This is a genomic window from Arcanobacterium phocae, assembly GCF_900105865.1.
Taxonomy (GTDB): domain Bacteria; phylum Actinomycetota; class Actinomycetes; order Actinomycetales; family Actinomycetaceae; genus Arcanobacterium; species Arcanobacterium phocae.
Genome location: NZ_LT629804.1, coordinates 1,903,160 through 1,960,830 on the forward strand (window position 1 = coordinate 1,903,160; position 57,671 = coordinate 1,960,830).

Annotated in this window: 50 protein-coding genes, 4 tRNA genes and 2 pseudogenes (2 of these 56 running past the window's edge); 26 read left to right on the top strand and 30 right to left on the bottom strand. The window is 50.5% G+C overall.

The features are described 5' to 3' along the window. The 7 genes and pseudogenes from BLT51_RS09535 to BLT51_RS08605 all read right to left on the bottom strand — a co-directional run. Positions 1-73: the 5' end (the start) of an IS3 family transposase gene (locus tag BLT51_RS09535; protein WP_157672981.1), read on the bottom strand. Its footprint begins 281 nt before the window's first position; the window shows 73 of its 354 coding nt (coding positions 1-73); the start codon lies at positions 71-73; its stop codon lies off the left edge, out of view. A gap of 99 nt (positions 74-172) precedes the next feature. Further along, positions 173-517, bottom strand: a complete 345-nt coding sequence (locus tag BLT51_RS08585) for a hypothetical protein (RefSeq protein WP_091282263.1) — start codon at positions 515-517, stop codon at positions 173-175. A 39-nt stretch (positions 518-556) separates the two neighbouring features. Beyond that, positions 557-712, bottom strand: coding sequence for a helix-turn-helix domain-containing protein (locus BLT51_RS09165; protein WP_157672982.1), 156 nt, complete (start codon positions 710-712; stop codon positions 557-559). 98 nt (positions 713-810) lie between these two features. Next, positions 811-1,188: an HNH endonuclease gene (locus tag BLT51_RS08590; protein ID WP_091282264.1), complete on the bottom strand. Its 378-nt coding sequence runs from the start codon at positions 1,186-1,188 to the stop codon at positions 811-813. Between the two features lie 87 nt (positions 1,189-1,275). Further along, positions 1,276-1,602, bottom strand: a complete 327-nt coding sequence (locus tag BLT51_RS08595; RefSeq protein ID WP_231943944.1) for a hypothetical protein — start codon at positions 1,600-1,602, stop codon at positions 1,276-1,278. 75 nt (positions 1,603-1,677) lie between these two features. Continuing rightward, positions 1,678-2,382: pseudogene (locus BLT51_RS08600) on the bottom strand (ATP-dependent helicase); the annotation flags it as partial. Positions 2,383-2,410: 28 nt separating this feature from the next. Next, positions 2,411-2,659: pseudogene (locus BLT51_RS08605) on the bottom strand (terminase TerL endonuclease subunit); the annotation flags it as partial. A gap of 1,219 nt (positions 2,660-3,878) precedes the next feature. Between BLT51_RS08605 and BLT51_RS08615 the strand changes: the two are divergent. The 3 genes from BLT51_RS08615 (at position 3,879) to BLT51_RS08625 (ending at position 6,643) form a co-directional block, all read left to right on the top strand. Beyond that, on the top strand, positions 3,879-4,259 hold the full coding sequence (locus tag BLT51_RS08615) for a DoxX family protein (RefSeq protein WP_197672575.1): 381 nt from the start codon (positions 3,879-3,881) through the stop codon (positions 4,257-4,259). A 21-nt stretch (positions 4,260-4,280) separates the two neighbouring features. Further along, entirely contained in the window at positions 4,281-5,735 is a 1,455-nt protein-coding gene (locus BLT51_RS08620) for a dihydrolipoyl dehydrogenase family protein (protein ID WP_091282269.1), read from the top strand. 260 nt (positions 5,736-5,995) lie between these two features. Continuing rightward, positions 5,996-6,643, top strand: a complete 648-nt coding sequence (locus BLT51_RS08625; protein ID WP_091282272.1) for an endonuclease III domain-containing protein — start codon at positions 5,996-5,998, stop codon at positions 6,641-6,643. 326 nt (positions 6,644-6,969) lie between these two features. On the opposite strand, the gene argH is transcribed toward BLT51_RS08625, so the two are convergent. After that, complete coding sequence (gene argH, locus BLT51_RS08630; RefSeq protein WP_091282274.1) at positions 6,970-8,343, bottom strand: argininosuccinate lyase; 1,374 nt, start codon at positions 8,341-8,343, stop codon at positions 6,970-6,972. Then, complete coding sequence (locus BLT51_RS08635) at positions 8,343-9,563, bottom strand: argininosuccinate synthase (RefSeq protein WP_091282277.1); 1,221 nt, start codon at positions 9,561-9,563, stop codon at positions 8,343-8,345. Before BLT51_RS08635 ends, argH begins: the two co-directional genes overlap by 1 nt. Before the next feature lie 165 nt (positions 9,564-9,728). Here BLT51_RS08635 and BLT51_RS08640 point away from each other — a divergent pair, with 165 nt between their 5' ends. Both BLT51_RS08640 and BLT51_RS08645 read left to right on the top strand, forming a co-directional pair. Next, entirely contained in the window at positions 9,729-11,780 is a 2,052-nt protein-coding gene (locus BLT51_RS08640; RefSeq protein ID WP_091282279.1) for a SpaA isopeptide-forming pilin-related protein, read from the top strand. Between the two features lie 105 nt (positions 11,781-11,885). Next, a complete protein-coding gene (locus BLT51_RS08645; protein ID WP_091282281.1) occupies positions 11,886-13,952 on the top strand; it encodes a cation:proton antiporter in 2,067 nt (688 codons plus the stop codon). 70 nt (positions 13,953-14,022) lie between these two features. Here BLT51_RS08645 and BLT51_RS08650 read toward each other — a convergent pair whose 3' ends face one another. Beyond that, entirely contained in the window at positions 14,023-17,280 is a 3,258-nt protein-coding gene (locus BLT51_RS08650; RefSeq protein WP_091282284.1) for a Cna B-type domain-containing protein, read from the bottom strand. A 204-nt stretch (positions 17,281-17,484) separates the two neighbouring features. Here BLT51_RS08650 and BLT51_RS08655 point away from each other — a divergent pair, with 204 nt between their 5' ends. Next, positions 17,485-18,153, top strand: a complete 669-nt coding sequence (locus BLT51_RS08655) for a deoxynucleoside kinase (RefSeq protein WP_091282287.1) — start codon at positions 17,485-17,487, stop codon at positions 18,151-18,153. Positions 18,154-18,165: 12 nt separating this feature from the next. Here the strand turns inward: BLT51_RS08655 and betT are convergent, their stop codons facing one another. Next, positions 18,166-20,205 carry a choline BCCT transporter BetT gene (gene betT, locus BLT51_RS08660; protein ID WP_231943947.1) on the bottom strand — a complete coding sequence of 680 codons (2,040 nt, stop codon included), beginning with the start codon at positions 20,203-20,205 and terminating at the stop codon, positions 18,166-18,168. 171 nt (positions 20,206-20,376) lie between these two features. On the opposite strand from betT, the gene BLT51_RS08665 reads away from it, so the two are divergent. Together BLT51_RS08665 and BLT51_RS08670 are read left to right on the top strand one after the other, a co-directional pair. Beyond that, positions 20,377-20,736 (top strand): ArsR/SmtB family transcription factor, encoded by a 360-nt coding sequence (locus BLT51_RS08665; protein WP_091282288.1) that lies wholly within the window; start codon positions 20,377-20,379, stop codon positions 20,734-20,736. Then, a complete protein-coding gene (locus tag BLT51_RS08670; RefSeq protein WP_091282290.1) occupies positions 20,726-21,022 on the top strand; it encodes a hypothetical protein in 297 nt (98 codons plus the stop codon). Before BLT51_RS08665 ends, BLT51_RS08670 begins: the two co-directional genes overlap by 11 nt. 96 nt (positions 21,023-21,118) lie before the next feature. On the opposite strand, the gene BLT51_RS08675 is transcribed toward BLT51_RS08670, so the two are convergent. From BLT51_RS08675 to BLT51_RS08685, 3 genes are all read right to left on the bottom strand, one after another. Then, positions 21,119-21,322: a YbdD/YjiX family protein gene (locus BLT51_RS08675; RefSeq protein WP_091282292.1), complete on the bottom strand. Its 204-nt coding sequence runs from the start codon at positions 21,320-21,322 to the stop codon at positions 21,119-21,121. A gap of 69 nt (positions 21,323-21,391) precedes the next feature. Next, positions 21,392-23,749, bottom strand: a complete 2,358-nt coding sequence (locus BLT51_RS08680; protein WP_091282294.1) for a carbon starvation CstA family protein — start codon at positions 23,747-23,749, stop codon at positions 21,392-21,394. 224 nt (positions 23,750-23,973) lie between these two features. Then, positions 23,974-24,483, bottom strand: coding sequence for a hypothetical protein (locus tag BLT51_RS08685; RefSeq protein ID WP_091282296.1), 510 nt, complete (start codon positions 24,481-24,483; stop codon positions 23,974-23,976). A 204-nt stretch (positions 24,484-24,687) separates the two neighbouring features. On the opposite strand from BLT51_RS08685, the gene BLT51_RS08690 reads away from it, so the two are divergent. Genes BLT51_RS08690 through BLT51_RS08705 form a run of 4 tightly spaced genes read left to right on the top strand, consistent with a single transcriptional unit; the run spans position 24,688 to position 28,788 of the window. After that, positions 24,688-26,247 carry an anchored repeat ABC transporter, substrate-binding protein gene (locus BLT51_RS08690; RefSeq protein ID WP_231943948.1) on the top strand — a complete coding sequence of 520 codons (1,560 nt, stop codon included), beginning with the start codon at positions 24,688-24,690 and terminating at the stop codon, positions 26,245-26,247. Continuing rightward, a complete protein-coding gene (locus tag BLT51_RS08695) occupies positions 26,244-27,212 on the top strand; it encodes a choice-of-anchor M domain-containing protein (protein WP_091282298.1) in 969 nt (322 codons plus the stop codon). Before BLT51_RS08690 ends, BLT51_RS08695 begins: the two co-directional genes overlap by 4 nt. After that, positions 27,209-27,931: a metal ABC transporter ATP-binding protein gene (locus BLT51_RS08700; RefSeq protein ID WP_091282300.1), complete on the top strand. Its 723-nt coding sequence runs from the start codon at positions 27,209-27,211 to the stop codon at positions 27,929-27,931. The genes BLT51_RS08695 and BLT51_RS08700 overlap by 4 nt, the downstream gene beginning before the upstream one ends. After that, positions 27,928-28,788, top strand: a complete 861-nt coding sequence (locus tag BLT51_RS08705) for an anchored repeat-type ABC transporter permease subunit (RefSeq protein ID WP_091282303.1) — start codon at positions 27,928-27,930, stop codon at positions 28,786-28,788. The genes BLT51_RS08700 and BLT51_RS08705 overlap by 4 nt, the downstream gene beginning before the upstream one ends. On the opposite strand, the gene BLT51_RS08710 is transcribed toward BLT51_RS08705, so the two are convergent. From BLT51_RS08710 to rpmF, 3 genes are all read right to left on the bottom strand, one after another. Then, entirely contained in the window at positions 28,768-29,766 is a 999-nt protein-coding gene (locus BLT51_RS08710) for a sialidase family protein (RefSeq protein ID WP_091282305.1), read from the bottom strand. The two genes, BLT51_RS08705 and BLT51_RS08710, sit on opposite strands and share 21 nt — an antisense overlap. An 11-nt stretch (positions 29,767-29,777) precedes the next feature. Then, complete coding sequence (locus BLT51_RS08715) at positions 29,778-30,617, bottom strand: LptM family lipoprotein (protein ID WP_091282307.1); 840 nt, start codon at positions 30,615-30,617, stop codon at positions 29,778-29,780. A 103-nt stretch (positions 30,618-30,720) separates the two neighbouring features. After that, positions 30,721-30,885 carry a 50S ribosomal protein L32 gene (gene rpmF / locus BLT51_RS08720; RefSeq protein ID WP_091282310.1) on the bottom strand — a complete coding sequence of 55 codons (165 nt, stop codon included), beginning with the start codon at positions 30,883-30,885 and terminating at the stop codon, positions 30,721-30,723. 152 nt (positions 30,886-31,037) lie between these two features. Here rpmF and BLT51_RS08725 point away from each other — a divergent pair, with 152 nt between their 5' ends. From BLT51_RS08725 to epsC, 3 genes are all read left to right on the top strand, one after another. Next, positions 31,038-31,691, top strand: coding sequence for an IMPACT family protein (locus BLT51_RS08725; RefSeq protein ID WP_091282312.1), 654 nt, complete (start codon positions 31,038-31,040; stop codon positions 31,689-31,691). A 245-nt stretch (positions 31,692-31,936) separates the two neighbouring features. Continuing rightward, positions 31,937-32,863, top strand: coding sequence for a cysteine synthase A (cysK, locus tag BLT51_RS08730; RefSeq protein ID WP_091282315.1), 927 nt, complete (start codon positions 31,937-31,939; stop codon positions 32,861-32,863). A 14-nt stretch (positions 32,864-32,877) separates the two neighbouring features. Next, complete coding sequence (gene epsC, locus BLT51_RS08735; RefSeq protein WP_091282317.1) at positions 32,878-33,459, top strand: serine O-acetyltransferase EpsC; 582 nt, start codon at positions 32,878-32,880, stop codon at positions 33,457-33,459. A 39-nt stretch (positions 33,460-33,498) separates the two neighbouring features. Here the strand turns inward: epsC and BLT51_RS08740 are convergent, their stop codons facing one another. After that, entirely contained in the window at positions 33,499-33,942 is a 444-nt protein-coding gene (locus BLT51_RS08740; protein WP_091282320.1) for a ribose-5-phosphate isomerase, read from the bottom strand. A 36-nt stretch (positions 33,943-33,978) separates the two neighbouring features. Between BLT51_RS08740 and BLT51_RS08745 the strand changes: the two genes are divergently transcribed. The 4 genes from BLT51_RS08745 to BLT51_RS08760 all read left to right on the top strand — a co-directional run bounded on the left by BLT51_RS08745 (position 33,979) and on the right by BLT51_RS08760 (position 40,313). Further along, the gene (locus BLT51_RS08745; protein ID WP_091282321.1) at positions 33,979-35,979 is read left to right on the top strand and encodes a M13 family metallopeptidase; all 2,001 of its coding nucleotides are present in this window, start codon (positions 33,979-33,981) and stop codon (positions 35,977-35,979) included. A gap of 2 nt (positions 35,980-35,981) precedes the next feature. Continuing rightward, positions 35,982-36,671, top strand: coding sequence for a GNAT family N-acetyltransferase (locus tag BLT51_RS08750; protein WP_091282324.1), 690 nt, complete (start codon positions 35,982-35,984; stop codon positions 36,669-36,671). A 225-nt stretch (positions 36,672-36,896) separates the two neighbouring features. Then, a complete protein-coding gene (pepN, locus tag BLT51_RS08755) occupies positions 36,897-39,443 on the top strand; it encodes an aminopeptidase N (RefSeq protein ID WP_091282325.1) in 2,547 nt (848 codons plus the stop codon). A 93-nt stretch (positions 39,444-39,536) separates the two neighbouring features. Beyond that, positions 39,537-40,313: a formate/nitrite transporter family protein gene (locus BLT51_RS08760; RefSeq protein ID WP_091282328.1), complete on the top strand. Its 777-nt coding sequence runs from the start codon at positions 39,537-39,539 to the stop codon at positions 40,311-40,313. 61 nt (positions 40,314-40,374) lie between these two features. Here the strand turns inward: BLT51_RS08760 and BLT51_RS08765 are convergent, their stop codons facing one another. Continuing rightward, complete coding sequence (locus BLT51_RS08765; RefSeq protein WP_091282331.1) at positions 40,375-41,412, bottom strand: LLM class flavin-dependent oxidoreductase; 1,038 nt, start codon at positions 41,410-41,412, stop codon at positions 40,375-40,377. A gap of 132 nt (positions 41,413-41,544) precedes the next feature. Here BLT51_RS08765 and BLT51_RS08770 point away from each other — a divergent pair, with 132 nt between their 5' ends. Continuing rightward, positions 41,545-42,735: a dicarboxylate/amino acid:cation symporter gene (locus tag BLT51_RS08770; RefSeq protein WP_091282333.1), complete on the top strand. Its 1,191-nt coding sequence runs from the start codon at positions 41,545-41,547 to the stop codon at positions 42,733-42,735. On the opposite strand, the gene BLT51_RS08775 is transcribed toward BLT51_RS08770, so the two are convergent. Continuing rightward, a complete protein-coding gene (locus tag BLT51_RS08775; RefSeq protein ID WP_091282336.1) occupies positions 42,686-42,952 on the bottom strand; it encodes a PTS transporter subunit EIIB in 267 nt (88 codons plus the stop codon). The genes BLT51_RS08770 and BLT51_RS08775 overlap by 50 nt on opposite strands. A 66-nt stretch (positions 42,953-43,018) precedes the next feature. Continuing rightward, positions 43,019-45,160, bottom strand: coding sequence for a 4-alpha-glucanotransferase (malQ, locus tag BLT51_RS08780; RefSeq protein WP_091282339.1), 2,142 nt, complete (start codon positions 45,158-45,160; stop codon positions 43,019-43,021). Between the two features lie 174 nt (positions 45,161-45,334). Here malQ and BLT51_RS08785 point away from each other — a divergent pair, with 174 nt between their 5' ends. Continuing rightward, a complete protein-coding gene (locus tag BLT51_RS08785; RefSeq protein WP_091282342.1) occupies positions 45,335-46,234 on the top strand; it encodes an acyl-CoA thioesterase in 900 nt (299 codons plus the stop codon). A gap of 108 nt (positions 46,235-46,342) precedes the next feature. Here the strand turns inward: BLT51_RS08785 and ettA are convergent, their stop codons facing one another. The 4 genes from ettA to BLT51_RS08805 form a co-directional block, all read right to left on the bottom strand. After that, entirely contained in the window at positions 46,343-48,025 is a 1,683-nt protein-coding gene (ettA, locus tag BLT51_RS08790; RefSeq protein WP_091282344.1) for an energy-dependent translational throttle protein EttA, read from the bottom strand. 93 nt (positions 48,026-48,118) lie between these two features. Next, on the bottom strand, positions 48,119-48,646 hold the full coding sequence (locus BLT51_RS08795; protein ID WP_091282346.1) for a single-stranded DNA-binding protein: 528 nt from the start codon (positions 48,644-48,646) through the stop codon (positions 48,119-48,121). A gap of 130 nt (positions 48,647-48,776) precedes the next feature. Beyond that, positions 48,777-50,240, bottom strand: coding sequence for a GTP-binding protein (locus BLT51_RS08800; RefSeq protein WP_091282351.1), 1,464 nt, complete (start codon positions 50,238-50,240; stop codon positions 48,777-48,779). Positions 50,241-50,265: 25 nt separating this feature from the next. Further along, the gene (locus BLT51_RS08805) at positions 50,266-51,819 is read right to left on the bottom strand and encodes a GTPase (protein ID WP_091282354.1); all 1,554 of its coding nucleotides are present in this window, start codon (positions 51,817-51,819) and stop codon (positions 50,266-50,268) included. Positions 51,820-51,967: 148 nt separating this feature from the next. On the opposite strand from BLT51_RS08805, the gene BLT51_RS08810 reads away from it, so the two are divergent. Together BLT51_RS08810 and orn are read left to right on the top strand one after the other, a co-directional pair. Then, positions 51,968-52,040: transfer RNA gene (locus BLT51_RS08810), tRNA-Arg, on the top strand. Between the two features lie 42 nt (positions 52,041-52,082). Then, on the top strand, positions 52,083-52,739 hold the full coding sequence (orn, locus tag BLT51_RS08815; protein WP_269456644.1) for an oligoribonuclease: 657 nt from the start codon (positions 52,083-52,085) through the stop codon (positions 52,737-52,739). A gap of 90 nt (positions 52,740-52,829) precedes the next feature. On the opposite strand, the gene BLT51_RS08820 is transcribed toward orn, so the two are convergent. Together BLT51_RS08820 and BLT51_RS08825 are read right to left on the bottom strand one after the other, a co-directional pair. Next, positions 52,830-52,904, bottom strand: a tRNA-His gene (locus BLT51_RS08820). A gap of 76 nt (positions 52,905-52,980) precedes the next feature. Continuing rightward, positions 52,981-53,910, bottom strand: a complete 930-nt coding sequence (locus BLT51_RS08825; protein ID WP_091282360.1) for an ATP-grasp domain-containing protein — start codon at positions 53,908-53,910, stop codon at positions 52,981-52,983. Between the two features lie 225 nt (positions 53,911-54,135). Here BLT51_RS08825 and BLT51_RS08830 point away from each other — a divergent pair, with 225 nt between their 5' ends. From BLT51_RS08830 to BLT51_RS08840, 3 genes are all read left to right on the top strand, one after another. Beyond that, positions 54,136-54,753, top strand: coding sequence for a hypothetical protein (locus BLT51_RS08830; RefSeq protein WP_091282362.1), 618 nt, complete (start codon positions 54,136-54,138; stop codon positions 54,751-54,753). A 99-nt stretch (positions 54,754-54,852) separates the two neighbouring features. Continuing rightward, a tRNA-Lys gene (locus tag BLT51_RS08835) sits at positions 54,853-54,925 on the top strand. 62 nt (positions 54,926-54,987) lie between these two features. Continuing rightward, a tRNA-Lys gene (locus tag BLT51_RS08840) sits at positions 54,988-55,060 on the top strand. A gap of 55 nt (positions 55,061-55,115) precedes the next feature. Here the strand turns inward: BLT51_RS08840 and BLT51_RS08845 are convergent. The 3 genes in view from BLT51_RS08845 to BLT51_RS08855 are tightly spaced (at most 8 nt apart) and all read right to left on the bottom strand, a layout consistent with a single transcriptional unit that may run on beyond the window. Further along, the gene (locus BLT51_RS08845) at positions 55,116-56,432 is read right to left on the bottom strand and encodes an ABC transporter permease (RefSeq protein ID WP_091282365.1); all 1,317 of its coding nucleotides are present in this window, start codon (positions 56,430-56,432) and stop codon (positions 55,116-55,118) included. Further along, a complete protein-coding gene (locus BLT51_RS08850) occupies positions 56,432-57,166 on the bottom strand; it encodes an ABC transporter ATP-binding protein (RefSeq protein WP_091282367.1) in 735 nt (244 codons plus the stop codon). Before BLT51_RS08850 ends, BLT51_RS08845 begins: the two co-directional genes overlap by 1 nt. Positions 57,167-57,174: 8 nt before the next feature. Continuing rightward, positions 57,175-57,671, bottom strand: the end of a protein-coding gene (locus tag BLT51_RS08855; protein WP_091282369.1) for an efflux RND transporter periplasmic adaptor subunit. It continues 526 nt past the right edge of the window; the window shows 497 of its 1,023 coding nt (coding positions 527-1,023); its start codon lies off the right edge, out of view; the stop codon is at positions 57,175-57,177.

Sequence of the window (57,671 nt, forward strand, 5' to 3'; positions counted from 1 at the left end):
TTCCATAACTATACGCATACGCTTGCTTCACCAGCTCTAGGTCAGCATCTATCCGACCAGCATTTTTCAACACCCAATAATATATTGACCGGGCAAGCCCAACAATCTGACAGAGTCTTGATACTCGATAGCGGGCTTTAAGGGTTGTGACCAAGCGGATCAAGAACGCCTGTCACGTGTCATTCTCCTCCCTCAAAGCGCAAGATTTTTCCAAGATCTCCACGTGCAACGCATCAAGATCCACACGGGCCTGCTCACTAGTAGCTTCCTGCTTGGCAGCTTCGATATGCTGGCGAACTTCAGCCAACCACTGACCCCACTCACTGATCTCTCTACCTGCTTTTTGAGCCCGAACAACCCGTTGTCCTGCTGCTCTTGCGCTTTGTTCATGATCAATCATTTGCTGACCTTCCAACCAACGCCCAAACAATGCTGGATACGAAGCTGATGGCAACTTAAACTCGCGAGCTAAGTCTGACCCGCTTTCGCCATCAAGCCACCGCGATCCGACTTCCATTTTCAATTCTATAGGCCAGGTACGAAATGACGGGGCCTTTCATGCCTGCTCGATACCATGCAAGTCAACCTCTCGACAAAAACGACGCGCAGTTTCATACGCAACTCCTGCTAAACGCGCGCAATCACTAATAGAAACACCCTTGGGATACAAGCGTAAAACCTTCAAACGCCGATCCTTAGCCTTCCGACTCATAACAGTCCTTTCACATCAGAACTGTCCAACCACAAGGGTTCATATCAAAATTGACTTGACTTATACTATCAATATCACACAAAACAACATTAAGAATATTAGTAACTGTAGACCCGAGGCGCTTGCCGCCAGCGGTCGTCATCGAGCACCGTCTGCCTAGAGTGGCAGGGCTTGCACAAGCTCCGCAGGTTGTCGAAGTCGTGGGTGCCGCCGTGTTCAAGCGGGAGTACGTGGTGTACTTCGGCCACTGGTGTGTAACGCCCTGATTCAAAGCAGTTCTCACAGAGCGGGTGTTGTGCGATGTAGGCGGCGCGGATTTTGCGCCAACGTGAGCCGTAGCGGCGGTTGATCTTCGGATCACGCTGGTGCTTGCGATAGCGTGCGTCTTCCGCCTTGGCATGGGCCTTGCAGAAGCGCTCGTGGGTGAGCTCCGGGCAACCAGGGTGGGAGCACGGGGACGCTGGTTTGACTGGCATCGCTTTTGCTCCTTTCCTAAGCATGGTGAAGCCCCAAGTTCCCGATGCTGGGTTCTTGGGGCTTGTCCTACTTTTCAACCACCTACATCATCTCATAGGAAAGGCGCATATGCATCCGGCGTTCTTGACACCTTTTAACGCACTGGGTGCACACCTATAGCCTCCGTACAGTGCGGTCGCAAGACGAGCCAAGGCGCGCGACTTCTTTTGGTAGGCGGTGGTGCGTTCGACGTAGAAATGGTTGCAGATCTGCTGAACCGCATCCTCTTGGGTTCCTTCGCCGAGGAAGAACGCTTCCAGCACTAAACGGTCGTCCTCGGAGATGATTTCCCATGCTGGGAGGAACCAGTCCATGTATTGACGCGCCTCCACATATCGTGCCTTGTAGGTATCGATGCGTTCGATCGTGGACATGATCCTGTTCTCGCTCGCGTGGAGGTCGCCTGAGGGCGGCGATGGCGGCTTTCTTTGTGTCGAGGTATTTGGTCATCACATGCATGAGAGTTCCTTTCGAGAAGAGGTCGTGGTTGTGTGGGTTTCGTGTGTGACCGCATCGATTAGCGCGGCCTGAGTAACATCTTTCGCATCGAGGGCTTTGAGGACGGCTTCATCGAGCGTCCCTTCTGCTACTAGGTGCGTGATCGTGACTGGCTCACTCTGGCCTTGCCGATAGATCCGCGCGTTGGTTTGCTGGTAGAGCTCCAAACTCCACGTCAACGAGAACCACACAAGCAGGTGCCCGCCTGCCTGGAGGTTCAGTCCGTGGCCAGCTGAGGCTGGGTGGATCAGGCCGAGAGTGAGCTCTCCCCGGTTCCAGGCCTCAATATCTGCGCTTGTTTTGAGTTCTCGTGCGTGAGGGAAACGACTCTGGATGCGTTCGCAGTCATGCTGAAACCAGTACGCCACCAGCAACGGAGAGCTATTAGCTGCCTCGTAGATATCTTCGAGTGCGTTGAGCTTCCGGTCATGAATCAGAGCCCATTTGCCGTCTGCGGTATAGATCGCACCCGAGGCCATCTGCAGCAACTTCCCGGATAAGGCTGCAGCGTTAGCAGCATCGATCGTTTCCTCTCCTAGTTCGAGGACAAGGTCAGCTTTCAGATGGTCGTAAACATGGCGTTCCTTCGCTGCGAGAACCACTGGCATCGTCGTCACTGTCAGTTCTGGGAGCTTCAGATAGTCGGTAGTTCTCACTTATTACTGTTTGTGCAGGCCAAATACGTCAAACAAACAATAGCCCGCGCTCGTCGTAAACACTATTGTTGACGTGTCCGGTGCCGTTTCTAATGGCACGGTCGAGGGCCATGATCGTAGCGACCACACCGTCGTTCTCCTCGGTGCTCTTTCGTTTGTCGGGTTTGATGTTGCCTGCCGGGTCGGTGCGCATGTGAATGTTGTCCACCATCCATGACAGGACCGGATGAGTGCCATGGACGAGTTTAACTTCCAACGCCAGCTTCTTTAGAGCCCTTCTTTTTTGTTCTCTCGTATTCTCAGGAAGATTCCGATTACAAAACCCACTAGGGCAATACAGCACATGGTCAAGGCTGCTTGCCACGGGAAAATATCGAAAACAAAGTAACTAATCAGGAGCATTAAGACTGTTATGACAACCAACATCAATGCATCACGAAACCATACGTGACTATACGGCGAAAACATCATATTCTCCTGCCAGTTTTATGCAAGTTTCCGTCAGGACGCACGGATTGAGCTTGTTCGATGATCTTTTCAATGGGCTCACTTCACCCCATTGCGTCTAGCGTGTCCTAAAACACTAACAAAGATATACTTTAGTTTCAATTAATTACATTATTTTTTCAATGACTTAATTAGACCCTTGAGCAAGCACCGTCTCTTTCAGCCACGTACATTACCATTGAACAAGCACATCTGACTTGAAATATCCTGAGTCATACGATACTTTTCAACTTCAAACTTGCCATTATTAGAAGAATTCTGCATTAACTGGGCATCTACCTGACTACGCTGATCGTTAAGCTCTGGGAAATAACACTCAATCTCAAAAGTACCTCCCGTAGGCAACTTGTCGACTTTCTTCAGCTCAGTTAATTCTTGATCTTTTTACAATTGCACAGCAAACGATGATTATCAAAGTCGTGGGTGCAGCCATGTTCCCACGGGAGAACACGGTGGACTTCCTGCACCGGCGCGTGACACCCCACCTTCAAGGCAGTCCTCACACAGCGGGTGGGCTGCGACGTAGGTAGCGTGGATCTTTTTCCACCTCGACCTGTAACGCTTGTTAACTTTCAGCCCCCTTTAGTAGGGCTGGTAACGTTTGTCCTCAGCCTTGGCATGCGTTTGATAAAATGCTCGTGAGATAGCTTAGGACAATCCTGATACGAATATGGAGACAGTGGTTTAACTGACATCGTCAAGCCCGCGTTGGGTCTTTTCACGATCATGCCACCAAAACATTCTCGTCACCTCACTTGGACACAGCGCTAAAACCACTTCACCACGCGCTCCTCATAATCTGTACACCTGCTATAAGAGTTTGGTGTTCAACAGTCCTAGTAAGCATATTTCAGAGAATTTCACTGTCACCTTAAACGCACCTGCACCGTACCGCAACAGTGCTAGTGTGGTTTCAAGATGTGCGCTCGACGCCGTCGAGTAGCATTCGGCTAATGCCTACGTGGTGTATTGGAAAGTTAGGTGAAGTAATGAAACTTTCACAGATTCTTTTGTCTGGAATTTTTGTCACAGCGGGTTTTGATTCCGTCAAGGAGCCAGGTGGTCGCGTACAGATCACACAGGACTTCATGGCTGATCTTGGCATTGAGGTTAGTCACGAGAATGCTGAACTCATGGTTCGCGCAAACGGAGCTGTTATGGTTGGCGCCGGCGCGGCACTAGCTCTTGGCATTTTTCCGAAACTTTCCGCGCTCGGCCTTGTTGGTGCTCTTGTTCCGACGACGCTCGCCGGGCATCCTTTCTGGAAGTCTGCTCCGGAGGCAAAAGGTATGCAACAGATCCAGTTCTTTAAGAACCTCGCCGCAATTGGTGGTCTCGTCGGCGTACTTGAAGCCAAACGGAAGCACTGATTTCAGTTATAGCGTGATTATATGAATAATAAAGCAGTAGATGTCATTGTTATTGGCGCCGGCCCGGTAGGCGAAAATGTTGCGCAATATGCCCACGATGGCGGACTCTCCGTCCTCCTCGTTGATAAGGAACTGTTTGGTGGCGAATGTTCCTACTACGCATGTATTCCAAGCAAAGCCCTCCTGCGCCCCGTGGATCTAGCACATGCAACAGATCACGTGCAGGGTGTCAGCGGCGCGAGTATCAATGCGCGCGACATGTTGGCTCGCCGTGACGAATGGGTGAGCGAATATGATGACAGCTCCCAAATAACCTGGGCACAAGATGCCGGCTTGGAAGTGGCACGCGGCCATGCACGTATCGTGGGAGAACGCCGGGTTGAAATCACGCCAGTAGATGGCGGCACAACCGCTAATGATCCTCAAACCACCGAACCCTACACCGTCGAGGCACGCGTTGCAGTCGTTCTGGCCACCGGGTCAACGCCGGTCATTCCAAACATGTACCAAGGTGTGAATGCCTGGGGATCGCGTGATGCAACTGGAGTCGTTGAGGTCCCAGATCGTTTAGTTATTGTAGGCGGCGGCGTCGTCGCAGTAGAAGCCGCTACCTGGATGCAAGCCTTAGGCAGTAAAGTCACGATGCTGGTACGCGGATCGTCACTCCTCGATCGCTCTGAACCTTTTGCTGGCCAATTCGTTAAGGAATCCCTTGAAAACCAGGGCATCACAGTCTTAACGAACGCTGAAGTGACGGCAGTTAAGCGCGATCCGGCATTGAACCCGAACCCAGAAATCGGGCATATTCACGGCGGAACCGTACACCTCGACGTCATTACCCGTTCACATTCCGCAGATGGTGACACAGTGAAAACTCTCGATGCCGATGAGCTTCTTGTCGCAACAGGCCGGCGCCCGGCGCTGGATAACGTCGGACTCGATACCGTTGGCCTCACCCCCGATGACATACGCGAAGGAAACCTGCCTGAGTGGCTACATGCTATTGGTGACGCCGGAACCGGCGCACCTCTCACCCACCAAGGCAAATATGAGGCACGGGTGCTCGGCGCGAAACTTGCGGGCACACCCGAAACCGCACCAAATGTAGAGGTTCCTGTTCCCCAGGTCGTATTCACTGATCCGCAAGTCGCATCGGTTGGCCTGACCGAAGCTCAAGCACGCCAGCAGGGACGCGAGGTACTCACCAGCGAAGTTGAGATCACATCCGCTGCCGGAGTTGGACTGTTACGTGACGATACGAACGGCAAAGCCAAGCTCGTCGTAGACGCACACACCGGCGTGCTACTCGGTGCAACATTCGTCGGCCCGGATGTTGCTGAATTGCTCCACGCAGCCACAGTTGCTGTCGTTGGCGAATTGCCGGTGCGAGTTCTGCGCCATGCCGTGCCGGCATATCCGACCGCATCCGAAATTTGGCTGCGATTGCTTGAGGAGTTTCCGGTAGAGCTGCGGTAGAGCTGCGGCACCACTGTTTGAACTGCGGGGCTCCCGTTTATACTTGCGGGCACCCTGCTAGAACTAGCGCCCCTGCCTAACCTGTGGCGCTCTTGCCTGAGATACGCCGCCAGTTGCAACAGCTAATGTGGCAATAGGGCAAACCTCGGCGTATATGGTCGAGGTTTGCCCTATTTCCCTCTTTGGTGCACAACCTCTCCGCATAAAACTGCGATGCAGCGGCACGATAAAGACGGTCAGTACAATGACGGTGAGACGATATGAGCCATACAATGCGAGAGCTCTTTGAGCTTTTGGAACAGCAGATACCTGCCGGAACCTGGTGGCCAGGCGAATCCAGATTCGAAATCGCCATCGGCGCGGTACTAACCCAAAACACCTCGTGGCACAACGTCGAGTCTGCCATCGATAATCTACGCGAGGCCGGCATGCTGAGCCCGGAACGCCTCCTGGCTGCCAGCGACGAAACGGTGGCTAGCTTGATTCGCCCGTGTGGATACTACAACACCAAGACACGCTACCTCAAAGAGCTCACCTCTTGGTTCATCGAACGCGATCAGCACACCGAACACTTGAGCACGCCGCAGTTGCGCGAGGAGTTGCTGCGGATTCGTGGAGTTGGTGAAGAAACTGCCGATGATCTTTTGCTTTATATCTATGACCGACCGGTTTTCATTTACGATCTTTATGCCCGTCGGCTATTAGCAGCCACCGGATACGGAGAGTATCGAAACTACACGGCAGCTAAACGAACCCTCGATCCACTTATTGAGCACAGCCAATTTACTACTGCCGAATTGGCAAAATTTCACGGGCTTATCGTCGACGGCGGGAAACGCGCTCGCCAACTAGGCGGCTGGGAACAGGCATATCCACTCCTTGCCTCCAGAGCTTTTAACTCCGTGTAAAACAGCGAGTTGTGCATATAGAGCTAGAACCAGCTGCGGGTGGTACCCAGCTCTTTATTTCTATCGGGTATATTCCGACCTCAGCCACACGCCGGCGATCGGCACTGCGCCGAATACTCCGGCCACTACATCGCTATGTCTGCCTATTACAAGGACAACAAATCAGCCAATCGATCATCAAAGAATTGAGTTGAACACCGGCATTTTTGTGGCTCGGCCCCCTGATACACTTCTACCTTCGGCAGCTAATGTGGCAATAGCGCAAACCTCGTCCATATACGTCGAGGTTTGCGCTATTTCCCGATTTACTGCACACCCCTTCTGCTTTACAGCTTCTTCTCAACTTCTGCTATGTCTCGTAGCACGGCTTCCTTAGCCGGCCCGCCCACAACATTGCGGCGCGCCACACAGTTGGCTATATCGAGATAGTCATAGACGTCGTCCTCAATAAGTTCGCAGTGTTCGCGCAGCATCTCAAGCCCGAGCTCTTCCAAATGAATACCCTGACCTACGCAATAATGCACGAGCTTGCCGGTAATTTCGTGCGCCTGACGGAACGGGACGCCCTTAATTACCAAATAGTCTGCTAAATCAGTCGCATTGGTGAAACCGCCACCAGCTGCTCGCCGCATCTCCCCTGCATTAACCTGCATCGTCACCACCATTCCAGCGAATGCTGGAATACACAACTTCACGGTATCAACCGCATCGAAGATTGCCTCTTTATCTTCTTGAACATCCTTGTTATACGCCAATGGCAAGTTTTTCATCATTGTCAGCAGCGTCATCGCATCACCGATCACGCGGCCAGTTTTACCGCGCGTCAGCTCTGCCACATCCGGATTTTTCTTTTGCGGCATAATACTGCTTCCGGTGGCATACGCGTCATCAAGTTCGATAAAGCCATACTCTGCACTCGCCCACAAAATAATTTCTTCACTGCACCGCGATAGATGCACCATGAAAATCGCTAAATCCGCGGCTATCTCCATCACATAGTCACGGTCTGAAACTGCATCGAGCGAGTTCGTTGCCACCCCATCGAAACCTAGCAGTTTCGCGGTGAGCTCTCGGTCTACTGGATACGTCGTCGTTGCTAACGCTGCCGCCCCTAGCGGTGAATAGTTCAACCGCTTCCCGGCTTCGCCTAACCGCTGGAGGTCACGCATAAACATGTGCACATATGCCATCAGATGGTGTGCAAGTGTAATAGGTTGTGCCCGTTGAAGATGGGTGTACCCCGGCATGACAGTATCGACATGTTGCTTCGCAACTTCAATAAACACTGCAACCAGCTCACGGATTAGCGAGTCGATCTCCCCCAATTCGTCGCGCATCCAGAGCTTGAGATCGGTGGCGACTTGGTCGTTGCGTGAACGAGCGGTGTGGAGCTTCTTGCCAGGATCGCCTATTCGTTTGGTGAGTTCTGCTTCGACGAACATGTGTATGTCTTCAGCTGCGCCGCCGATAACGAGCGCGCCACTGTCGATATCTGCTTTGATACCGGCGAGCCCGCCTGTGATCGCTTCAAGCTCAGTGGGTGTCAAAATCCCAATCTGCGCGAGCATAGTTGCGTGTGCGATACTTCCGGCGACGTCGTGAGCATAGAGTCGCTTATCGAAGTTCAGCGAGGAGTTCATGGCCCAGACGGCCGCATCGGTGGCTTTTTGGAATCGTCCGCTCCATAGTGCTCCTGCCATTATTTTTCCTCCATCATGCCCGCGCGCTGTTTCATCTGGGCCACAACTTGGGTGGGGAGCCCGAACAGGTTGATAAATCCGGTGGCGTCAGACTGGTTGTAGACGTCGTCTTCATCGAAGGTAGATAGGGCTTCGTCGTAGAGCGAGAACGGTGACGAGGTTCCTGCTGGAATGATGTTGCCCTTATATAGTTTGAGTTTGACGGTTCCGGTGAGGGTCTCGTTGGCTTTGTCGACGAAGGCACTGAGGGCTTCGCGCAGTGGATGGAACCATTGCCCGCTGTAGACGAGGTCAGCGAAGCGTTGGGCAACGAGATCTTTATAGTGGAGCGTATCGCGTTCGAGGCACAGGAGTTCAAGTTGCCGATGGGCTGCGTAGTAGACTGTGCCGCCTGGTGTTTCGTAGACGCCACGGGACTTCATGCCGACTAACCGATTTTCGACGATGTCGATGACGCCGACGCCGTGTTTGGCAGCTTTGTCATTGAGGTAGGTGAGCATGTCGACGTCGCCCGTGACGTTATCTACCCGGACTGGGATGCCGGAGACGAATTCGATCTCGACATATTCACCTTGGTCTGGTGTCTGTTCTAGGCTGGCGACAATGTTGAGTAGAGCTGAGTGTTTAGGCTCGTTTCCCGGGTTTTCGAGGTCCATCCCTTCGTGGCTGAGGTGCCAGATGTTTTGGTCCATCGAGTAGTTGTCCTCTTTAGTGACCGGGACTGGGATGTTACGAGCATTGGCATAGTCGATCTCTTCGTCACGGGATGTGATATCCCAAAGTCGCCACGGCGCAATAATCTTCATCTCTGGGGCAAGGGCTTTGATCGCTAGTTCGAAACGGACCTGATCGTTTCCTTTGCCAGTACACCCGTGGGCAATGGCGGTGCAGTTTTCCGCCTGGGCAATCTCGACCATGCGTTTGGCGATACAGGGTCGTGCGGTCGAGGTGCCGAGTAGATAGCTTCCTTCGTACTTGGCTTCGGCTTTGAGCGTTGGGTAGATGTAGTTAACAATGTAATCTTCGGCTAGGTCTTCAATGTATATTTTTTCAGCGCCGCATGTTAATGCTTTTCGCGTCAACGCATCGTCATCAACGCCGATTCCGACTTGTCCAACTATCGCAACCACATCACAGTCGTAGTTTTCCTTGAGCCATGGGATAATTATCGAGGTGTCGAGTCCACCAGAGTAAGCAAGGAGGATAGGTTCTTTCGTCATGTTATTCAACCAACCTTTCAGAATAATTATACGCTATTGTGTATAACTATACACTTAGGGTAGTGAGTCGCCATCATCAAACGTCAACTGTGAACCACGCCTCGTCGTTTTCCGGTAGATTGGACAGATATTCACTTTCTACAACCACCCCGGGAGTATCCTGCTATGAAACACTCTCAAAGCAACCGATTATCTATTCCTATCGCAATGTTCTTTGCACTGATACTTGCGTTCACTATGCTGGTCACGCCTAGACCGTTACCGGCACACGCGGCTACCGGAGCAACATTGCAGCTGTCCGCCTTCAAGCATGACAACACCGGTACAGCTCTTCCAGACACAGCCGATCTTCTTTCTGGCGTAACCTTTGTTCTTACCGATCCCGATTCAGGTTTTAAACACCAAGTTACGACGTCGTCAAGTGGCCGGGCAGTATTCAGTAATCTGAATGAAGGAAACTACACGCTGACGGTCGAAAAAGTGCCAGCCGGCGTCGTTAATCTTGCTAAACCCCATAGCATCTCAGTGTCAAAAACTCCGACAGGCGACTTTGAAATATTGATGGATGGAAAGAACGAAAACGGCGGCGCTGGACCGGCTCCGGGCGCACATGTTCCAGGAAAAACTCCATTCAAGATATATTTTCCAGTTAAACCTAACATTGCCAAGATCAGTAGCGTTGCAGACAAGACAGTAATCGAACGATGCGACGGCAATAATTTAGCTGAACCAGTGACGTTCACAATGACTGCTCCGCTGTCAATTTATGCTAACTGGCAGTTTGTCTACCTACCTTCAACGGATCTCGCTACCTCGTATGCGAATTTCAGTATCCAAGATTTAGTCAGCCCCCGTCTGGAAGTAATTGCCGCACGCGGTTATGTCGAATCATTAGGCATGACAGCAACTGTCCCAGTTCAGATATCGCAAACTCCTACCACACAGGGCACTCTCGTTAAAGCAGAGATTACCGATTTTTCTCAGTTATTAGCTAAGGGTTTTGAGGCGGTAGATTTACGAACCCTCAAGCTAGAAATTGACGTACGTCCAGCTGCTAGCGAATACCAGAATGCACAAGTGAACACATCACCCATCGAAAATACTGCAGAAGTTTGGCTTGATAACAACATGGTCAACACTTCGAACACTGTGAGTATCAAACTAAAGGGCAGCGAGAAAACTGCAACGAAAGTGTGGAAAGATCTCGACACCATGCCTGCGCCACGGATTTCTTTCCAGCTGATGCGAAACCTTGATGGAGAAACTCCTGAGCCAGTTCCTGGACTAGCATTGGCTACCTTAACGGGAGAGACGACGACGGCGACCTGGATCGATTTACCAGAACGGGATGGCTCCTGCCACCCATGGGCTTACTCGGTACGCGAAGTGGACTCCCAGGGGATCCCAGGGGTGCCAGAAAATTTCGAATCGACGCAAACTGACGCGTTGACGGTTACAAATTCACGCCTAGTACACCCAGCGATTGATATTGAAAAGTATACTCTCGATGAAGGCCTGTTCCCTGGAGATCACGACGACGAAGCAGATCCTTACCAAATTCCTCTAGAAAATGTGGATGCCGGTACAGCAGTTGGCTTTGTTATCACAAACATCGGCGATATCGCATTAAAAGATTTACAGTTCAGTGATGTAACAGATCCAAAGACTGCTGGACGTGTCGCCAATATTCATTGTACGCTCAACGATCAGCCAATAACAGTGACCGAGCTCGCTCGTTTTGAGGTTGGGGAAAAGATCTATTGCCAGGGCAAACTCGCCAACATGCCGTTAGGAGCATTTCACAAGGATATAGCTTCTATTCATGCAGTTTCAGTAGTACGCGATATAAAGGTTTCGGATTCTGATCTGTGGCATGCAGTTACTCCAAAACCTGCACCTGAACCGGAACCATCTCCAGAACCATCTCCATCTCCGGACCCACAACCCGAGCCAGACCCAGAACCATCTCCGTCTCCGGACCCACAACCAGAACCACAACCTGAGCCAGACCCAAAGCCGGAACCACAACCTGAGCCAGACCCAAAGCCGGAACCACAACCTGAGCCAGACCCACAACCAGAGCCAGAATCCGAACCGCATCTTGCTACCACAGGCACGCGTCTAGACTCTGTCATGCTGGCGATGCTCGGTCTACTCGGAATCGGTGTTGGATCTATTGGCATTACCACAATAACTATCAGAACGCGTAAGGAATAATCTCTTTCCTTTGGTACAAACGTGCGCTGTGGACAATCAATGAGTCTACAGCGCACGTTTTCATGCTCAGGTAATATAAACAAACAGTAGATTATTGGAGAAGATATGCAAGCCCTAGAACTTATCTTGTTACTGTTTTCCGTTATTTTATTATCGACTGTTCTGGACCAGTTAGTTTCTGGATTGTCGCTCCCACTCATTCAAATTGCGATGGGATTGCTTGCGGCTTTAGTTATTGGCGAACCGTTTGCCCTCACGATCGACGCCGATCTGTTTCTGGTACTTTTCATTGCTCCGCTCTTATACGACGAATCGCGTAAAGTTTCAAAACGATCGTTAGCACGCCACATGTCTTCGATTCTGTCTCTAGCGATCGGACTAGTTGTAGCAAGTGTCTTTGCAGTCGGATTTGTACTCCATTGGCTATCCCCTACTATCCCGTTAGCCGCAGCGCTCACACTTGGTGCAGCTCTCGGACCTACTGACGCAGTTGCCGTTACTGCACTGGCAAAAACAGCAAAACTAAACGAACGCCAAAAAGCTTTATTATCTGGCGAAGCTCTTATCAATGACGCCTCCGGCATTGTGTCATTCCAATTTGCGGTAGCACTGGTAGTTACTGGAGTTTTCAGCATCCGTGAAGCGGCAACGGCATTTGCTATCTCGTTTGGTGGCGGGCTTGTATGTGGCTTGGTTTTGGGGGTCGTGGTTCTAGCTGTGACTCGTGCAGTCCGCAGTGTGGGCTTGGAGTCTACCGTGTTCCACGTGACGTTCGAAATTTTCACTCCGTTTGCTATCTATCTCGTTGCAGAGTCATTACATGTTAGCGGTGTTCTTGCGGTGGTTGGTGCCGGATTATTAGTCACGTTAGCGCCGTTACCTTCTACGGTTTACACAGCTCGGGTATCACTTGTTTCTTCCGGAGTATGGGAAGTGCTCAGCTTTATCCTCAATGGCGTTGTTTTCGTGTTTCTTGGTTCGAATTTGCCAAGCATCGTCACAAATTCGTGGGAACAGTCTGCAGATCCGCTAGCACTCTTAGGAATGGTCATTGCCGGCACTGTAGTAGTTGTCGGCGTGCGCTATCTTTGGATCGTAATTGCCGATTTCATTAGCATGAAACGTGGTGGGCTACCTGGTTTTCCTTCGTTACGCAGTGTTTTAATACCTTCTTTAGTGACGACGTTGGGTGGTCCAAAAGGCGCTGTCACACTCACTATTGCGTTCACACTGCCTTATGGAATTATTGGTACGCATGGCCAATCTATCCGTGATGAGCTTATTTTCTTAGCATCAGGGATTATTTTGTTTACGCTTCTTCTTGCTAATTTTATTGTTCCGCGTCTGGCACCGTTCCAGGTCTCTGCACAGGAAAAAACACGAGAGAACGACGTACGAGCAGCTGTGTTGCGTCTCCTCATTAAATCAATGACTACTAAGTTCGAGACTCATTATCCCATTGCACTGGCATTGTTTGTTAGCCGTTACCGACGCGAAATTGCAGAGCTAACTGCCGGTGACGACTTTGCTACCGCAAACCGTCAACTGCGGTTGGAATTGATTTTCCGACAACGCGAATTTATTGACGATATGTTGTCTCAGAACACGATTTCAGTTGCTACCCACCATGCGCTAGACCATACGTTAGAACGTCTTTTGCAGGTTATGAAGCATCGTCGCAGTGGCGCCTTTAATATCAAAGGCATGTGGGCATTTATCACCAGCCGGATAAGGATCTTTCTTGATGACCACAGCTCCGATAAAGCCCCTGACTCAGTTGAGCAGTTACGCCATGCACGAATAGAACTCGAAAAGTTTGCAATCGCATTTTTAGAATCCGCAACTATTGATTCAGAGAATGCCGAAAATGTACGCAAATTCCTGCTACGTGAACACAATGACATGCTTCGCCAGCTAGAACAATCTTCTCATAGACAATATCCAGCTATACCCGAAACACAAGACGCATCAAACACAGCCCATGACCCGGAAATTCCATCCAGAACAATGGGCGAACAACTGAATTTACTAGAAGTTGAGGCACTCCGTCTTGAGCTAGGATGCATCCAAGAGCTACGTGAAGACGGTCAGATAACATTGAAGGAAGCGCAAATGCTCCGCGATGAAATCTATCTGCTACAGATGAACCTTTCTGACCTAGGTACCCACTAGCCAAGCCAGCTGACTACAGAATCAGCAATTTCTTCGCTACCAAGCGACAGCTCACAGTGATACCTGAGACTTACTCACACTTACGCCAACGCACCAGCAAAGCTCCACCAAGAATCACAACCATACCGGTAAAAGCTAAACCAAACGGGTCTGCACCAGTTTTCGGTAATTCCGGCGGCGTCGGTGGTGTAGGCGGCGTCGGTGGTGTAGGCGGCGTCGGAGGCGTCGGAGGTGTAGGCGGCGTCGGTGGTGTAGGCGGCGTCGGAGGCGTCGGTGGTGTAGGCGGCGTCGGAGGTGTCGGTGGTGTAGGCGGAATGAACGTATTCGTTACGACAAGGCCATCAACTGAACTCGTAAACTTATCTGAAACTGTCAGTTCCCGAACCGAGTATGTCAGTTTCTTACCTTCGCGGAATAACGGCATTCCAGTCCATGTATAACTGGCAGATCCTGCACTAAGCGTCACTGGTTCACCAACAGGTTGTGGCTCCTCCCCAGTAACACCTGCCATCAACTGGAATTGGACATCGATCTTCTTACCTTTACCAGCCCAGTGTTTCTCTACTGTTATATCTGTGCGAAGCAACTGATTAACAATGGCGTCAAATACCCCGATAACATGAGGATCAGTTGCACTCGTCGGTTCATTAACCTGGATAGTCCGCGGTTCGCTATCTGTTTTGTAGCCTGCAGGTGCCTGGACTTCGACCAGCGTGTAGTCACCGGCGACTGGAACGCTTATCCTAAATTTTCCCGGGTTCTTATCAAGATCTGCATCTAAGTCATCTTCAACGGTCTGCTCAAAGCCATCCGGCCCTGTCACCTTAAAAACAGCGCCACCCAATAAATCGTTAGACTCATCGGTCTTGGTCCATTCTAAGGCAAACGTCTTTTTAATATTCTCTACGTCAACACCCCAGGTACCATCTTCATTCTTCTTCGGCGAAACCACCGAAACGTATCCGGGTATTTCATTCTCACGCACAGAATATGCAATATTGTGGCCAGCATCAGATTTAATTGGCAGATCTGTAACCGTCGTCGTCCAATCTGGCGCAGTAAGCTCAACCGTTCGAACCACTCGACCATCTGGGAAGTCATCACTTGTCCCAATAACATCAAACGACAACGAATCCACGCTACTAGGAGCATCCGGCGTCCACTTCTTAGTCAAAACCAACGAGGTTACTGTTGGCTCATCTTTGGTATTAGTTAGCTTAACTAGCCACGATCCGTCCCATTGACGTTCAACCACAGCATCGGATGTGAAGCCTTCTATCTCATGTTCACGAACACTGTACTCGATAGGGTCTCCGGCAACATTAGTTATTGGCAAATTTTCAACTGTAGCTTTCCAACCAGTGTTCCACGAAAGCTCAATCGTATTCACAATTGTTTCGTCAACTTGACCAGATTGCACGGAATAGTCTTTGCGAAGAATATCTACTGTCACCGGAGGCGCTGCATAGCCATCAACGAGGTCTTTACCGGAGTCCTGGACCATTTCGCCGTCAACAATCCATGATTTTTCGATTTGCATGCGAGTTTGTTCTGGAGTGCCGAAAACCACGTGCCCATTTGTTCCCAGTCCGCCACCGAGCCTGGCGCTATTGCCGCTGATAGTTAATTGTGCAAATTTCTTTGCTGTTTCTAAGGATTCTTTTGGTGAAGAATTCTTGAGCCCGGCATTGGAGAGCTCAAATATTTTCTCCGGTGTTCGTTGTTGCCCGGTATCAGATGGGTCGAACCGAGTCGACTCTACCCCTAATGAGCCGTCATCGAACCACCGAGATATTCCACCTCCGAGCATTCGTTCGGAAAGTCGGATTGGAGCAGCATGTGCACCGCCATAGTTGGTGTGGGCCAAATCGTCACCGAATTTTTCAGCTTCATTGTTGGCAACTGCTACGCCATCAGTTACATAGAATGTATATGAACCAGTAGGACACGTCCACAATCCTCCTCCGACAGAAGACGAGGTATTGTCCGTGACAAGAGCATTGAATATATGGGCAGTGTAGGTTTTAGTCGCAACATATACGCCACCGCCTTGACCAGAGGTTGAGTTGTTCGTAATATTTCCAGCACGCAAAATGACGTCGTTTGACACAACGTTCACGCCACCGCCAGTACGCCACGCATTATTACGCGAAATAGTCCCACCGTTCATGGTAAAACTGCCCGGGACCAATTTCCGCCACTCTTCGCTGGTAAACCCCTGAGTCTTCCCTTCCCCGTCAACTTCCGATCCAGGATAGTCTCCACCCCAGGTGTAGAGGTTCATGGCATTGACTCCACCACCGTTAGGTGCCCGGTTTTCGCTCATCTCGCCGCCGTTCATGGTCAGCGTTGCGTTGCCAAAAACAAGCGCTCCGCCTCCGCCAAAACCAGCAGTATTGTGCGAGATAATTCCGCCATTGACGACGACGTTCGAGCGCTCGCCTTCTGGGTCGCGTAAAGTAGCTGTCCGGTCCCATGGCCATGTCCATGCAACAATGCCACCAGCGAAACCTGCGTTATTGGAGATTTCACCACCGTTGATCTCAACATATCCGCCGTTATAAACGCCAATGCCGCCAGTTTCTCCGTATGATGCTCCGCTAACAGCTGAGCCACGCCCGTTGCTAACTTCGCCCGAGTTCATAATGAGTTTTGCACCCTTGGACACTGCGATGTTTCCAGCGCCGTACTGGTTCGATCCTGGATCTTGGCCACGCCAGTTGTCCGTAACAATTCCGCCGTCGATTAACAGTGAAGCATTCTTACCGGTAACAGTAATTGCACCTTTATTTGATCCCGAAAGATTGCGAGCACCGTAAACTTTTGATCCCTTTCCAAGGACAAGTTCACCTTCTACTAGAATTGTAGGAGAACTAGCTGGCACATATTCTCCACGGGCATACACACCAATGCGCCCCGCAGTTTTACCAGACGGATTTTCTTTAAGGGTAAGCTTGCCGCCTTCTTTGACATGTATGAGAGAACCAGTAAAGTCATCTTCCCGGTTCAGCACTGACCCCGTGGATTCAACCATCGGATGAAAGGGTTCTCCTTCCACAATTTCAATATCCTGACCGGCGTTAATTACGAGAGTGGAAGTCACCATATTATCGCTGTCAAACAACACGATACGAGTTGGATCTTGTGCTGCCTGATCGATGAAAGACTGGATATCACAATCGTATTCACAAACAAATTCTTGTCGGTCTAAGGCATAAGATTTAGAAACTGGTGGCGCAACGATAGCAACGAGAACTACCGTTGCAACAACGAGAAAGTAGCACAATCGCTTGAACAAATACGGGCCTGGCCGAACGGACATTAGCATAGAAAAACCACCGATTAACTGAAGCACTTATTAAATCAGTCAAACATATTATTAGAGCTAATGCAATAGGTTTTACTAGATATTGGTTAATTCTTAGCAAGATGCACTATATTTGCGGGTCTAATCACATCTATTCAGAGAGCAGAACCGCACATGAAGGAATAAAATTGACCTCGGCTTATTTGTTTTCATCTGAGGAGAATCATGCTAGTTGTCGGTGGAATGATCGGAGTTGGCAAAACCACTCTCGCGTCAGTGGTTGCAGCGGATCTCGATATCGATCTTTACACGGAAAATGTTGACGACAACGATATTCTCCCTCTTTTCTACACCGCATCTGAAGAAGAACAGATCTTTAAGCGTTACCCATTCTTATTACAACTTGAATTCCTGACATCACGTTACCGGGACATCAAGCGTGCCCTATTTGGCGGTCCAGCTATAATGGATCGGTCAATCTATGAAGACTGGTATTTCGCAAAAGTCAACACTGATTTGGGTCGCATTTCTCCAGAAGAATTCCGTCTTTACGCCAAAATCCTTGATGAAATGATGAAGGAGATCGCGCAGTTCCCGAAGAAAGCCCCGGATCTCATGATCTATCTGCACGCCTCGTTCGATACGATTATGGAACGCATTGGGGCGCGTGGGCGCGACTTCGAACAAGACGAGAAGCTTGTCTCCTATTACCGCACCCTGTGGGAGGGCTACGACGATTGGGTACACAACCACTACTCAGCATCCCCAGTACTCATGGTTAACGCAGACGAATTCGATTTCTTCCGCGCCGAGGATCGCAAATTCCTCGTCGAGCAGGTGGAAAAGCTTCAATTTAACCCTACGGCTCAGTATATGACGCTGTCTCGCGATTAAATTGTCGCGATACTAAAATTCGCCGGATCCATTGTCACGCATAAACCGTTCAAACTGATTTATCACATCACAAATAATTGCTTCCGCAGAATATCCCATAATGTCATATGGCTCTTCATCTAAGCTTGTCTGAACTTCTATTCGAGTAGAACGGTCATTCTCAGTTGGGATTTGAGTTCCATAAACCATCGCTGGGCCATCAATAGAAATTGTTCGATAATAGAAGTCTCCTTGAGTCCCCGTAATGTGCAGTGTTAGGTGGTCATAGACAACGCGATCTGTTTCTGGATATACATAGTTATCATCGCCCGAGACCACCGCCGAATAAGCACCTTGTTTAGCAATCTCAGTAGCCAATGCTTCCAGTGCTTGCCTAACAACTCGGTCTAGATAGTTTTGAGCTTGTTGCGGGGTCACAGTTCCAAATAATTGTGCAAGACGTTCTTTCCACGAAGCGTTCTGCGAAAAGCTCGTTGCTGCCAACGAGCCTATCCCAAGCGAGTAGGTTACAGAGCGAGCTTTCATAGTTTTTCTATCACGGCTTATCTCCTTATAGAAACCAACCATGGTTAGAGCGATGACGAAAGCAAACGGCAGGCCCATGATGACTGTCGCCGATTGTAATGCAGGTATCCCACCAACAAATAACATCCCAACAGTTAAAACTCCGGTCAGTGACGCCCAGAATACCCGCAACCACGGCCGCGCATCCGTCGTCGGCGATGGCAAAACTGAACACAAGTTTGCTACTACTAGGGCGCCTGAATCAGCAGACGTTACATAGAACAAGAATCCGACAGCAGTCGCAAGCAGTACAATAGCTGTCCCACCTGGAACCTGCTGTAACAAATGATAAAAACCAAGCTCCGGAGTATTGAGAGTAATCCGCGCAAACTCTGGTCCGTCGTCGGCGCGCAAAATATAGTCGATCGCACGGTTACCAAAAATAGAAATCCACATCACCACATAAAGGAATGGAATCGTCATCACGCCAAAAACAAATTGTCGGATAGTGCGGCCACGAGAGATTCGCGCCAAAAACATTCCAACAAATGACGCCCACGCCACCCACCAGGCCCAGAAGAACAGCGTCCACGCGTTCTTCCAGATTTCAACATCAGAATAAGCCATCGTATCCATCGTCATCTGTGGGAAGTAGGCTACGAGATCACCAATGTTTGAAACCATGGCGTTCATCAAGAATTCCGGACGCCCGGTAGCCAGCACCCATCCCACTAGGGCGATCGCTGCTATAACGTTAATCTGCGAAAGAATACGTATCCCCCGCGAGACACCCGACACGGCCGAAATGATTGCCATCAAAACCGCAACGAATATGAGAACAGTTTGGGTTGCTAGGCCTCGTTGGATCCCAAACATTATTTCGAGTCCAACGTTGATTTGGACGACGCCGATTCCAAGGGTTGTTACGACGCCGAAAACGGCACCAAGAATGGCTGCAATATCAACAATGTCTCCGAAAATGCCTGCCATGCGTTTTTCGCCAAAGATTGGTTCTAGTGCAGTGCGAGCCGCGATTGGGCGTCCACGACGGTATGCGAAGTAACCAAGCGCCAGCCCCATCAGGGCGTACATTGCCCAGCCGGTTATTCCATAATGGAAAATGGCCCAAACAGGGGCTTGTTCCGCAGCAGTGACCGACTGTGGTGTACCTTGTGGCGGTTTCATAAACTGCGATACTGGTTCTGCTACCGAAAAGAATAAGATATCTGTTCCGATACCAGCAGCGAAGAGCATAGACGCCCACGCTAGATTCGAATATTCAGGACGAGAATCCGACGACGACAAGCGGATGTCACCATATCGAGAAAGCGCAATATAGAAAACAAAAACAACTGTCGCTGTTCCCAATAAAATATAGAACCAGCCGAACCATCTGCCAATCCATAAAGTAACGACACTCAGAACGTGCCCTGCAGCTTCTGGCCCAATAATTGTCCATAGGACTAGAGCTCCGATTGACAATGCAGCGCCCCAAAACACTCTGCGCTTAACTACTATTGCCCGATTCGGTTCAAGTGTCGCGTTCACCCGTCTCATTTCCGTTCTTGCTAGCATCATATCCGTCTTAGATTTACCACATGTGGAGCACTGTGCCAACCCTACGTGCAGCTATGCGCTTGCCTCCGAACATATAATGACTCTCATTATTACTTAAATAAACATATTGTAATTCTTTTATATCTGTGTCATGATTAAGGCATGGACATCCTGAACGGACTGCCACAAGCAGCAGAACTTTTCAAAGCACTCGGTAACGAATCACGCCTAGCGCTCCTCGTTTTGCTCGATAAACAACCACTCGGAGTGGGCGCGCTTGCTGAGCAAGCACACATGTCTCAACCGCTGGTTTCCCAGCACCTTCGTACGCTTCGAGCAGTCGGCCTTGTCACCTCAACCCGTCACGGGAAAGAGATGATCTATCAGGTAGCTGATGTGCACGTAGCGCACGTCGTTGCAGATGCCCTCATCCATGTTCAAGAATCAGTGGATTCTTATTCCCTACCCCACCCGCACGATGACCATCGTGCACGACAGAAAGAAGCCAACAATGACAATTAGCGATCTCCACGCCGAGCACACCGTAGCCGAACACAAGCACGGCGAAGGCTGCGGCCACGAAGCTATCCAGCATGGCGACCACATCGATTACGTGCATGGCACCCACCATCACGCCCTCCACGGTGACCACTACGACGAGCATGAAGCAGTAGCCGAACACACTGTTTCCGAGCACAAGCACGGCGAAGGCTGCGGCCACGAAGCTGTCCAACACGGAGACCACGTCGATTACATCCACGATGGCCATCGCCACGCACTTCACGGCGAACACTACGACGAGCACTGAATTAAACTACTAAAGCGACATAGCCCCATAAATGTCGCTTAACAAAGACGGGTGGGAAGATCATTTCTGATCTTCCCACCCGATATTTAACCCTCGCTAACAGCAACGAGCTTGCACATTCCGTTCGGCTTCGTCAGCGCGTGCACGCCAAAACTCGCGCTCGCTCATCGGCTCATGACCAGGATGCTCCCGGCGATGACGTTCAACATAGGCATCGTAGGCGCCCTCTCCCGTCATAGCTCGCCATAAATACCGAACGTGCTCATATCGATCCCAGAATTTCTGGGAGAACTCTGACATGGTTGCCCTGCTTTCTATTAACGATCAGTATGTTTCATAGTGACAGGCACTTAGCCCGCCAGCATTTGTTCAGTGGGAGCGTGGTTTTGCGCCCGGGATAAGATTCGGATCGCCAACCTGCTCGTATTCGACCACAAGTTTCTTTTCAAGTGCGGTCGCAACTAAGTTAGTTGGCGCAAAGAAGTTCGACTCCTGGTACGGATCTTCACTGTGAGCAAATTGTCCGGACTTGATGGTAGAGATAATCCGAACTGCAGCCATAACAATGACGAAAGCTACCGCGACAACGAAGATAATCGACAGTGTTCCTTGAATAAAGGTGTTACGAATGACTGCAGCATTATCTTCAATTGCTACTGGATCAGTGAGTGTTTCAGCTTTTGCGACAGCATCACGCCATTGCTGGAAGTAGCCGATTTTTGCGTCGGTGGAGAAAATCTTCTGATAGGACGCAGTAAAGGTTACCGCTACATCAAATGCGAATGGAATTAGTGGAATCCAAAGATACTTGATAAAACCTTTGCGCGCCACCACCACAGTGCACAGCAGCAACGCAATTGCAGCGATGAGCTGGTTAGCAATGCCGAACAGCGGGAACAGGGTTTGGATGCCACCACGCGGATCGGTGACGCCCATTAGCAGAAGTGAACCCCACGCAGCTACGACGAGCGCAGTTGCAATCCAGGCTCCCACGTTCCAATTTGGGTCCTTAAACTTTGGCATTACTGATCCCAGTGCTTCGGAGACTTGGAAACGTGCCACCCGGGTTACTGCGTCAACGGCCGAAAGAATGAATAAAGCTTCGAACATAATCGCGAAGTGGTACCAGAAACCCATCATTCCTTTGCCACCACCAACTTGATGCAGAATATGCGCCATCGAAACAGCCAATGTTGGCGCACCACCGGTTCGAGAAACGACCGACGGCTCCCCGACATCCTTGGCGACTGCCTTAAATGCTTCAGCGCCAGTGACAGTAACTTCATTCCCCTGGCTGTCTTCGGTTTCCCACTGCGGTTCGATCCTTCCGCCTTCAACGTTCGTAACGCCCAAGTTCCCTACAGCAACTGCAGTAATCTCTTCGCGGTCTCCGTCGTACTGCTGAACAATCGCGGTCCCAGCGAGCTTATCGACGGTTCCTGCGGACGTGTTCATTCCGAAATAGATACCTTGGTTGAGCGAAGCAGCCGCGGCTAGAGCCATGATAGCGACGAACGACTCCATCAGCATTCCGCCGTATCCGATCATGCGAACTTGGGATTCTTTCTGGACCATTTTTGGTGTGGTTCCAGAGGACACAGTTGCGTGCATACCAGATAGGGCGCCACATGCGATGGTGATGAAGAGGAATGGGAAAAGCTCGCCCGCGAATACTGGACCATCAGTATTCGTTGCAAATTCAGTTACGGCTGGCATTTCTAAGATGGGGCGCACGACGACGATGCCCAACGCTAAAATGGCGATAGTGCCAACTTTCATGAAGGTAGACAGATAATCACGTGGCGTAAGTAGCATCCACACCGGAAGAACGGCAGCGAAGAAGCCATAAATAACCATCGCTATAACTAACGTGGTCGGGCTCAAATGGAGCCATTCACCGATCGGCGACTCAGCAACATAACGGCCGGAAATAATGCACAAAATCAGACCAAAACAACCAGCAATGGACACCTGAGTGATTTTTCCTGGTTGAACAAAACGCAACCACAAGCCCATCGCTATGGCGAGTGGAATCGTCATACCGACAGAGAATACGCCCCATGGCGATTCCGCGAGTGCATTAACACATACCATTGCTAGCACCGCGAGAACAATCATTAGCATGACGAGCACGATGACTGTTGCAACGGCACCACCAATTTTGCCAATTTCGTCTTGTGCCATCTTACCGAGTGAACGGCCACCACGTCGCATAGAAAAGAATAATACGAGCATGTCTTGAACTGCTCCAGCAATAAGGACACCGAAAATAATCCATAAGGTTCCCGGCAGATATCCCATCTGGGCAGCGAGTACTGGCCCAACTAGTGGCCCTGCACCAGCGATAGCAGCAAAATGGTGCCCGTAGAGGACCACCCGGTTGGTCGGATCAAAATCTCGACCATTATTGATACGCTCAGCCGGGGTGGCATTCGTATCATCTGGAATCATTATTTTGCGCTGGATATAGAGCGCATAGAACCGGTACCCAATGGCGTAGGTACACAGTGCAGTTATAACGAACCAGATCGAATTAACTTCCTCGCCGCGGATAATAGCGAGCATAGTCCATCCAAGCGCTCCTAGGACGGAAATTCCTATCCATAAAGCTATTTTGACAGGTGTCCATTTCTGGTGCGGCTTGACGCCGACTGGTACACCGTCTTTATTTCTGAGAATGTACTTTTCTTCCTCCGCGGTGTAAACCGGGGTGGCCGGAGCAGACATCTGTGTCCTCCAAACTAATCTTAAACTGACATAAAAGTCACGACGGCGTGCGCTCACGTATGTTTGCGACATACAAATTGCAACGTCGTGCGTTGCAAGTCTAAACGTATTTTGGTTTGCGACACAGGGTACTCTAGTCCTATTTCCTTTTATTCCTCATTAAATCAAGGAAAACTGGAAATGAGATATTTTTCCATCCTTGCTTGCTCTCTATTTCGGATCAGTTATATCATCTGGAACGATCCAAAAATCACACTCGCCCGAGCAATCGGGCAGATCGTGAAGCGATACGATAATCCGTCGACATGGCGAGTGTTGAAGTCAAAATCCCAGTTTCCCGGGTAGACATCTCTCCTCTTTTCAATCCATTCCGCATGCCTATGTATCCCCCGCCGAAACGCATTGAAATGCCACGGCTTATTAAGATTGATCATTCCCAAGTATCGGCGTATCAATCGATTCTCATAAAACTCATCTATTATCTTCTTCATTTCATCTTTTTTAATGAGACTCCTATTTCCAGCATGAAATGAAAAGAACGCCAGCACCATATACAGATTGCTCGACATAGGACTTCGATAGCCAATGTCTTCTGCTCTACCAAGGAGATTTTTATATGCCTTGCGAGCATTATTCATAATTTCTTTGGATTCCGCTTGCGAATAGCGCTTCTTCAACGACTTTCGCACGTAATGAGAGACAACGAGCCACGGCGTTGCACGATACTTCATCATAGAAATCACCTTCAATTAGGTTAGTGTCACCTAAGTTAATCGTAATACGCGAGCGCTTATCTGGGTACCTCCAACTTACTTATGCCGAATCTTACAACCCTTGAATATATAGCCATTTCCACACGTATCGTTTTGAGAAAAAACATTTTGAGAATTATTCTTATATCTATTGAGAATTATTCTTAGCTATCGATAAGGGGTACCGTGAAGCGACTAATAGCTGGCATTATGGCGCTAGCGCTGCTGAGCGGTTGTTCCTCACCTACCTCATCGCAAGAGCACCATGTAGTCGCTTCGACCCCATTTTTGGCTGACATCACCCGCAATGTTGCCGGTGACCGCCTAGATGTAGTTCCTCTCGTCCCGCCGGGACGTGATCCGCACACCTACGAGGCAACTTTTTCCACTATTCGCTCCATTGCTTACGCAGATCTAGCAATCACAAATCAGCTGCTCCTTGAAGACGCCGCGTTAATGGATTCTCTCCACGCGAATCTCCCCAAAGACTCACGGATTGTTGCGTTGGGCGACGAAGCTGTTCCTTTCGGCGCCTATCACATTCCGCTTGTCGAAGATGTTTCGCTATCCACTGCCTGGCTCGGTTTACGAGTCGATGGTGCAGGTGGCTCGCAAGACTCTGTCACATTCACTGCGCAGGATTTTGACGGCCCGGCCAAAATGGCGGCATTTACGACTGGCACATTTGGACAAGCCAATGCCTGGCTCAACACCTCCGATGGCATATCTGACGCAGACAAGTTAGCGTTGCCAACTAATGCGCACACACACATGTCGTGGGCATTTTCCCGCCCCGGAATTTACCACTTAACTCTTGGCGCAGCCCTCACTACTACAGACTCCGAAACTGACTTAGGATCCAGCACAGTCACGTTCGCCGTCGGCGTTGATCCGGCATCCGTGGCAGAAAAAATGAAAGACGACGACGGACAACCTGCTCGTGTTATCAGTTCTGGTCATTTGGATATCACAGCTTCGCTACAAGGCGGACTATCGTTGCGGGGTGAAGACGCATCCGGAACATCATTCGTTACCGATCCAACCTCTGCAGTTATTGCAGTCCCACATTCAACCGCTACCAAAATCCCGCAGAAAGGTAACTGGCGTTTTATTGGTAAGCCGGGGGACGATGTGTGGATCTTGGCCCAAGCAGTTATCGGAAAGCACGTACATGGTGAAATCGATCCTCACATGTGGCTAGACGTACGCAACACCATGGCCTATGTTGACGTTATCGCAGAAGCGTTAGCAACATACGATCCTGCCGGTAAAGCTACTTACCTTGCCAACGCCACCGATTATAAGGATAAATTAGCTAAACTCGATCGCTGGATGCGCCTGACCTTAGCCGGCATACCAGAAAATCAACGCCGTCTTGTCACCAGCCACGACGGCTACGGATACTTTGCTAGAGGCTACGGGCTTGAAGTTGCCGGATACGTCTCCCCTAATCCATCCCTAGAACCGTCCACTCGCGATCTTGCAAACCTTTCTGCCACTCTCGCAGCTTTGCGCGTTCCCGCAGTTTTTGCTGAGTTGGGCGGCTCTGGCCAGTCCCCTGCGTTGAAGAACCTAGCACGAGCTAACAATATCGATATCTGTTCAATTACTGGAGACGTCGTCCAAGACGGCCAAACCTATATTGACCTCATGACTAACCTCACCACAACGGTAACCACATGTCTGAACCCTGGCGCTTTGCCACCATGGCCAGCAGACCTAGATATTCCAAAGGTAGAACAATGAAAAACCGAATCACTGCTATCCTTACAGCTACATTTTTAGCTGCCACAGTCTCTGTTCCGGCTTTCGCCACCACAGATTCTTCAGAAGCAGATCCAGCGCTAACCCAGCGCGTTGATGCTAACGAAAACATTGCACCAGCCGGTGAAGCTGTGGAACGCAGCGCAGGACATATCGATCTAGGTCCTAAGCTTATTGATGGTCAATGGGAGCTCATGGCTCGCGATGACACCGAGCCAACACCAGTATGGCGTCATGTCTCCGATATGATCTACCGCGTTTCTGACCAAGGTATCTTGGCCGTCCCAGAAGATGACACATATTCCTTTATCAAACCAAGTGGCGACAAAGTTTGGGTAGTCCCACAGCAAGAAATCCCAGACGTCGTCTGGCTAGGATGGAACACCCAGGATCCAGCGGTAGCAGATAACGTTAATGGAACCGTCACCTTGACCTACGGCGGACACGATGGGCCAGGACAATTCAATGTCTTCGTCCAAGCTGGAAACTTTGGTGCCCCGCAAGTGCTGTGGACGTCAGACAAGAAAGAACAGCAACCCATCGACGTCGATCTTCACTCTCACACTCACGCCAACTGGGTATTTACTGAACCAGGGATTCATCGCGTCACGCTCACCGCAGCCGCAACGCTCAAAAATGGCTCCACCGTTTCGGACACCCAAATACTGACTTTCGCAGTAGGAACTGACACCGACGCTACAAACGCGCTCGCCGAAACTGCCGCAAAAGCTGATTCAGCAGCAACCTCAACTGACGCAACAAAAGACTCGACTTCGGACGATCAGCAACCAGCTACACAAGAGCCAGCATCCAACGAGGCCACCTCTTCAGTCCTCCCCCTCGTTGCCGGAATCGGCGGAGCTATCATCGTGATTGCACTCATCGCAGTCGCCGTTGTCAAGCACAAAGAATCCGCCACAAAGAAGGAAGCGAAGGACGAACTGTGACAGCACTGTTACAGGTATCGGACGTGAGCGTTCGCCTCGGCGGCCGCAACGTGTTACATGACGTCAGTTTCGACGTCGAAGCCGGCCAACTCATCGGCCTCATCGGTCCTAACGGTGCCGGAAAAACAACGCTGATGCGAGCCATAAACGGGCTAATCCCAACCTCGGGCGGAACTATTACCCGGCATGCGAAACTTGGCTATGTCCCACAGTCACGCCAGATTGAATGGGACTATCCGATGTCGCTCGAACAGCTCGTTGCCACGTCGTTTATTCCACATCGCCGGTGGTACTCTCGCCTCGGCAAAGCCCAATGGCAAGCTGTTTATCAGGCGCTAGAAACCGTTGGCTTAGCAGAATACTCGGAGCGTGCGCTCGCTGAACTTTCTGGTGGCCAAAAACAGCGGCTTCTGGTCGCGCGCGCCCTCGTTACTCAGCCATCGTTACTCCTGCTCGACGAGCCATTCACTGGTCTTGATCATCCCAACCAGGATTCCTTGACTGACCTATTCACCTCATTGGCAGAGCAGGGCGTCGGTATCATCATGTCCACCCACGATTTGCCAGGCGCTGTTGATATGTGCAGTCATCTGCTCATGCTCAATCGCTCGATTCGAGCCTACGGAACTCCAGCAGAACTACGCGATCCACAACTGTGGATGGATACCTACAGCGTGCGCGCTGATTCTTCATTGCTAAAGAGTTTAGGACTGGCATGAACATCATAGATTTTCTTAACGACCTCACCAATCCAGCTTTGAGCTTTCTACCGCGCGCTTTGGTGGTAGCGATTTTAGCTTCGATCGTGTGCGGAGTGGCCGGAACACACGTCATTCTACGCGGTATGTCATTCGTTGGAGACGCCCTCTCCCACGCAGTTTTCCCTGGCATAGCAGCTGCCTTCGCGCTCCAAGGCTCGATTCTGTTAGGCGGTGCGCTAGCCGGAATTATCGTCACGCTACTCATTACCCTGTTTTCACAACATCGCCGGCTAAAGGAGGATTCAATTATTGGTGTCTTCTTTGCCGCCGCATTTGCCCTCGGCCTCGTTATCATGTCGCGAATCCCCGGCTATACCGGATCATTAGAATCGTTCCTTTTCGGTTCACTCAATGGATCGACCGATTCCGACATGCTAGCAGTAGCTGGCCTCGGATTTTTAATCATCGCGATCCTGGCTTTCTACCATCGCAAACTAGTAGCAGTAAGCGTTGATCGCGACTACGCGACAAGCCTTGGTATTTCCACGTTAGTCGCTGATCTCGTGGTCTATCTTTCGGTAGCAGCCGCAGTTGTTATCTCAGTTCAGACCATCGGCAATATTCTTGTCCTTGCACTCCTCATTACACCGGCAGCAGCAGCCCGAATGCTTACCGATCGAGTCGCCACCATGATGATTATTTCGCCAGCAATCGGTTCTCTAGGAGCATTTCTGGGAATCTGGGCATCATGGGCATGGGACGTACCCACCGGAGCCACGATCGTCCTGATCCTTACGGCGATATTCGTCGTCGTCTGGTTATTTGCTCCGCAACGCGGCGTTATTACTAGCTGGCTACGCGCAACTCGTAAGTGACAACGTCCAACTCCACAACTCATTATTGCGTTCAGCTACAACGGTAAGTCGGTCATCGTGCCATGCTGCATCGCAATAGCCAAATTCTTCTGGACCGAAGTCGTACAACACCTCGCTGGAAGCCATATCTATGATGGCACCGTGGTCCCGTCCGGTAAATGAGTGCGGATGGATCAGCATATTGCCAAGTGCTTTGGCGTTACATCCGGGATCGGGCAACGTCTGGTAAGTGAGATCAGAAAAGCCTAGACCAGCTTCGCTATAAGCCACCAGCCGCCCGCCTGCACCCCGACCTTCAAAACCTTGGATACGAGCATTGAGGATAACGCCCTTGTCTGCTTCCCAAGCAAGCGACGTTTCATCAATCTGATAATGCGGATGGGACACCGGCTCTGACAATGCAATAATGTCGCCATTGCGTACATGCGCAACCCGAACAAATGTCTTACTACCGCGTCGCATAACGTAAGGGATCAACACCGAATCGTCAATCATAATCGTGGATCCCGACGTTGCAAACATTGCGTCTGCCCTGGTCTCTTCATACAGCTCATCACATCGCCGATAGGTTAGCTGATCTAAGTCATCGCCATAGGCAATCCACGGCTCTAACCGTGGGCCAGCAAAACATGATGACATATAGCTCACTGGATCAACAACCGAGCTATACGCTACCGTAATTGTTTGTCCATCAGACGCCACGCACGCATCTGAGGATATTGAGTGCTCCGGCAGAAGATAACGCTGAGGACCAGCATAACCGGCAGTAATATCGGCGTACGCAATTCGATTCGGATTGGGTAAATCTGATGCCATAACTTCGCCGGTAAACCTGCGTCCGCTCCCATATGCTGGCGCTGGACGCTGATCAAAGAAACACAAAATTCTATTGCGAAATACCGTGAGAGCTGGAATACGTACTTCACCAGCATTAATCGGCTGTGCGATGCGAATTGGATCAGATAAGGAGGTAAACATAGCTGAGCTCCCTACTGCTCCTGGTTTTCGTTTTCCCCGTCTTGTCCGTTACCGTCTGATTGTTCCGAAGGAGCTGGCTGTGCAGGTACTACCGTACTATCCGGAGTATCATCTACTGACGAATCTGGAATGTTCTGAACTTGATCCGATTGTGTCGCTTGGGGTTGTTGCGAGTACTGAAGAGGCTGCGTGTTCGTAAGATTTTCATTTACTGCAGCACCATTTGTATTGCGCTGTTCAGTAGGGGTAACCACTGTTGCTAATACGTACTCACGTAATCCGTCAATGCCTGCTTGGTCGTCAGCCTTAATCGTATACTCATAAGAAATGCCATCAAGATCAAAGCCAAAGATCTCAGTTAGCTGGCTAGCCCCATTGATGCGGAAATGATGAACATTGGTTTGTCCAAAAAGTACATCGTCTAGATACTCGACGTTCATGCCTTCTAAGCTAGGTGACGAGTTGAGATACTCGGCGTATTGTTGAGGATCTGGAGCAACCCCCGAGGTCCCTACCACGCTCAATATGCCTGCTTGCGACTTGCCTTCATTAGCCCAATACCCGATACGGCCGGGGATCTTTGACTTCTGTGCAGCGAAATCAGCCGGTAATTCAAGATGAATTGTTGCAGCGTCGATTTTAAGCCGTCCGTCAACTACCTCAGAGACAAAGTCCTCCGCTTTTAATGCTCGCTTCAATGTTGTTTCTGACAACGTGGACTCTGGTTCTTTTTCAGCTTGTTTCGTGGTTTGTGTAGGTGCTGGCTTTGGCTGTGGCTCTGGGGTGCTTTGCCCACAACCGCTCAGAAGCAGAGCAACAACAGCAAGAACACCTAGATACTTTCGAGACACATTCTCTCCTTTGGGCGTGGGCAGACTACTGGAAATAGTCTACGACATCAGAGATATAAAAATGGCTCTGACATAGCGTCAGAGCCATTTTTATTAGCTTATATCAGTCAAGCAAACCCTTTTGTGCGGCCTTTGCCAAACGGCGCGGGATACGCACCTCGCGGCCACCGGCGAACTTGACGGTCTGAAGCTCAGTGAGCTCAGCCTTCCACTGGGAGCGGCGAGAGCGGGTGTTGCTACGGGACATCTTGCGCTTAGGTACTGCCATGAGTCCAACCGCTCCTTTCATCTACGATCATGATGCTTGGTTATCCAAGCAGACAAGCAATAACTTTAGCACGCTCAGCCGATAAACAGCAGTCCACACTGTCTATTTGTGCGCAGAACCACTGGCTCTATTGCTTGATACACTTGGATGCGATGACTACCTTACACCGTTTACCCGTCGGTACCGAATTACGCTCCGAAATTGAGATCAAACGTTCCCGCTTTATCACGCTGATTCGCCGTGTTGAAACAGCAGAACAAGCCCGTGGCTTGCTTGCCGATGCGCGCGCTGAGTTTCCTGACGCACGGCATCATTGCAGTGCTTATATTGTCTCAGTTCCGGACGCCCAACCGATACACCATTCGTCCGACGACGGCGAGCCTTCCGGAACTGCCGGTCGCCCGATGCTCGACGTATTAATTGGATCCCAATTAACTGATATTGCAGCGGTAGTTGTACGGTATTTCGGCGGAACGCTTCTTGGCACTGGCGGACTAGTACGAGCCTATTCTGATTCGGTGAAATCTGGCCTTGCGGGAGCTCCCCTGGTTTCCCCTGTCTCGCGGGCTCTCTACACCGTAACGTTGCCGCATACTAGCGCTGGAAAGTTCGAAGCAGACGTACGTGCCCGCGGCTACGCCGTCGTTAATACTGAATATGGCGCCGCTGGAGTTACTTTCCAGGTGGCAGTTGACGACGGCGAGACGTTCGCGGTGCTTATTTCAGAGTTCACTCGAGGTCAAGTTCAACCGGAGTTTTCTGGCCGCATAGTTACCGACGAACCAGCGGGACATATGTCACTTTAGCCATGCTCACGGCGAACAGCAGATCAGCTAGTTGGCATCAACCCCAGCTTCGCCGTACACTGGAGATGTTTATTTTTCAATAATGATGCTGAGGCGGAAGGAGAACACAAATGACCATGTTCGTTTCACTCTTCACCGCATGTCATTGCACCTGTCTACAGGGCGTCAAGCTTTAGTTGTGTACCTGCGTACATGCTTGGCGCTCGAAAGTATGAAACGTAAATTTTAACTAGATAGGAAGCCTCATGCTCTATAGCAATGCAACTGAACTTATTGGAAACACCCCGCTGGTACGCATCAATCACCTTACGGGAACCAACGCAACCGTCGCTGCAAAGCTCGAATATTTTAATCCAGCAAACTCAGTCAAAGATCGTATTGCTGTTGCTATCATTGACGCCGCAGAAGCATCTGGTCAACTCAAGCCCGGTGGCACAATCATCGAAGCGACTTCTGGTAACACCGGAATCGGTCTAGCGTGGGTAGGTGCTTCCCGTGGCTACAACGTCATCTTAACTATGCCTGAATCGATGTCCAAAGAACGCCGGGTGCTACTACGTGGTTTCGGAGCCGAGCTTATTTTGACTCCTAAAGGTGACGGCATGCGTGGCGCCGTCGAAGCTGCAGACAAGCTCGTTGCCGAAACCCCCGGAGCTATCAAAGCATCCCAGTTTGCAAATGCTGCTAATCCGCAAAAGCATTACGAAACCACCGGTCCAGAAATCTGGAATGACCTCGATGGAAACGTCGATATTTTTATTGCTGGCATTGGCACCGGCGGAACCATTACCGGCACCGGAAAGTATCTCAAAGAACGCAACCCTAATCTCAAGATCATTGCAGTCGAACCAAGCGAATCACCGCTGCTTTCCGAAGGTACTACTGGGCCGCACGGTATCCAAGGAATCGGAGCTAACTTTGTGCCGGATGTACTCGATACTCAGCTCTATGACGAAGTACTCCCAGTCTCTACCGAGGACGCATTAGATTTCGCTCGGCGGGCGGCTCATGAAGAAGGGCTCTTGGTAGGTATTTCTTCCGGCGCTGCCCTAGCAGCTGCCGCAACCGTTGCTGCCCGTCCGGAAAATGCCGGTAAGACCATCGCGGTTATCATCCCTGATTTCGGCGAACGGTATATTTCAACGCCATTATTCGCCGGTCTAGCAGACTGATTGGAAACCTACTGATGCATGATCATCCGCCATTGTTTAAGCAAATGAAAGAAGATATGCAAGCTGTAATCAAACACGATCCGGCAGCGCGTAATCTTCTCGAAGTGTTCCTAGCCTATCCGGGTGTTCATGCCGTGTGGGGTTACCGCATTGCCCACCGCATGTGGGGTCATAATTGGCTCAAAACACCAGCACGAATCTTCGCTCAAGGGGTCCGCACATTTACCGGGATCGAAATACATCCGGGTGCTGAACTTGGCCGCAGACTATTTATTGATCACGGCATGGGCGTGGTTATTGGCGAAACTGCTGAGGTGGGCGACGACGTCGTTATCTTCCATGGAACCACGCTCGGCGGGGTCTCGATGTCCGAAGGCAAACGCCACCCCACCGTCGGTGATCGCGTGGTGATCGGGTCTGGCGCAAAAGTGCTCGGACCAATCACAATTGGAGACGATGTTGCTATCGGCGCAAATGCGGTGGTTGTTAAGGATGTTCCAGCCGGAAACACCGCCGTTGGAATCCCCGCAAAAAATCGGCCTGCCAAAGACAAAACAGAAACCGGTGAACAGCTCGATCCGGCGATATGGATCTAGGTACGTTAATGCCCCCGATTATCGGGGGCATTACTCATTTTACTTTTCGTAATCAGCCATCATGTCAATCCGTGACTGATGCCGAGATTCTGGATCAAATCCAGTGCTTAAGAAAATATCAACGAAACGCGTCGCTTCTTCTAGAGAATGTTGCCGAGCGCCGATCGAAATCACGTTTGCGTTATTGTGCTCGCGCGCTAGCGATGCAATCTCGTCATTCCACACCAGAGCTGCTCGAACGCCAGCAACCTTATTAGCTGCCATCTGTTCCCCATTACCAGAACCGCCAATAACGATTCCCAGCGACCCCGGATCCGCAATAACCGCTTCGCCAGCAGCAAAACACACTGGCGGGTAGGCATCCATTTTGTCGTAGGTTTCGTAGCCGTGGTCAGTGACGTCATGGCCCTGTCCACGCAGATGCTCGATAAGATGGGCTTTTAATTCAAAACCGGCATGATCTGCCGCAATATGTACTCGCATGTACATTAGTCTACCCACATCCGGTAGGCTTATTCCATGAGTATTGATACCACAACACAACAAGTGACCGATGCGCTCAACGCTTCGGTTCGCCCGCAAGACGATCTTTTCCGCTTTGTCAATGGCACTTGGATCGAATCGACACAGATTCCCGCTGACCAAGCTTCTGCCGGTTCTTTCATCGATCTGCGTAATCAAGCAGAAGAAGACGTTCGTACGATCATTACTGAACTTGCTCAATCAGGCTCGGACGATCCGGATGCAGCAAAGATTGGCGCGCTCTACAACTCATTCATGAATGAAAGCGTCATCAACGGACTTGGCGCAACCCCACTAGATCCCGATCTGCGATTGCTTGATTCCGCACATACTAAAGCCGATCTGGAGATGGCCATTGCTCAGTTTTATTCCACTGGCGTTGGCGCACCATTCGGGATTGAGATAGACGCTGACCGTAACGATCCGGATCGCTATATTCCATGGGCGTATCAGTCCGGTCTTGGCCTGCCCGATGAGGCCTTCTACCATGCTGATGAGTATGCCCCTATTCTGGACGCCTACCGAACTTTCATTCCTACGTTATACTCACTTGCAACTGGCGCCAACGATGTGGAGGCTAAAGAAGCAGCTACTCAGATTCTTGCTGTCGAAACTGCCATCGCGTCTCACCACTTCACTGTTGTTGAATCGCGCGACGCCGAGCTAACCAACAATGTTATGGATTATGACGATTTCACCGCGCTCACCGGCAACTTCGGGCTAAAAGCCATTTTGACCGCGCTCGGTATCACTGCTGACAATGCCCCGCAGATCCTCTGTATGACGCCACGTGCTTTCACCGGTTTGGGCGAGGTCTGGGAATCGTTCGACGTCGAAACTCTCCGCACCTACCTGCTTTGGCACCTGATTCTGGCACGTGCTCCATACCTAGCAGATGACATCTCGGCCGCGAATTTTGCATTCTATGGCACCGTACTTTCCGGCCAGGAAGTTCAGCGCGACCGCTGGAAGCGCGGCGTAGTTTTGGTCAACGGTGGCCTAGGCGAAGCCGTTGGAAAGATCTATGTTGCAAAACACTTCCCGCCAGAGAACAAGGCCAAGATGGAACAGCTTGTTGCTGATCTACTTGCCGCTTACCGCGAGTCAATTTCTACCTTGGACTGGATGACCGACGAAACCCGCGAGCGCGCACTAGCCAAGCTTGCCACGTTCACTCCGAAGATCGGGTATCCGGTAAAGTGGAAAGACTATTCCGCACTGGAGATCTCGGAAGACGATCTTCTCGGCAATATTCGGGCGGTTTCGAAGTTCGAGTTTGACGAGAATATCGCACGTCTGGGTAAGCCTGTGGACCGCGACGAATGGCATATGACACCGCAAACGGTTAACGCCTACTACAACCCAGTCATGAACGAGATCGTCTTCCCAGCCGCGATTTTGCAACCGCCGTTCTTCGACGCCGAAGCTGATCCAGCCTGGAATTATGGCGGAATTGGTGCCGTTATTGGACACGAAATTGGGCATGGCTTCGACGACCAGGGTTCAAAGTACGACGGTAGTGGCCGGTTGAACAACTGGTGGACCGAGGCCGACCTTGCCGAATTCACCAAGCGAACTAAGGCGCTCGTCGATCAGTATTCTGCTTATGTCCCAGCACAGTTCCCACCTGATTCCCCACATCATGTGAATGGCGAATTAACCTTGGGCGAAAATATTGGCGATTTAGGCGGTCTGACGATCGGTCTGAAAGCATATAACATTGCCTGCAAGCGTGCCGGTTTAGCGTCGTCGGAACAAGCTCCGGTCTTAGCTGGGCTCAGCGGCATTCAGCGCGTTCTTCTCTCCTATGCTCGCATTTGGCAGGAGGTACGCCGTGATGAACTTATGCTTCAGCGAGTAGCAACTGATCCGCATTCGCCGTCGGAATTCCGATGCAACGGCGTGGTCAAGAATGTGGACGCTTTTGCCGAAGCATTCAATGTCCAACCTGGTGACGCGCTCTATCTCGCTCCGGAGGAACGAGTTCGGATCTGGTAATAATGACGGTTCGAATTCCTTCCCGGGAGGAGTTTGCCCAGATCATTGATGACATCCTTATCCCGAGCTTTCCGGCTACCGAACGGCCGGATCGCTCGGGATTCTTGGAGATGTTCGATGACGGAATTATCTTCCCGTTAGCTTCGTTTGTAGATAACCAGCCGGTTGCCATTTCGCTGAGTATCTGGGATTTTTCCGGTCAGACGACGGCGCCCGCAGACGTAGTCTTGATTGCGTGGCTTGCAGTTGGCCAAGCCGGTCGTGGTAAAGGTGTTGGCTCATCACTGTTGCATGAAACCGTCAATGCGTTATCGCAACGCCATGACCCACTCCTTATTCTGCTTGAGGTCGAAGATCCACAGATCCACACCCTGGTCAGTGAGTACGGAAATCCGGCAGCACGTATCCGGTTTTATGAGCATGCTGGAGCACATAAGATTGACATTCCGTTTGCTATGCCGCGCGAGGATCTCAGCCAAGACGTTCTGCCCGGGATGCTCCTATACGGCATTGGCGGACGTGCGTTGGCGCAGGCCGACCCGCAGTCGGTTGATATCGGCAAACAACTCGCTGATTTTCTCCGGGCGTATGCTTTGGCCGCTGCCGAACCGCAATCTGACGATGGCAGTTTTACCCATCCAGAAATAGAGCGGATGATGCAATACGCGCCCAAAGCCCGGTTTATCGGTTAAAAACACCTGCACAAAATCTCGAGATCCCGCACGGAAGGAGCTATGTGGGCTCTATTGTGCGGGATCTCGAGATTTTACACGTAACTTCACCGGACCGTCGTCGTTTTCGCGAACTGTACGCGAGCCTAGATAAGCGCGTAAACTAGAAATGTTTCGTGACTTTTTGTCAAACGATTGGGAGATGCGCTGGCCACCAGCGCTGCCCTGCTACTGAAAGGACGATCCGTGCCAGGACAAAACCTTACGCGCATCGAAGCCGCACAACGTGCCGAGCTCATCACCACCCACAGCTATCGCGTGGAACTAGATCTGCGTGGTGAAACGACGTTCCGTTCCCAAACAATAGCCAAGTTCAGTGCTACCCCGGGAGCCTCAACTTTTATCGATCTTATTGCTCAGTCAGTAGAGAAAATCGTGCTGAACGGCACCGAGATTCCAACCGTAGCTTATTCTGATTCGCGTATTTTGCTCGAAAACCTGCAAGAGGAAAACGAGCTCTTCGTTGACGCAACATGCGAATTCTCCCATACCGGCGAAGGTCTGCATCGCGCGATCGACCCGGCAGACGGCGAGGCCTACCTCTATTCTCAGTTTGAAGTTCCAGATTCACGCCGTATGTACACTGTTTTTGAGCAGCCAGACCTCAAGGCAGAATTCACCTTTGTTGTCACTGCTCCAGAACACTGGAAGGTATTCTCCGTCTCGCCTACCCCAGAATCAAAGCCAGCCGGAGACGGATTCGCTACATGGGAGTTCACCCCCACTGAGCGCATCTCATCGTATCTGACCTGTATTATAGCTGGCCCGTACGAAGGCACAACAGATTCTCACCAGTCAATGGATGGTCGCACAATTCCGATGGGCGTTTATGCCCGCAAGTCGCTTGCTGAATATCTGGATGGACAGGAAGTCATTGACATCACCAAGCAGGCAATGGATTTCTTTGAAAATGCTTGGGATGTTCCGTACCCATTCCGCAAGTACGATCAGATTTTTGTACCAGAATACAATGCCGGTGCGATGGAGCACCCTGGTTGTGTAACAATCCTGGATGATTACGTCTTCCGTTCCCGCCCAACTGAGGCGCTGGTTGAGCGTCGCGCCATCACCGTTGTTCACGAACTTGCCCATATGTGGTTTGGCGATTTGGTGACGATGAAGTGGTGGAATGATTTGTGGCTGAACGAATCCTTCGCCGAGTTCACCTCCCACGTGGCAACTGCTGAAGCTACCCGCTGGACAGACGCTTGGGTGACCTTCAATTCTTCGGAGAAGTCGTGGGCGCAGATGCAAGATCAGTTGCCGTCCACCCATCCGATCGCTGCTGATATTCGCGATTTGGAAGATGTTCAGGTCAATTTTGACGGCATCACCTACGGTAAGGGTGCTTCGGTCTTCCAGCAGCTGGTTGCCTATGTGGGCCGCGATGCGTTCTTCACTGGCGTGTCTAAGTACCTAAAGAAGAAGGCATGGGGTAACGCTACCCTCGAGGATTTGTTAGTTGAGCTTTCGGCCGCTTCGGGTCGCGATTTGACCGAGTGGGTCAAGTTGTGGCTCCAAGAATCTGGAATCAATATTTTACGTCCGCGTATGACAATGGATGGTTCTACGATTTCCGAGTTCATTATCGAGCAGTCGAGTGATGGTCGCGCCTCGTTGCGCCCACATCGCATTGGCGTAGGCGGGTATTCGTTAGGTGAGGACGGCAAGCTTGTCCGCGTCGTTCACACAGAACTGGATATCGACGGCGAAGCCACTGTTGTCCCAGCGTTCTGTGGCATCGAGCGTCCACAGCTTATTTTGATTAACGACGGCGATCTGGCGTACGCCAAGGTTCGTCTTGACGATGAATCGTTGGCTTTTGCTATTGAACATATCAATGCGTTCACAGACCGTCTCCCCCGGACGCTCGTGCTGTTCTCTGCCTGGGATATGACGCGTGACGGGGAAATGCCAGCATCGGATTACGCCCAGCTTGTGTTGCGTGCGCTCGGAACCGAAGACCATGGCACTGTGCTTCGTTCCTTGATTAATCAGTTGACGACGGCGGTGAACTTGTATTCTGCACCGGCTAAGCGCGAGCAGCTACAGGAACAGGTTGGCGCCCGGGTAGCTCAATTGGCGTTGGACGCAGAACCAGAAAGTGATCGCCAGTTCCAGTTGGCAATGGCGGCAGTATCCTTGGCTCATACGGACGAACAGATCGATACCGTTGCTGGTTGGCTTGCTGGTGAAGGCGTTCCAGCTGGTTTGAGTATTGACGCGAACTTCCGGTGGGTAATTCTGACTCGATTGGCTGCTGCTAACCGAATTGATGCCGCTGTAATCGAAGCTGAACGGGTAGAGCGCGACAATACTGCATCAGGCGCAGCTCATGCTGCCCGAGCACGTGCTGCTATTTCTACGCCGGAAGCTAAAGTTTCTGCTTGGGAAGAGATTACTGGCGGCGTAGTACCAAATTCGATCCAGCGTGCTGCCGCTTACGGTTTCACGCAGGGAAATCCGGAGCTTCTCGTCCCATTTGTGGAGAAGTATTTCGCAAATATTGAATCACAGTGGGAAAACCGCACTGTTGAAATCGCCTCGAATTTCATTGGCGGCACCTTCCCGACTAAGCTCACTGGACGCACCGATTTAGGGATCGACATTGTCGCGTTGGGCGAAGCATGGCTGGCTGATAATACTGAGGTTGCTCCTGCAGCGCGTCGGTTGTTCTCTGAAGCGCTAGCGCATGCGCAACGCGCTGCGCATGCTCAAAAGGCAGATGCCTAAAGTCTTAGAAACAAGTTACTGACCACCTGTAAAGTGGGGCCGTGGAATATTGTTCTGCGGCCCTCTACTTTTGATAGATGAAGAAAGATACTCATGGAGACCTTGACCCAAACAATTGAAAAGCAAGCGGCTGTCGGAGCAGCGAAGTCAACAAAAGCTACTAATTTTGGTGGCTACCTTGTTGGTGGCGCGTTAGCTGGAGCCTTTGTTGGCATAGGTTGCTTATTTATGTATGCCGGAGTTTCCGGAATGTATGTTCATGGCTCAGATTTAACCGGGACGATGATGGGCCTCGTGTTTGGTATCGGTTTAGTCTTGGTTGTTTTCGCTGGTGGCGAGCTAGCTACCTCAGGAATGATGATCATGCCCTTGGCAGCGATTCGTCGGAAGGTTAGTGCACTGCGTGCCGCATGGCTCATTATCTTTATGCTTCTTGGGAACCTCGTTGGCTCTATCGCAATCTCGGCGCTTATCAGCGCAGCTCAGGTTTTCAAAAAGGATTCGCTGAATTATCAAATGCTGGATGCGGTTGTCTCCGGAAAACTCCATAAAGCTAATTCCGAAGTTTTCTTTCGGGCGATCATGTGTAATGTGATGGTCTGCCTGGCAATTTGGACTATTAACCGAATGAAGAATGAGGTTGCACAAATCATTGTTATCGCGTGGGCGATTACTGTCTTCGTGGCAGCCGGCTTTGAACACGTAGTGGCTAATATGACGTCGTTTTCGTTGGCGTTAATGAATGACGCCGGTGGCGCTACCGTCGGCGCATCTGCACTTAGCTTACTGGTTGCCGGAGCAGGAAATTTGGTTGGCGGTATGATCGTCGTCGGCGGAACATACCTGTTAGCCGCAAAAATGGAACGGTAACATCCGTCGAGCATACAGTGGTGGCCTCATTCTTATCCTGAATGAGGCCACCACTATACTCTTAGACGCTAGGCTTCCAGCCCAGAGCAGGCGCCACGAATTTAGCGAAATTATCCAAGATGCGAATGTTAACGTCTGTTCCAAGCTGATTTGGGATTGTCAACATCAAGGTGTCTGCCGATTCGACAGCTGGATCAACTTTCAGCTGCTCAATCAGTACATCTGGTTCAGCGGCGTAGGTTCGGCCGAACGTCGTTTTAGTAGCCCCCTCCAAAAGACCAATCTGGTCTTTGTCGCTGGCAAGTAGTCCAAACAATTCGCGGTCTTCGCTACTGACAATCGGAAAGACTGAACGAGAAACGGACACCCGAGGGTCCCAATCATGCCCGGCGTCTTCCCACGATTGACGGTAGACTCGAATCTGTTCTGCTTGCAACTCACCTAGAGTTGAACCATCTGCTTCAGAGACCAAAGTTGAGCTCATCAGATTGACCCCATCTCTAGCTGCCTGTTCAGCCGAAGCTCGCGTACCTGATCCCCACCAAACATGCCGTTCCAGGCTTGGCGAATGTGGGAATACGGGCAACGGTGTTCCTGGCTGGTACATCTGTGGATACTGCTGGTCGAGAGAATTAGCCTCAGCGAAAGCGTAACCACGAATTGCTGCCATAAAGAGTTCAAACTTCTGACGGGCCATATCTGCCCCATTTTCTGTGTTTGCACCATATCCAAATGCCTCCCAACCACGACGAGCTGGTTCCGGTGAGCCACGGGATACCCCCAATGCTAAACGACCTTCGGATAGCAAATCGAGTGCAGCTGCTTCTTCTGCTAACTGTAACGGGTTTTCGTACCGCATATCGATAACCCCAGTACCAACTTCAATGCGTTTAGTTGCTCCGACAATTGCTCCCATAAGTGGCATTGGAGAAGCACCCTGGGGTGCAAAGTGGTGTACCCGGAAATATGCGCCATTGACACCAATTTCGTCAGCAGCCTGCGCAAGTTCTACGCTAGAGCGCAAAACTTGTCCAGCGTCCAATCCATCTTTGCCGTCAATAGAATGGTGTCCAAAACTTAAAAATCCAAACCTTTCCATAATTGAATACTAAACTAGCTTTATGGGTCTGTCCACAGTATGGGCAGACTTTTCGCTTTCGTCATAAATCTTCTATCATTAGTCTCCATAAGCTCCTCATATCGAGCGTTTCCCCCGCAAGAAAGGACTATCATGGAGCCTCCACTGATTAAACGGTTGCTGAGCAACCTCCTCGTTTGGATTGTTATCGCAATTGTTCTGGGTGCAGTACTTGGAAAAGTGCTACCAGAAATCGCTATCGTCCCATTCGCCACCTTCAATGACATCTTTGGAAAATTCCTCGGATTCGTCGTCCCATTGATCATCGTTGGATTAGTAACGCCTGCTATCGCCGACTTGGGGAAGTCTGGGGGCCGCTGGGTTGCCCTGACAGTCGGTCTCGGTTACCTCTCAACTATTATTGCTGGCCTCGGCACCTGGGGTTTGGCTACGATCATTTATCCGTCTTTGCTAGCAAGCCAACATGTCCCAGATCTAGCTGAACCCAAAAATGCGGTAGCTTCCATCATGGATGAGGCTTTCACGCTTCCACCTGTATTCGGTGTACTTACTGCACTTATCTTGGCGTTTCTCATCGGTTTCGGAACTGTAGCCGCAAATGCATACAAAATGATCGACCTATTGAGCGAATTCCGCAGAGTTGTCAACGTCATCATCAGCCGGTCAATCGTTCCACTCCTACCAATACATGTGTTCGGAATATTCCTCAACATGTCAAAGTCTGGTCAATTTGAAACCGTCATTGTTGCGATGGCTAAAGTTATTCTCTTTGCTTTTGCGCTTACTCTCGTCATGCTCGTATTCCAATATACGATTGCCGGAACCATCGCTAAGCGAAATCCAATCACGTCTCTATGGAATATGCGGGACGCCTACGCAACAGCCTTAGGAACTGCGTCCTCAGCTGCTACTATCCCAGTAACCCTTCGTTCCACCATGAAGAACGGCGTCTCTGAAGACGTAGCCGGTTTTGTAGTTCCGCTATGCGCCACCATTCACCTTGCTGGATCTACAATTAAGATCACTGCATTCGCTTTGGCGCTTCAATACATGCTGGGAATAGCAGCATCTCCTAGTGCAATCATTAGTTTTGTGTTTATGCTCGGCATCATCATGATTGCCGCTCCTGGTGTTCCAGGCGGCGCTATTACTGCAGCACAATCAGTCGTTCAGGGAACCCTCGGATTCACCGACCCAATGTACGGAGTTATGGTTGCGCTATACGTAGCAGTCGATTCTTTCGGTACGGCAACAAATGTCACCGGCGACGGCGCTATCGCAATGATCGTGAATCGGTTCGCAATGACACGCATGAAGCGCTGAGTTGTTCGGCGAGCTCGTTCGCTTGGCTACCGATAATAAGATGCACGTGGCCCTTTTGACGCACAATACCAATTGCTCCTGCAGCACGCAGCAAATCTTCATTTACCAGCGCTAGCGACGCCACTTCCACCCGGATTCGGGTATAAGCAGGCGTGACCTCAAGGACATTATCCCGTCCCCCAAGGCCAAGAACGACTTCATCTGCAAACAGTTTCACGTAAACCTTTCAAGAATCGAGAGTGCGGGCGGAAATCCGCCCGCACTCTTGCTATATATCGACTTGTCAGCTCTTGAACGCCCGAGTAAAGGTCTCCATCAGCGACAGCAACCGAGGGTTCTTAGCAAGCTCTTCTACTAATACTACCTTCTCTGTACCATCAGCCAACGGGATTTTCCAATTTGGATATTCTTGGTCAGTACCAGGCTGGTTTTGGGCACGACGCTCTCCTACGGCGTCGACAAGCGATACGCACAGCAACGGTGCCGGCGTCTTAGTGAGATAGACGTGCAACGCTTCAACCACTTCGCGTTCCGAAGGCTCGTCACCAATCAGACCATACTCGCGCAACCGAGCATAAACTGTCTCTCGCTCATGACGTGCCTGAGCCCGAACTTCTTCTTCTGGCTCAACTAATAAGCCAAGCCGAGCACGCAAATCGACGTGTTCCTCAGCAAGGTAGCCAGCAGCTGGCGGCAAATCATGGGTATCAACCGAAACAAGTGCATTTGCTCGATAATCTTCAGGACGCAACGGGTTGCCTTGTTCGTCCTTCTCAAACCAGAAGATTGATGTTCCCAAGATGCCACGGTCACGCAGGTACTCACGTACCCATGGCTCCACATTGCCCAGATCTTCACCGACGACGACGGCGCCAGCACGATAGGCCTCGAGCAAAAGCACACCTACCATAGCGTCATGGTTAAACCGCACATACGTACCGTGGCTTGCTGCTGAACCTTCCGGAATCCACCAGAGACGGAATAGCCCCATCACGTGGTCTACACGTAATGCACCTGCATGACGCAGAACTGTGCGTGCCATATCACGCAATGGAGCATAGTCCATGCGCTCTAGGGCATCCGGACGCCACGGCGGCTGAGACCAGTTCTGTCCTTGCTGATTGTACATATCTGGCGGCGCTCCCACACCGATACCGCGAGCAAAAGTATCCGGCATCGTCCACGTATCAGAACCCTCTGGATGGACTCCAACAGCCAGATCATGGGCAACACCAAATGCCATACCTGCCGCCTTAGCAGCACGCTGCGCATCAGCAAGTTGCTGATCCATAATCCACTGTAACCATGCCCAGAAGTCAATTCGATCGCGTAGGCTGGCACGAGCCTTAGCCACAGCTCTGCCGTGAACATCCTTGAGTTCCTCTGGGAAAGGCTCACCATGGTAGTATTCCGTCAATGCACACCACAAGGCGAAGTCTTCTAAGCCCTGTCCCTCATTACGGCGATACTGCGCAAATTCACGCTCACGCGCCTGCGAACGCCCAGCTTTGAAAATAACCTCGAGTGCTTCACGCTTAGCTTTCCACGATGCATCGCGATCAATATGAGTATTCTTAACAGAATCCTTCTTCACGTTTTCTGCAGCCCACGTAATGAGTGAGCGCTCTGGCCCAGACAAATACGCGACCTCGCGGATATTTTCTGGACGGATGTACATCGGGTTGAAGAAACGACGAGTCACAGGCAGATATGGAGATGGCGACAATGGCTCAACTGGCTCTGCAGCGTGTAACGGATTGACGAGCAGGTAGTCAGCACCCATAGCGCCGAAAAGCGATGCCATCTCTAACAGATCGTCCGTATCACCAACGCCCCACGATTGAGCAGATCGGGTCGAATACAGCTGCGCCATCATTCCCCATGAACGATGCTGTGCCAGCGAACTATTGTCCAATCGACCCGGGGTAACAATGAGCGTCGTTGAATCCTTAGCTATTTTGTCAGTGTCACTGTGGCTAACGATCGCATGGAGAGTATGGTAGCCAAGTGGCAGACCGGACTTAATTGCAAAACTAGCTTGGCCAATTTCATGCCCTTCGATGGTACGCGGTGGAGTAAAATCGTCCACCTGTCGCACAGCGAATTCCGAGCCATCTTCACATGTGATGCCTAATTCTACGTTCCAGCCATGTGGAACATGAACATGGACGACATAGTCTTGATCGTTGCGCGCTACCACACATGGTGGCAGAATTTGGCGCCATGGAGCTTCATCTTTAGCAACAAGTGCAGCTTCAATTGCGGCATCGTTGTGTGCATCGACGCCCATCGCGGCTAGTACAGATGTGAGGGTTTCTTGGTCAACAAATTCATGTTCCCCATTAAAGCCCCAAAAATCGGTAGCAATATTGTAAACCTCAGCCAACCGATGCAATTTATCAAGATCAAGTCTTTGATCCGGCATTGTCTCTCCTTGATGCGTGCGCAGTAGCACCCTCGCTACTTTTCTCGTAACTAATTGTGCCAGACTGCAAGGATTTTCTGTAACTGACATGCAGTTTTCTAAGAACAAGCATCCAATCTCTGTTTGCAGCGCATTATCACGTACCATGGAGTGAGGTATTTTATGGAGGCTTTTATGCGTAAATTTCTACCCGTTCCAGATTCTTCCGAAGAACCGCTCGCATCAATTTTGCGAACGTTACGACTTGAAATCCGCGAACCAGGAAGCTACCTAGGCTCAAATCTATCGCAATTTAACGGCAGAGTTTATGGTGGGCAAGTCTTTGGTCAAGCTGTAATGGCTGCTTGGGCAACTGTAGCTGACGCCTACCCGCAACGTCAGATCCATTCGATCACTGCTGCTTTTATGCGTCCTGGCGATCAACAAGAGCCCATTGCATTTGATGTAGAGGAGGTTAATGACTCCCGCTCATTTTCTACACGTCGGGTACACGCGTCACAATACGGAAAGACGATCCTCTCGTGCCGCGCTTCATTCCAGGAGCTGCAACCGGGCGTGGAGCACTCATCCGTCGCCCCAGATGCTCCCGAGCCAGAAGCCCTTGACTCGTCACTGGAATTTTTTGCAAATTTTGATCATCCTGCTTCTAAGAATGTCCACACAACGAGTGCTATCGATATGCGTCACGTTGATGGTCCAATCTGGGTCAAACCTGCAGCTAAGCAAAACGGGCATACGCTGATTTGGTTTAAGATTCGCGAGGGACTCCCTGAACAGGCAGATCAACTCTTACATCGAGCTGTTTTAGCGTACGCTACAGACCAGTTTATGTTGGAGCCGATCATGCGTATGCACGGCATGTTCTGGCTAAGTCCCGATATTTCAGTCGCAACATTGGACCACGCAATCTGGTGGCATCGAGACGTCGACATGTCAGACTGGATACTTGCCGAGCTAGATTCCCCATCTGCTCAGGGCGGACGTGGTCTATCTGTAGCAAAATTCTTCCAGCACGGAGTTCATATAGCAACTATGGCGCAAGAAGGGATGACTCGATCACGTTTGGTAAAGTAGCCAGCTCCTAGTGAGCAGTTCTCCAACCACCTAAAAGCGTTCGGGTAGGAACGATAGCTCCTACCCGAACGCCTGATTCATTAAGTTACGCAGGCAGCGTTATTATGTCTAGCCGCGGGTGAGCTTGCGGTATGTTGAAGCCCCCGGACGACCAGCATCTTCGCCTAAGCGTTCGATCTTGTTCTTTTCATACGCTTCGAAGTTCCCTTCGAACCAGTACCAGTTGGACGGGTTCTCTTCGGTCCCTTCGTATGCCAAAATATGCGTTGCTACCCGGTCCAGGAACCACCTATCGTGGGTGATAACAACTGAACAGCCAGCAAAGTCAAGTAAAGCATTTTCCAAAGAGCTCAACGTCTCAACGTCTAAATCGTTCGTCGGTTCGTCAAGTAGGATGAGATTTCCGCCCTGCTTTAGAGTCAGCGCAAGATTCAACCGGTTGCGTTCACCACCCGAAAGCACACCAGCTTTCTTTTGCTGGTCTGCTCCCTTGAAGCCAAACGCGGAAACATATGCACGAGATGGCATTTCAACATTGCCAACTTGGATGTAATCTAAACCGTCAGAAACCACTTCCCACAGCGTCTTCTCCGGGTCAATGCCGCCACGGTTCTGATCGACATAACTCAGCTTAACTGTTTCACCGATCTTCAAGTTGCCTTCGTCGAGTGGTTCTAAACCAACGATAGTTTTGAAAAGAGTAGTCTTTCCAACGCCGTTTGGACCAATGATTCCGACAATACCGTTTCGTGGCAGAGTAAATGACAGATTGTCGATCAAAACCCGATCTCCGAAGCCCTTCTTGAGATTTGTTGCTTCGAGGACAACATTACCCAAACGTGGCCCTGGCGGAATCTGAATCTCTTCAAAATCAAGTTTGCGAGTGCGATCTGCTTCTGCAGCCATCTCCTCATACCGCGCTAGACGCGCCTTAGACTTTGCCTGACGACCTTTAGCGGAGCTACGAACCCATTCCAGTTCCTCAGAAAGACGCTTCTTTAACTTGGCATCCTTCTTTCCTTGGACTTCTAGACGTTCTTGCTTCTTTTCCAGATAGGTTGAGTAGTTACCTTCATACGGATACAGGTGACCACGATCAACTTCAGCAATCCATTGTGCGACATGATCAAGGAAGTAACGATCGTGGGTAACAGCGATAACAGCACCTGGATACTTCGCTAGGTGTTGCTCAAGCCATAGCACTGATTCAGCGTCCAAATGGTTGGTAGGTTCGTCCAGTAGCAACAAATCTGGCGCTTCCAGCAGTAACTTACATAATGCAACTCGTCGCCGCTCACCACCGGAAAGTACGTTAACAGGACTATCGCCCGGTGGGCATTGCAGAGCTTCCATCGCCTGATCAAGCTGGGCATCAATATCCCACCCATTAGCAGCATCGATTTCCGTCTGCAAGGTACCCATTTCTTCCATGAGGGCATCAAAATCAGCATCCGGCTCCGCCATCTCCATGCCGATTTCATTGAAACGGTGCACCTTTCCGATAAGATCCCCAACACCTTCTTGAACATTCTCAAGTACGGTCTTGTCTTCATTCAATGGCGGCTCTTGGAGCAAGATCCCCACTGAATAGCCAGGACTTAAGCGTGCCTCACCATTAGAAGGCTCGTCTAGACCAGCCATGATCTTTAGAATGGTAGACTTTCCAGCACCATTCGGGCCGACCATACCGATCTTGGCCCCAGGATAGAACGACATCGTAACATCGTCAAGAATTAGTTTGTCCCCTACTTTTTTGCGGGCACGCACCATGTTGTAAATAAACTCAGCCACATTTCTCCAATAGCTAGCAAATGGAATTGGTTAACCATACTTAACCATAGTCGACCCCTAGGCTTTACCTCAACCACACTGGTACCGTTTTCGTCACGACATAACAGCTTCTAACACGCCCGCTGGATCCTGAGCTGTTTCCTGTTGGCAGGTTGTGAACTGTTTATCCGCTTCACTACTCATTGCATCAGCCGAATAGCGTGGTTCTCCTGGAACAGATTCCAACGGCGTAGCAGATGTTTTTGTAAAGACAGCCGTCCCATGGGTCAAGTCGATTCCGAAACTGTCAGCTAGCAGAACGTGCTCTATCCGAGTCAGCCCTGATTTATCTTCGTATTGCCGCATGACCAGCCGCCCTCGTGCGATAACAGGAGTTCCTTTATCCACACTGACCGCAACATGAGCAGCTAGGCTCCCATATGTACGGACTGAATACCATGCTGTCTGCCCGTCTCTGAACTCATTTACAGACCGCGAGTAATACCGTGGAGTCACACCTACCCGCACCACAGTTGTTTTTGTACTAAGAACTTCTCCGGTGTCTTTATCAGTCGCGTTAGTAAAAACTGTTGGCGCGGCCCCAACATATCCACGAATCGCTACAATAGTTTCATTTGACATGTTCACTCCTTCATGATGTAAAACGACTTACATCATCATTGTGAAACAAACATCATCAACCGTGTATATAGCTTATTAAATCTGTGGATAAGATACTTGTTCGCATGAAATGTGCATAAGTTATAAAATATTATGCAAATGTTTCAAGAGCTAGACGCGTCGTCTTGTGCTTCTCTAGCACTTCAGCAGGACCAGCAACCATAGTTTCATCAAAAACTTCACCCACCGCAGCACGAGCACGCTGCTCATACTGCTCGGCAAGAGCTACTGCCCGCCGTCGTAACCACGCCTTTGCAATCACAAAGAACACAATCGCGATAACAAACCCAACGCCAACCGTGCCTAAACGCCCACCGACTGAGGCAAATGGAATCCCTACTGATCCCAGCACGATCCCGGCGATTGAAACTACCGCGGCACACACCATCCACAACCACGCCATACTGCGACGTACCTGAGGCATTGCGACCGAATGGATAGCGTTGCCCACCGCATGCCGTAACCGTTCTGCACTGGCAACATCAGCAGCCACAGCCTCTTGCCAAATATCGGGCAGGCCGTACCGAATATATCCAAGCCAGCTATCACGAATTGCCACCGACATAGAATGCCCGAGTTTTTCAGGTTCAACATAAGCAGTAGCGAAAATCGAACGCCCTGCATTTCTAATGGATTCAGACGCAGCACCGACGCCACTGGCTCGCGCGATACGATCAATCATATCGTCGCGATAACTGCCAGAAATCTCTGCCTCCGTCTGCCCCACATTGAACCGTAACCGGCGTCCAATCGCATCAAGTTCTGCCGCTGCCGTGCTAGCCGCAACCGAAGGACGACCCATCGCAGTTCGAATATGGTCTGCCAATTCGCTAACCCCTTCACCATTAAGGGCTGAAGTAGCAACGATTGGAATGTTCTTTAATCCGTCGCGAGCCAACAGCTTCTCGACGTCATCTATCAGCACAGCACGTTGTGACTCACGCACGGTGTCAATCTGATTGAGCGCAACTACCATAACGTCAGCCCGCTCAGTCAACTTTTCCAAATAGGAAGTATGTAGCACCTGATCGGCATACTTTTGCGGATCGAGCACCCATATCAAAACATCTACCATCGGTAGCAACCGCTCAACTTCAAGCGAGTGCTCAACCGCAACTGAATCATGATCCGGCAAATCAATAAGAACTAACCGATCGAAAACTTCGTGGCCCACCGTTAGCTCAGAGTCATATTCAATACGACGGTCATGATCCACCGCCAAATAATCCAATAAGGCTGTTGCATCTGTGCCATACGTACAAGCAGCTGCCCGCTCCGTCATTGGCCGAATTTCCCCGGAATCTGCAAAATTCAAGCCAGTAATAGCGTTGAACAATGAGGATTTCCCTGAGCCCGTACCGCCAACGAGAGCGGCCACCGCAATATCGGTTCCCAAACTCATCCGCTCCTGAGTCCGATGCAAATCGTCTTGAGCGCGAGCCGAAACGTAAGGATCAAAGAATCGTCCACCAGCAGCAACAGCTTTTTGGAGTTGCTCTAAGCGGTGCGCAATAGCTTGCGCACCTTCAACACGAATCGTCTGTTGGTCTTCCATACTGATTCTTCCTTCTCATTCCATATCACGAATGGGCCAGATACTCACTAGCCCGCAAACGCAGATCAGTGCTGTCAGTAATAGTCACGCTATCAGCGACCTCAACATACACCTGCGTGAGCTCATCGAGCGCTTGATCCACTCGTCCCAGGAGATCTTCTCGAGCCTGCGTCACTCGCGCTTCCATATCTGTAGAACGCGCAGCCGAATTCGCACCTGATATTCCACCCGCTGCACAACCAAGTAGCGCCGCGACACCTGCCGAAGACAGCCATGGATGCCCATGAATCTTTTGCGCTTCTCGCGTCAAATCTTGCTTCCAAGATTTGACTGCCGATTCTACTATGCCATCAATATCGACATATTCACGCACCTGTGCAAGCATAGCTTCGGTATTAACAACGTCTTTTTTCCATGCCTCGTCAGCTTGTGCATTTGCAGTGACTAAGGCTTGCGTGAGGGCAACTTTGACCGCAGTGTATAAAATATCGAACGTTGCAGTCACTGCGTTATCACGCGATTTCCGCTTACGATCAAAAATGCTAGGCTTTGACCGCGACACGAGCCCAGCCAATACACCACCTGTTGACGCAAATGACAACCACGACGCGGTCGGTGCGCCTTGTCCGAAGCGACCATTGGCGATGTTAGTACGCAACTTTTCTAACGGCGCTTGCGCACTTTCAATCGCTTTATCTTTCAAATCCTGCAACGCATGCTCTTGGGCTTCCAGTGCATCAGCTAGCTGCAAAAGCTCATCACGCAATGCTGGTAATGTAGCCCGAGTAGTGCGATCTACTAGCGATTCGCCCATTTTCGTTGCCGCGATCATCTCCAGCCATGAACGCAACGAGGCAACATCTTCTTCAGGTAATAAGCCCTCATGTGCGCCTTGATCCGGCACAACAAACAGGGGAGCGTCTTGGAGACCTAATTCTTCCATCCGTCGTGCAAGATCAGCACGTACCGCACCGAGCGCCCGTTGCGATACCCGATCCAACACAACCGCGCATGTAATGCCACGTGAATGCGCGTTGTGAAGCGTGTTCCATGCTAAGGCATCGCCATATCGCGACGCCGTTGTAACAAACACCCACAAGTCTGCTGCATCCAAAAGTCGAGCAGACAGTTCGCGATTCGAGTCATCAACCGAGTCCAAGTCAGGAGCATCAACAAGGACAACTCCGGGGATAGCAGAAGCTATCAGAACCTGATCTCCCATATCTATCAACGCATGACCGTTCATCGCAGCTGCGTCATCAGGGTGCATAATAATCATCGGAGTGCGCGTCGTCGGACGCAAAACTGAAGCTTGCGAAACTCCTGCGCGTACGATCGAATTCACTAAGGTGGATTTACCCGCACCGGACGACCCGCCAAAGACAATAACTGCCGGAACATCGCGAGCTTCAACATGTGGCAGTATACGCGACTCTAATTGGGTCAATAGTTGACGGCGCGAATCTTCTAGCGCCAGAGACCCCGGCATTTCTAATGGCAGGGTCGCCTCACGCAACGCACTAACAGTACGTCGCACTAAGTCAGCAAGATTCTTACGAGAAAACGAGTTGGCAGTCACCTTTCCATTACACCGTATTCCGCCAGTTTTTTCGCTATCAACACGTTAATTAACCTTTTGTGTGACCTCCTTAATCATAAACCTGTGATCCTTGTAAAATAATCAGGATAAACAATTTCCCTTCAGTCGTGTAAAATCCTGTTCGTACGCCTCGATAGCTCAATGGATAGAGCAACAGACTTCTAATCTGTAGGTTGCGGGTTCGAGTCCCGCTCGGGGTGCTGACTTCCCGATTGCTTCACGCAACTTGGTATCCTTATGTAGTGAGTAATTTTCCTGCACAAAATACACCGATCGTATGGATCGATTGTGAAATGACCGGCTTAGATCTAGAACGCGATGCACTTGTTGAGATTGCCGTCGTAGTGACAGACGCTGAGCTCAACCCACTTGATAACGGCCTCGACGTCGTCATCAAGCCACCTGCCGAAGCGGTAGCAAACATGAATGACTTCGTGCGGAATATGCATACCAAAACAGGGCTTATTGAACGCTGGGAGCGTGGCATGACACTAGCTCAGGCAGAATCTGAATGTCTCGCATACATCAAGCGTTTCGTTCCCGATGCGCGAAAAGCGCCACTAGGAGGTAACTCGGTAGGGACAGATCGCACCTTCTTAGCGCGCGATGTTCCTGCACTCGTGGAACATCTCCACTACCGCGTCGTTGACGTATCCTCAATCAAGGAACTTGCTAAACGCTGGTTCCCGCGGACGTACTTTGCCGCGCCGGAAAAAACTGGAAACCACCAGGCCCTCGGTGATATCTACGATTCTATCGACGAGCTTCGCTATTATCGCTCTATCTTGTGGCCAGAAGGAGATGGGCCATCTTCTGATGAAGCTAAAGCCCACGCCGCACGTATAACAGCTGATCTCACTGTGGACCGGGCGCAACGCGCTCACGAAAAACTTTCTTAACGAGCGAACAAACTAGTTTGGGGCAGTATCTCATACGGTACTGCCCCACTTTTGACACAAAAAAGACCGCCGGAAAACCGACGGCCTTGATGGGGTGGCTGACGGGGCTTGAACCCGCGACCCCCTGGACCACAACCAGGTGCTCTACCACTGAGCTACAGCCACCATTGTTGCACTGCAACGAAGAAAAACTATACCGATTTTCTTTCGATAACGCTAATTATATGCAACGTGATTAGAGTCACCAATCAGTCCGCATTTGAATAGCATCTGCAAACATGTTGAGATGTGCCTCGCTTTGACTGAGATAAAGTGACCCATCAATGAGCGACACTTCAACCACATAGAACTCTTCTGGCGAATCCTCATCACCACGAACAATGTCTACGCGATTGAACAACAACAGCTCGTCTTTACCATTGATTCGCTTGATGTGCTGATGAAGCGCCTTGCGAATACGCTCACCCCAGCGCCACGTTTCCTCGGTTGCATGAGAAGCTCGCGCCACTTCTTCCACTACACCATCTTCACGCTGGCTACGGAAGCGCGGATGAAGCATAGCTTCTTTTTCCACCTGATATGACGGCAAACCGTTGAGGTAAACAAGAGAAGTTTCGCCTTGGCTATCGATTTCTTTCAGATAACGTTGAACCATCACAGTTCGGCCACGGGAAAGTTCATACATCGCATGTTCTACTGCTTCGCCACGCTGCTGCGCATCCACCGAAGAATACCGTCCGGTACCGCGCCCACCAGAGGCTACTGCCGGCTTAACAACGAAATCACCGAAAGCCGGGAAACGCGAATGAATCTGCTGTTTTGACAAGCCCTGCTCCGGCTCTAACCAGGTCGTAGGAATCGTTGGTAACCCACAAGCCTCCAATGCGTTAAGGTAATGCTTGTCAGAATTCCACTTGATAGTTTTTGCAGAGTTCAATACTCGCGGTAGCGAAGCCGTCCACGCCAAGAATTCATTCCGATACTTTGCATAATCTCGTACGGAGCGGATGACAACAGTTCCAGCTTCGTCCCAGTTGACCGACGGATCATTCCAGACGGCGATCCGCGGCTCTAACCCGCGATCCCGTAAGGCATCTGGAAGGTCCTGCTCATCAATATCCAGATTCGGAAGTTCTTCCGAGGTTACCAGAGTCACGATTGGTGCAGACACGCTTACCACCTTTACCTTCAGAGCTAATGTTTTCCTCATACTACGCACGAGCGCACACGGATCAGGTGAAAGCCCAATCAAACACAAGTCTAACGGTTTCTTGCCCAATTCGCTTTACCGACCCAATAGTTACCAATTTAATACTCATTCAAGGTAGGCTTTACCATTAAAACCATAGTGAACATACGTTGACGTGACTTGCGTCAACAGAAATGAGGTTGAACGATGAGTTGGTGGGAAATTTTCGGCTGGGCAGGATCCGTCCTTGTCGTTGTATCGCTGTGGATTCCGAGCGTCTGGCGTTTCCGCATACTCAACTTGTCAGGTTCACTTATTGCCACAATCTACAACATTTATTTCGGTATTTGGCCATACGCCGCCATGAACGGCGTCATCGTTGGCATCGACGCATATTGGATCGCGCGGTTATCTCGCAAAGGCACAACCGCCGAACGAGGCTACGCCATTGTCAGCGCACATTCACAAGACGCGTTAGTTCAGCATTTCTTGGCACGTAACGTGACCGACATTCAAGCGAACTATCCACAGTTTTCGACGGCGGATCTGGATTCTTCGCGGATCAGTTTCATTATGCACGAGGACGAGATTGTTGGCTTGTTTGCAATGACGACGACGGACGCAACCGGCACGATCATTCTGGACTACGTGACACCACGCTTCCGCGACCTCGGACCAGGCCGGTACATTTATACTCACCCGTCACTCTTTACTGACGCCGGGGTTTCACGCCTTCAGATCCCTGCCGAAAACACCTCTGATCGAGGATATTTTGCTAAGCAAGGTTTTGCACAAGAAAACAATCATCTTGTTCGCAGCATCTAAAACGATGAACCACATCACATGGGGTGCTTGCAATCACATTTGAATCCGGTAAAAAAATTTGCTCTGCAAAATAACGTGCGCTAAAGTAATACCTGTTGCGCACCGCTAGCTCAACTGGCAGAGCATCTGACTCTTAATCAGAGGGTTCTGGGTTCAAGTCCCAGGCGGTGTACGAAGAAAAATCCCTGGATTCGTCTAGGGATTTTGACTCTCAAGATATTGTATTCTTGATGAGCACCGCTAGCTCAACTGGCAGAGCATCTGACTCTTAATCAGAGGGTTCTGGGTTCAAGTCCCAGGCGGTGTACAGGTTAAAAGGACGGCTCGGAATTTCCGAGCCGTCCTTTTGTTAGAATGTACTGTCAGAACCGAATTGCGTCAATAGGACGCATCTTCACAGCTATAGTCGCCGGGATTATTCCACACAAGGCCCCTACCGTTGCAGAAATCCCTACTCCGATCAGAGCGGCTTGCATTGGGTATGCAATAGTACTGGCACTCGCTGAGATCTCCTCGAATAGGAATCCACTGAACCCTAGTTGCGGGAGAACCCTAATTGTCATCACTGAAAACACCACGCCAACAAAACCTGCCACCGTGGTGGCAACAACTGACTCTAAAAAGACGGCAAAGAATATTCGTCGCGCAGAAGCCCCCACAGCACGACGAATACCGATCTCACGCACCCGGGTTTTCACGGTCACAATACTCATTGTAAGCAGCCCCAAGGCACCTAACAGAATCACAATGCCACCAATTCCAGCAACAACTATCTGCATTACTCGGTCTTGTTGCATACTTTGTTCAGTAAATCCTTCATCCCAATGAGCATCGACGTGGTAGGAGTCGCCAAGGAACGATCCCAACGTTGCTTGGGCTACATTCTTGGCTTGTTCTTCCTCGCCTCGCGGTGCGAGGAACAAAAACGCCGGAGGCGATAGCTCGACTGACTCCGGGAAAATATATGCTTGCGCTTCAGCCGGTGCATAGATAACGGCATTCTCAAAAACATTAATGTTCTTTATAACCCCTACTACCGTCACAGATCTCTTGTGATCCTTGCTCAACCAGATTCGAGGAAATGTAGCTACGGCTGGTCGTCCCAGTGTTGCCCATGCAGACTCATTGATCACAACCGGGTTCATCTGAAGCTGACCGTCATAAGAGTTCAAAAAACGGCCATCAATCAGGCTACGTGCGTGTAGCTTGAAATAGTCAGGATCCACAGCCACAGCCTCCGGATACTGACCAGGACATTGATCCAAATATTTTGGCGGACACGGATCAAAATCTGGCGCATCGATCGCCGTCAAGTGAATGTCAGCTTTTGTAGTCCAGACGGTTATACCGAGTTTATCGACGGTATTCTTCACTGCCTGGCGAAGATGCTCAATTTTCTCGATACTGCGCTCTTGCTTATTGTTTTCCAGCCCTGCACTATTCTCTGCTGGCATATTCGTTGTGTTCTCGAAAATCATTGCCGTAATAGTGCCCGGCTGACCATTCCAGTGGGCAATACTGCGTTGCTGACCTTCACTGAGGATAGTTCCTAACGCAATCACTGTTGCCATAGCCCACACTGCAGCGCCTACCCCAATAAGAGATAAGATGACGCGCGCCCGATTGATTTTGACTTCTTCCCACGCTTCTATGAACGCTCCAATAAAATTGTGGATCATCACTCTGCCTCTTCTCGGCCAGGTAACTTATCACCAGTGGATAAGACTTCCATACCAGCACCAATCGGGTTTAACACACCATCAGAGATTCGATAAACCGTGTTGGCACGCTGTGCAACATTCATGTCATGGCTGATAACGATCAGCGCCGCATTGTTCTTCTGCGCTGCCCGTTCAAGCACATCCATAACTTGCATCCCAGTGTCCGGATCCAAAGCACCGGTTGGCTCATCAGCCAATATGAGTCGCGGATTGCGTACCAAAGCGCGAGCGATCGCAACCCGCTGTTGCTCTCCGCCAGATAGTTGACTCGGATATGCGTCGAGTCTGTCTCCCAACCCTACCGATTCGAGTATCCGGGCCGCTTTCTCATGCCGTTTGTATAATTCCAGACCTGAATTATAGAAGAGCGGTACTTCGACATTATTGAGCACAGTGCGCGACGGAAATAGATTAAACTGCTGGAACACGAATCCTACGGATTCACCGCGCAAGCGTGAACGATGGGCATCACTGAGACTAACAACATCGATATCATCCCACATATATGTTCCGCTACTAGGCTGATCTAACAACCCAATAATATTGAGTAAAGTTGATTTTCCGGTTCCGGAATGTCCCACAATTGAGATATGTTCCCCACTGGCAATGTCACAGTTAACCCCACGCAAGATATGTAGATCTTCGCCATTAGGCAAGGTGACCGTCCGGGTAATATCACGGAGTTGAAGCATGCTATTTCCTAGAAGTCGGCCGAGCTCATTGGGTCATCGGATTCTTGTTTTTCTTCGGTCTTTCGGGGAACGAACTCAAGAACCTCAGTTTCCTCATCTAATCCTTCAGTAATGACAACCATTTTTCCGTCATTTATTCCAAGTTTCACGACAACCGGCGAGGGCTCTCCTTTACCATCTTTTGCGGGAAGATATACTTTTCCTTCCCGGAATCGACCCTCTACCGCAGTAACGGGCAGTAGCAAGGCGTCTGTTACCTCTTCACCTGCGATATTTAGCGTGGCTTTAATACCATCAAAAACCGTTTGATCAGCTGGAATATCACAGGTGAGCAGCGGGGTTGAGCTCTGCGCTCCCCCTTCACCATTCGCACTACTCGATTTCACCGACGTTGTATGCAAGTTAGTGCACATAAATGGTGCCGGGCCATTCGTAATCGCCACCTCGGCTTGCTGCGGGATAGACTGCAACGAGTAGAGCTGATCAGGAGTCACATTCACATTCG

Coding starts and splice junctions, on each gene's coding strand:
- BLT51_RS08850 (WP_091282367.1), bottom strand. CDS start 57,166: ATGCTTCAACTCCGTGATATTACCCGGACGGTCACCTTGCCTAATGGC.
- BLT51_RS08830 (WP_091282362.1), top strand. CDS start 54,136: ATGAGTTGGTGGGAAATTTTCGGCTGGGCAGGATCCGTCCTTGTCGTT.
- BLT51_RS08680 (WP_091282294.1), bottom strand. CDS start 23,749: ATGTCTGCTCCGGCCACCCCGGTTTACACCGCGGAGGAAGAAAAGTAC.
- BLT51_RS08710 (WP_091282305.1), bottom strand. CDS start 29,766: ATGTTTACCTCCTTATCTGATCCAATTCGCATCGCACAGCCGATTAAT.
- BLT51_RS08770 (WP_091282333.1), top strand. CDS start 41,545: ATGGAGCCTCCACTGATTAAACGGTTGCTGAGCAACCTCCTCGTTTGG.
- BLT51_RS08650 (WP_091282284.1), bottom strand. CDS start 17,280: ATGCTAATGTCCGTTCGGCCAGGCCCGTATTTGTTCAAGCGATTGTGC.
- BLT51_RS08750 (WP_091282324.1), top strand. CDS start 35,982: ATGACGGTTCGAATTCCTTCCCGGGAGGAGTTTGCCCAGATCATTGAT.
- BLT51_RS08615 (WP_197672575.1), top strand. CDS start 3,879: ATGAAACTTTCACAGATTCTTTTGTCTGGAATTTTTGTCACAGCGGGT.
- epsC (WP_091282317.1), top strand. CDS start 32,878: ATGCATGATCATCCGCCATTGTTTAAGCAAATGAAAGAAGATATGCAA.
- BLT51_RS08640 (WP_091282279.1), top strand. CDS start 9,729: ATGAAACACTCTCAAAGCAACCGATTATCTATTCCTATCGCAATGTTC.
- BLT51_RS08675 (WP_091282292.1), bottom strand. CDS start 21,322: ATGTCAGAGTTCTCCCAGAAATTCTGGGATCGATATGAGCACGTTCGG.
- BLT51_RS08800 (WP_091282351.1), bottom strand. CDS start 50,240: ATGGAAGACCAACAGACGATTCGTGTTGAAGGTGCGCAAGCTATTGCG.
- argH (WP_091282274.1), bottom strand. CDS start 8,343: ATGGCAGGAGCACTATGGAGCGGACGATTCCAAAAAGCCACCGATGCG.
- rpmF (WP_091282310.1), bottom strand. CDS start 30,885: ATGGCAGTACCTAAGCGCAAGATGTCCCGTAGCAACACCCGCTCTCGC.
- BLT51_RS08795 (WP_091282346.1), bottom strand. CDS start 48,646: ATGTCAAATGAAACTATTGTAGCGATTCGTGGATATGTTGGGGCCGCG.
- BLT51_RS08595 (WP_231943944.1), bottom strand. CDS start 1,602: ATGTCCACGATCGAACGCATCGATACCTACAAGGCACGATATGTGGAG.
- BLT51_RS08590 (WP_091282264.1), bottom strand. CDS start 1,188: ATGCCAGTCAAACCAGCGTCCCCGTGCTCCCACCCTGGTTGCCCGGAG.
- BLT51_RS08625 (WP_091282272.1), top strand. CDS start 5,996: ATGAGCCATACAATGCGAGAGCTCTTTGAGCTTTTGGAACAGCAGATA.
- BLT51_RS08655 (WP_091282287.1), top strand. CDS start 17,485: ATGCTAGTTGTCGGTGGAATGATCGGAGTTGGCAAAACCACTCTCGCG.
- BLT51_RS08785 (WP_091282342.1), top strand. CDS start 45,335: ATGCGTAAATTTCTACCCGTTCCAGATTCTTCCGAAGAACCGCTCGCA.
- BLT51_RS09165 (WP_157672982.1), bottom strand. CDS start 712: ATGAGTCGGAAGGCTAAGGATCGGCGTTTGAAGGTTTTACGCTTGTAT.
- BLT51_RS08765 (WP_091282331.1), bottom strand. CDS start 41,412: ATGGAAAGGTTTGGATTTTTAAGTTTTGGACACCATTCTATTGACGGC.
- BLT51_RS08620 (WP_091282269.1), top strand. CDS start 4,281: ATGAATAATAAAGCAGTAGATGTCATTGTTATTGGCGCCGGCCCGGTA.
- BLT51_RS08585 (WP_091282263.1), bottom strand. CDS start 517: ATGGAAGTCGGATCGCGGTGGCTTGATGGCGAAAGCGGGTCAGACTTA.
- BLT51_RS08665 (WP_091282288.1), top strand. CDS start 20,377: ATGGACATCCTGAACGGACTGCCACAAGCAGCAGAACTTTTCAAAGCA.
- BLT51_RS08845 (WP_091282365.1), bottom strand. CDS start 56,432: ATGATCCACAATTTTATTGGAGCGTTCATAGAAGCGTGGGAAGAAGTC.
- BLT51_RS08745 (WP_091282321.1), top strand. CDS start 33,979: ATGAGTATTGATACCACAACACAACAAGTGACCGATGCGCTCAACGCT.
- malQ (WP_091282339.1), bottom strand. CDS start 45,160: ATGCCGGATCAAAGACTTGATCTTGATAAATTGCATCGGTTGGCTGAG.
- BLT51_RS08725 (WP_091282312.1), top strand. CDS start 31,038: ATGACTACCTTACACCGTTTACCCGTCGGTACCGAATTACGCTCCGAA.
- BLT51_RS08635 (WP_091282277.1), bottom strand. CDS start 9,563: ATGACGAAAGAACCTATCCTCCTTGCTTACTCTGGTGGACTCGACACC.
- BLT51_RS08695 (WP_091282298.1), top strand. CDS start 26,244: ATGAAAAACCGAATCACTGCTATCCTTACAGCTACATTTTTAGCTGCC.
- BLT51_RS08685 (WP_091282296.1), bottom strand. CDS start 24,483: ATGATGAAGTATCGTGCAACGCCGTGGCTCGTTGTCTCTCATTACGTG.
- BLT51_RS08740 (WP_091282320.1), bottom strand. CDS start 33,942: ATGCGAGTACATATTGCGGCAGATCATGCCGGTTTTGAATTAAAAGCC.
- BLT51_RS08670 (WP_091282290.1), top strand. CDS start 20,726: ATGACAATTAGCGATCTCCACGCCGAGCACACCGTAGCCGAACACAAG.
- BLT51_RS08760 (WP_091282328.1), top strand. CDS start 39,537: ATGGAGACCTTGACCCAAACAATTGAAAAGCAAGCGGCTGTCGGAGCA.
- BLT51_RS08705 (WP_091282303.1), top strand. CDS start 27,928: ATGAACATCATAGATTTTCTTAACGACCTCACCAATCCAGCTTTGAGC.
- cysK (WP_091282315.1), top strand. CDS start 31,937: ATGCTCTATAGCAATGCAACTGAACTTATTGGAAACACCCCGCTGGTA.
- BLT51_RS08645 (WP_091282281.1), top strand. CDS start 11,886: ATGCAAGCCCTAGAACTTATCTTGTTACTGTTTTCCGTTATTTTATTA.